Origin of the sequence: Sphingosinicella sp. (genome assembly GCF_013911755.1) — a bacterium.
In the GTDB taxonomy this organism is placed as follows: Bacteria; Pseudomonadota; Alphaproteobacteria; order Sphingomonadales; family Sphingomonadaceae; genus Sphingosinicella.
Window position 1 is genome coordinate 57,672 of the sequence record NZ_JACESP010000009.1, and the last position, 57,671, is coordinate 115,342.

The window sequence follows — 57,671 nt, forward strand, 5'->3', positions numbered from 1 at the left end:
GATATCGTCGTAGATGCCGTGCGCGGAAAGCCAGTTCACCCAGGAATCGAAATTGTCTTCGTGAAGCAGCCGGTGGCGCAGCAAATCTCCCGGCTTCTCGATCCTGGCGGCGGCGGCAAGATAGTCTGGGCTCGCCACCGCGACGATGGGCACGCGCGCAAGTTCGATGTGGCGCAGCTTGGGCCCCAGCAGGAACGGCGAGCCGTATGTCGGCACGAAGCGGATGTCGATGTCTGTTTCGTGCGATCCGAAATCCGGGCTGCGATCCGTGGGGCGTATTTCGATCTGCACCGACGGATCGAGCCGCTCGAACGCGCCGACACGGCGGGACATCCAGTGCAGCGCGAATCCCGGCATACACCAGATATGCAGGCGGTGTTCGCTTCCCCGTCGGATCAGCTCCATCGTGGCATCGGCCAGCAGATCGAGCGCCATCGCGACCTGCTCGTGGTAGCGAATGCCGGCTTCGGTAAGCACCACCCCGGCGGACGTGCGCTCGATGAGCGCCGTACCGGTCCAGGTTTCGAGGGTTCGCAGATGGCGGCTGATCACCGCGTGATCGCGGCCGAGGCTCTGCGCGGCCCGCCGCACGCCTTTCAGGCGTGCAACCGCATCGAACGCGCGCAGAGCTTCAAACGGCGGCAGCGACTTGCGCGACGGCGGATTGACGCCCTTGACCTTACGCTCCAGCACATAACCCTCCCGGCCGGACGGAGCTTCCCATCCCGGCCGGTTGGGGTCAAGAACCGGTGAACCAAGCAACGCGAATACCTTGGATAAGGGCGGCACCCTGGAAGACGCCGCCCATTTCGCTCAGAAGCTGACCGAACCCTTGATGCCGATCACGCGCGGCCGCGTGCGGTTCGAGTTCGCCCAACCCTGATAGGGGTCGATCGCCTTGTTCACGTTGGCGATGTTCTGGCCGTATAGCTCGACACCGACCGCGCCGAATGTCGCCCCGATCCGCGCATTCAGGAGTCCGATGTCGTCCGATGCCTGCGGCAACACCGACGGCAGGAAGCTCGACCGGTCGATATATGTCACCTTGTCGCGGTAGCTGTAGTCCACGCGCACGAAGCCGGGCACGTTCGCCGCCCAGTCGAATTCGTAATTCGTACCGAGCGTGATGCTGAACTTCGGCGTGTAGTCGGTGCGATCGCCCGGAATATTGACCGTATCGGCGGCATCCGTTGCAACGATCTCGCTGTCGAGATATGCGGCGCTTGCCGTAAACGTGAGGCCGGTTGTCGGACGCACAGCCGCGCCCACTTCGATGCCCTTCACCTCGACCTTGCCGATATTGCTCGACTCCGAGAGGAAAGCGCCGTTCACGTTCACAAGGCGACGGCGCACCATATCCTTGTACTGCGTAAAGAACGCGGCGATGTCGTAGCTGAACGTGCCATCCGACGTCATGCCCTTCGTGCCGATCTCGTACGTGAAGATCTTCTCGGGGTTGTAAGCTGCGAACGGCGCTGAGTTGAAACCGCCCGAGCGGAAACCCTTGGCAACGTTGGCGTAAATGCTGCCGTTATCCGAATACTGGTACGAGATGTAGAGGCGCGGGTCGACGGAATCGAACTTCGCCGACTGCTCGACACCGGTTCCCGGCGCGTACTCGATCAGGCTCGTCTGCTTGTCCTTGAAATAACGGATGCCGGCGCCGACGGTCAGGCGATCCATCAGCTTGTAGGACGCATCGGCGAACAGCGAGTAGGACTCTGAACTGGATTTCGAGAGATAATATAGATCGCCGATGAGAAAGCCCCCGCCCTCCGAAATGTCGGCGCCAGGCGCATAGAGATATTCGTACAGGGCAAGCAGAGACCTGTCGCCTTCGCTGTAGAAGGCGCCCAGCGTCCATTCGAACGGTCCACCTGAAGACGTGAGACGGAGTTCCTGGCTGAACTGATCGGCGTCCACCCAGCGGTCGTCATTGCCCTCGACGATGTTGTACGAATAATTGCCCGGCCGCGGAATGTAGGTGAACGGATACTGGTGCTTGTGCTCGATATAGGTCGTGGCGCTCACGAGTTCCGCGAAGCCCATGTCGTAGCGGAGTTCGAGATTGTAGAGATCGAAGTCGAACTCCTTGGGGATCATCACCTTGCTGCGATCCGGGCCGATGTCGACCGTGCGGTCCGGCTCTTCGAAGCCCGTGCCGAGCTTGGTGTCGGCGCGGTGGATCTGCACCATGCCTTCGGCGCGGAAGTTGTCACCTGGCGTCCACAGCAGCTTGGCGCGCACATTGATAAGCTCGGTGCCGTTACCGTCCTTGATCCCGGCCTCCGGCTGGTCGATCCAGCCACCGCCCTGCTCATAGGCGCCCGCTATACGCAGCGCGAGCTGATCCTGCACCAGGGGGATATTTAGCACGCCGCTCAGCTTCGTACCAACCTCGCCGCCGGCTACATTGTAAACTTCGCCCTCGACCTTGCCTTCGAACTGGCTGGTGTTCGGGTCGTTGGTCACGAAGCGGATCGTACCGCCCGCCGACCCCTGACCATAGAGCGTGCCCTGCGGACCCTTCAGCACCTCGACGCGCGCAAAGTCGAGCGGGACCGGGCTCAGCTGGTCGTAACCGGAAAGCGAAAGCGGCGCTTCGTCGAGATACATGCTAACGAGCGCGCCGGAGCCTGACTGGTTGGCGAGGCCGCGCAGGAAGATCGTGTAGCTGCCGGGGCCGTCCTCACGCATCGTGAGGCCGGGAACCGCGAACGACAGGTCCTGTACATTGTCGATGCCGCGCTGTTCGAGATCCTCGCCGCCGAGCACCGAAATCGCCATCGGAACGTCGATGAGACGCTGCTCGCGCTTCTGGGCCGTGACAACGATCACTTGACCGCTGTCGACCGCGTCAGCCGACTCCTGCGCGTAAGCCGTTGTCGCAGCCAGCATCGCGAATGCAGAAATACCTGCGACGAATGTTGTTCTGGTAACCATTGCTACCCCCTCTTTTGCAGCTTCGTTATTGACTAAAAAGGCTATGGAAGCGCCGCTTTCACGGCAGATGCGAAAATCGCGACATGCGGTGCAATGAAGGCACCACCATGGATGGCACCTGAGCCATCAGGCGAAAGCCGCGATACCGGTCTGCGCACGCCCCAGGATTAGTGTGTGAACGTCGTGCGTGCCTTCATATGTATTGACCGCCTCAAGGTTGCAGACGTGACGCATGACGTGAAACGCACCCGAAATGCCGTTGCCGCCATGCACGTCACGCGCCGCACGCGCGACATCGAGCGCTTTGCCGCAGCTGTTGCGCTTAATAATTGAGATCGCTTCGGGAGGACACGTGCCCGCATCGAGCAGCCGCCCGACCTTGAGGCAGGACTGCAGCCCGATTGCGATTTCCACCTGCATTTCCACGAGCTTGCGCTGCACGAGCTGGTTCGCCGCGAGCGGCCGGCCGAACTGGTGGCGTTCAAGCGCGTATGTCCGGGCTGCCTGCCAGCACGCCGCAGCGGCACCCAGCGCCCCCCAGCCGATGCCGTAGCGCGCCTTGTTAAGGCATCCGAACGGACCCTTCAGGCCTTGCACGTTCGGCAGCAGGTTCTCTTCGGTCACGAAGACGCCGTCCATCACGATCTCACCGGTAATGGAAGCACGTAATGCAAGTTTGTCGTTGATTTCGGGTGTCGACAGTCCCTCGGCACCGCGTTCGAGAACAAAACCGCGGATCACGCCGTCAAGCTTTGCCCAGACCACCATCACATCCGCGATCGGCGCATTCGTTATCCACATCTTGGTGCCCGTGAGGCGATACCCGCCTGGAACACGGTCTGCGCGCGTCGCAAGGCTTCCTGGATCAGACCCGGAACCAGGCTCGGTGAGGCCGAAACAACCGACCAGTTCGCCCGAGATCAGCCCCGGAAGCCAGCGCGCGCGCTGCGCGTCCGAGCCGTAGGCGTGAATGGGATGAATGACGAGGCTCGACTGCACGCTCATCGCCGAGCGATAGCCGGAGTCCACGGCCTCCACCTCGCGCGCGATCAGCCCATAAGCGACATAACTGGCCCCGACGCCGCCGTCCGCCTCCGGGATCGTGGCGCCAAGCAGGCCGAGCGCGCCCATCTCGCGCAGGATCGCGCGGTCGAACACCCCCTCGCGATTGGCATCCACGATGCGCGGCAGAAGCTCGCCTTGGGCATAGGCGCGCGCTGTATCGCGGATCAGCCGCTCCTCGTCCGTCAGTTCGGAATCGAGGGCGAGCGGGTCCATCCAGTCGAACTGGGTCAGCATACCGGAAATGTCTCCTTAGGTTGGGTTCAGCGGCGTTTCAGGCCGCGCTGCTGCCAGCGTCCGGGGTTGATGATGAGACCGCCGCGACCGTCGAAGCGAAGCAGGGTTGGGTATCGGCCCGGCACCACATAGTCTCCGCCTTCCGTCGGGATAATTTCAACTGCGGTCTCCTTGGGGATGCCGAAGACCTTGCGTTCGCCGACGGCCTGACCGAGCAACCGTCCGCCTTCCACCTTGAGATCCAGCGCGGCGAGTGGGCTGAACGTGTAACGGCCCGCGATCTTGCCGAGATCGGCGGCACTCACCACGCGGCGCGGCGGAGCCTCCAGCGCGGCCTGCGGCTGCGGCGGCACGGCGCTGAGGATTGCATCCCACATCACCTCGGACGTGATCGTGCCGATGTCGAGCAGACTGATACGCTTGTCGTCGGCGGGGGTGTATTCGGCCGTGGAGACGGCGTAGAGCACGTCACCGTCGAACTCGGTCTGGAACGGCTGAATGCCGCGCGCCATTGAGGTATGCACCTGAATGGCCAGTCGTTTCAGCTCCCATGGCTCCATCTTCTGGTTCACGACGATCAGGCTGATCGTCGTGTTCTTTTTCTCGGCGGAAGGGGCCACACCCGTCCATCCCGGCTTCCCGCTGCCGGGTGTTCCGGCCAGAATGTCATGAGTCTTGAACCCGGCCGGCCATGTCTTGTCCGGGTAGCAGGCTGCTGTACGGCCCTCCCGGTCGGTCACCACACCAAGAGCGTTCACAACCGTAAACGCCGCGATCTTCAGATCGCCGACCTGCCGAAACGCACCGCCCTGCCCCGAATGAGCGTTGCATCCGAAAATGCTGCCGCTAATCGCAGAACGGCCCGCGCCGTAAGCTCCGCGCGGGAACACGCCCGGCACCGCCGCCTTCAGCGCTGCTTGCGCGAGGCGCTTGTCCGGGTAGATTTCATTGAGGCGGCGTCCACCGAAATCGTAGATGATCGATCCCACCGTGAGGCCGACATTGTCCCAATTGCCGCCGCGATAGCCCTCGTCCTTGAGCGCCGTATTCACCGCCGTCACGGCCTCGAGGCCGTACCAGGAGCCACCCGATAGAACAACCGAGTCCAGTTCGGGGAACGGATAGCCGATCCCCAGATACTCCGTATTCACGGTGCCCGGCCCACCGCCACGGACATCGACGGCCGCCAGCATCTTTCGATTGAAACGAAAGACCGTAAGCCCCGTCGGTCCGGCCTCATACTGGCCCGTTCCGATCTTGAAGGCAGGCCAATCGAAGCGTAGCGCGTCAGGTGTATCGTAGCCGTCGTTAAGCGTGAGCTTCAAAGCGTCCTGTTCCGCGGACTGGGCGAAAAGTGGCGAAATCGGCAGCATAGCCACTACCGCCATCGCCGCGCGTAGCATTCCGTATGCCCGTGCTCGCTTCATATGAATCTCCATCCCGGCACCTTGATCATCAGAATTACGATCGCGGCTACGAAAACGAGATGCAAATGCAAAGGCCGGTGTTGCGCCGTACGCACCACCATGAACGCTCCAGTCAGCTTCCCAGCTACACGTCGGGATGCCCCTATGGCGCAAGTGTTGAAGATTTTCGGAAGGAGCAAGCATCTTGGGCATCGCGCGGTCCGGACTTCTCGGGCTTCATCGCTGGCTTAGTCTTTCAGCAATGCTGTTTTGGGTCCTGCAGGCGGCATCGGGCGTCCTGATTGTGTTCCACTGGGAGCTTGAGGACGCGCTGATCCGCGCACCGCATCACCCCACCGACCCGGCGGCGATCGAGACACGGCTCCGCGAACTGGCACCGCTTGGTTCCGGCCTCGTCATCGAATCGGTGTGGACAAGCGGCGGCGCTAGCGACCGCTACGATGTCTATGTTGAGACTCCGGACGGAGAGGCGGAACGCACGGTCCGCATCGACGGCGCAGGCAATGTGCTGCGAACACTGACGCCCATAGAAAGCGGCGTGTTCGATGCGATCATCGGTTTTCACCACGACCTTTTGGCCGGGGAAACGGGAAGCTGGATCGTCGGCATCAGCGGCCTCCTCCTCGCAAGCAACATCGTGATCGCGATGTTCATGGCGTGGCCGACAAGGAAAAGGTTGCGCGCCTTGAGACCTCCACCCAAAGCCCTGCACGGCGTTCAGCGAGTCTACGGCTGGCACCGCGCCATCGGCTTTTGGGGTATGCTTCCTGCGCTTGTCCTGTCTTCGGCGGGCGTGCTTCTGGTGTTTCAGAACAGCGTAGAGCGATGGCTCGACCCCACGTCGATCTCCGCGCCCATCGAACCATGGACAGCCGTATCGCCGCCTGGGTTCGGCAATGTGGTCGAGGCTGCCATGGCGCTTTACCCGGATGCTCGCCTCGCCGATGTCAGCTTCCCAACCGATGCTTCCGCAACCTGGCGCGTCAGACTGCGCACCGATGGCGAAGCCCGGCGCGCCTACGGTCGAACCGTGGTATTTGTGAGCGGCAACAGCGGGCAGATTCTGGCGAACCTGCCGGCTTCCGATAACACGCCCCGCAGAGCCTTTCTCGATGGACTGTTCCCGTTTCACACAGGCGAGATCGCAGGGTTGCCGGGACGTATCGCCGTTCTTGCGACAGGCCTTTGGCTGCTGAGCATGTCCTTGCTTGGTTTTTTGTTATGGAAAATGCGCCGCCGCGCGCGGTGATAACCAGTCACCAGCACACGCACCATTGGCAGCACCGGACGAAAGTGTGCACTTCTAGAGTGTCGCGAAGGGATCAAGGGAGATGGGGATGACATTCAGACCGGCACTTCGCAGCGCGCTTATCGCAGCCGCGGCGACCAGCTTCGTCGCGATGACGGCAAGAGCGCAGCAGACGCCCGAAATCCTCACCTCGCCCGCCAAGGATGTCACATTGACGCTCAGCGAAGGGACTTGGATGAGCGTGGATGTCAGTCCGGACGGCAAGACCATCCTGTTCGACCTGCTGAACGATATCTATGCCATGCCCGCGAGCGGCGGCGCGGCGAAAGCCATCCTCTCTGGCCCGGCCGTTCAGCGAAGCCCGCAGTTCAGCCCCGACGGACGCAGCATACTTTATCTGAGCGACGAGAGCGGCGCCGACAATATCTGGATCGCCGACCCGGACGGACGAAACGCCCGGCAGATAAGTCGCGAAACCTTTGCGATGGTCACGGCGCCGTCGTGGGCGCCCGACGGCAAGGCGATTGCCGCCACGAAGTCCAGCGCCTCCGTATCCGAGATGCGAACCTCGGAGATCCGCCGTTTCGATCTGGTCACGGGCGCCGACACGCAAATCGTCGCGCCGCCGAGTAGCGGTAAGGATATTCAGGAGCCCCGCTATGCACCCGACGGCCGCGCGCTTTATTACACCGAGCGTGTGGGCGGCACGCATTACGTCTATCACAATCCGGGCCTTTCGAACTTCGTCATCCGTCGCCGCGATCTCGCGAGCGGCGAAACAAGCGACCTCATTTCCGGCTTCGGCAGCGCCACCAGCCCGCAGGTTTCCCCCGACGGAAGGATGATCGCCTTCATCCGCCGGGTGGGCGCGAAAACCGTGCTGTTCCGCTACGATATCGAATCCCGCGTGCAGACGGCCGTCTATCAGGAACTCGATCGAGATCTGCAGGCCGACTACATCGCGCAGGAACACTATTACCCGGCGTTCGACTGGTTTCCAGACAACCTCCACGTCGCGGTCTGGGGCAAAGGCAAGCTCTACAAGGTCAACATGCGGAACGGCGCGGCGGACGAAATTCCATTTCGCGCAACCGCGCGGCACCGCATCCACGATGCGCTGCGCGTAAAGCTCGACCTCGCGCCGCAAGCAATCGATGTGAAGATCATCCGCCAGATCGCGCCCGCCCCTGACGGCAAGACGATGGTGTTCCGCGCGCTCGGGTCGCTCTGGCGACAGGATATGGTGGGCACCGCCACGCCCCGCCGTCTCACGAAAGGCGACGGCGCGGAGACCGATCCGGTCTGGGCACCCGACGGGCGGTCGATCGCTTACGCCGACTGGAACGACGAAACCGGCAGCACCCTCCGCCTGCGGAACCTGCGCAGCGGCAGCGAGCGCGTCATCGCCCACAGCCGAGGCATCATCGGCGAACCGCATTTCTCCGCGGACGGCACCCGTATCGCCTACCGCATCCTCGAACCCGACAGCGCGATGGGCGGCGCGAGCGATCCGAGCGGCCTTTACGTCACCGAAATCGCCGGCGGCACCCCGCGTTTTCTCGCGAAGACCGCGGGCGTCGCGCGCTTCTCGCCCGACGGCACGCGCATCTATTTCCTCGGCCAGCCCGATTACGATGCGAAGCGCGCCGTCATCCTGCGAAGCATCGCGGTGACAGGCGGGGAACCACGCGACCACGCCTATGCCGAAACCGCCGATGCGGGCGATTTCACGTTGAGCCCAGATCTCAAATGGATCGCGTTCAAGGAGGAACAGGAACTTCACCTGATGCCGTTCGCGCCCGATGCCGGGGCACCTTTGAACATCACCGCCAAGGCCAATCCATCGGCGCGGACTCTGACACGCTCCGGAGGCTTTGAGATAGCGTGGAGCGCTGATTCCTCGCGCCTCTACTGGATGCTCGGGCCGAATCTTTTCAGCACTGCACCCAGCGATGCCGGAATCGTCGATTCGCCTGCACGCACGATCGCTCTTACGGCTCCGGCCGATGTTCCTGTGGGAAGCATCGCCTTCACGAACGCCCGTATCCTTCCGATGACCGGCGACGAAGCGGTCATCCCGCGCGGCACGGTCGTCGTTGAGGGCAACCGCATCGCAGCTGTTGGCGCGAATGACAGCGTGACGATGCCGGCAAAGGCGAAGGTCATTGATCTCGGCGGCCGGACGTTGATGCCGGGTCTGTTCGACGCCCATGGCCATATCGATTGCTGTTACGGGACGAGTGCGATGCCCCAAAAGCATCCAACGCGCTATGCGGCGCTCGCTTATGGCATCACGACCAATTTCGATCCTTATGCGAATGAGCTGCCGAGCTACGAAACCGGCGAAATGACGACCGTCGGCAAGATGGTGGGGCCGCGCTGGATCACCACCGGCCACGTCATCTATGGCCGCGCCGGAAAGCCCGATCGTGTTTTCAATCGCATCGAAAGCCTGGAAGATGCCCGCGCCATTTCAAGGCGCAAGGCCGCGATCACCGATGGCGCGATCTTCAAGAGCTACAAGCTGACGACGCGCGCGCAGAAGCAATGGCTGCTGCAAGCCGCGGCGGAAGGCGGCCAGATGGTCGATGCCGAAGGCGCCGGACATTTCTACGACAACGTCAGCATGATCCTCGATGGCTACACCAACCTCGAGCACAATCTGCCGGTCGCCACCTATTATGATGATCTCCTGCAGCTATTCCGTAATTCGCAGATGTCGACAACGCCGACACTGATCGTCACCTTCGGTGAACTGTTTGGAGAAAATTACATCTATCAGCACCAAGAGCCGTGGAAGGAAGCGAAAGTCCGGACGTTCATTCCGGGAGTCAACAATGCCTACAACCCGGTCTCCGGGCCTTCGGACGCGCCGCTCCATGTGCGGGCCATGCAATCGATCCACCAGGCGGACGAACTCTACGATGTCGGGTTCCGTTCGGTGAGCCGCTCGATCAAGCGGCTCGACGACGCCGGTGTGCGGGTGAACGTCGGCTCCCACGGTCAAGCGTCGGGCATCGCGATGCACTGGGAGATGCAACTTCTCGCCGAGGGCGGCATGGCGCCCATGCGAATTCTTCGTGCTGCCACGATCAACGGGGCGAAGACCTTCGGACTTGATCACCAGCTTGGGTCGATTGAACCGGGGAAGCTGGCCGACCTCATTGTGCTGGACCGCGACCCTCTTGCCGATATCCGGAATACGAACAGCGTGCGTTACACGATGGTCAATGGCCGGCTCTATGATTCAGAATCGATGAACGAGATCGGCAATCGTCCCCGCGCACGCAGCAAGTTCTTCTGGGAAATGACCGATCAGAACGGGATCGTATGGAATCCCGCATGGGGAGAGACCGGACGGGAACGCTAAAGTTCGCCGCAGAATGAACGGTGCGCAAAGCGTTCAACACGCAAACGCTGGTTCTCGAAAATCCCCCCGTTTTCGTAGTCTGAATACGGCGGCGCAAAAGGCTAATGATTTTCCTGTGGTCAATCGCGGTCGATGGCGCCCGCATCTATCAACGGCGCCGCATCAATGTCACTGGCACCGAGGACGTTGCTGAGACGTTCAAGTGCGGCAAGGATCATTGCCTGTTCCCAGGCAGGCAACGTCGTGAAGCCTGCGTTGAAACGAGATTGCAGCATGTCGGGCGCTGCCTTCAGTGCCGACGCGCCGGCCTCCGTGATGCGGACCAGGACCTGACGTTTATCCTGCTCTCCCCGTCTGCGAACGACGAGACCACCCGTCTCCAGACGATCGAGAATATTGGTCACGGTCGCATGGCCGAACTGGAGGGCCGCTGCGATGGCGCCTGGCGTAATGTCGTCTCGGCGGGCAATTTCCTGCAACACGAGCATCTGTGAGGGGATGAGGCCGGTTTCGGCTGCCAACCGCCGCCCCCCAAGCTCGCTCGCGCGCAGAATGCGCCGCAAGGCACGCAAGGTTTGATTGGCTACGGTGTCGCTCATTCCTGCTTCGCTAGCGTGGCGACGCTTTGTGAGCCAGTACCATTATATTTCGGTTTAACAAATATAATTTAGCGCCGCCCTGCCGCTTTGCGGAGGGGGCGGTAGCGAACAACGGTTGAAATTTCCGTCTTTGTGCCTATATTCGCGACCAGGCCGGGCAAAAGCGTTGTCGCGTCGGCCCCAAAAAATATTTCGGGAGAAGAAATAATTCAACATCAAGCTAGTAGCGCGCGTTCCGTGCCACGACTTGCTGCGACGGTCGTATCCGACACCCGAGCCGGCAAGGGCATTTCTTTCCGGTCACCTGTCCCCACCGACGGCAGTTTGATTTCGGCGCTGATCGCCGAATGCCCGCCGCTGGATACCAATTCCATGTACTGCAACCTGCTCCAATGCTCGGACTTCGCGGACACGTGCGTCGTTGCGGAGCGCAGCGGCGCGATCGTCGGCTGGGTATCTGGTTACCGGCCGCCTGCAAAGGAGGACCGGCTCTTCGTATGGCAGGTCGCCGTCAGCGAGGCTGCGCGCGGCGAAGGGCTCGGCGGGCGAATGCTTGATGCGCTGATCGAGCGCCCCGCACTTCAGGGCGTGCTGTCGCTCACCACCACGATCACCGACGACAACGCGGCATCATGGGCGCTTTTTGAGAGTTTTGCCCGGCGCCACGACGCAACTCTCCGGCGGACACCGCGTTTCGAGTGCGAACGCCATTTCGGCGGCGCGCATGACACGGAATGGGAAGCCCGCATCGGCCCGCTGCCGACCGCTTATCGAAAGCTTTCCGAAACAAGGGAACTGATATGAAAATGACCACGAAGCCGCAGCCCAGCAAACCAGGACCAGTGCCTGAAATCTATGCGCGGCGCGAATCGGCTGTGCGTAGCTATGCGCGCGCCATGCCGCGGCAGTTCACGCGCGCCGAAGGCGAGTGGATGCACGACAATAGCGGTGGCCGTTATCTCGATTTCCTTTCCGGCTGTTCCACGCTGAACTACGGACACAACCACCCTGTGCTCAAGCAGGCACTGCTCGATTATATCGCTGCGGACGGCATCGCCCATGGGCTTGATCTTCATACCCATGCCAAGGCCGATTTCCTGGAGGCGCTGGAATCGATCGTTCTGCGTCCGCGTGGGCTCGATTATCGCGCGATGTTCACCGGCCCAACCGGCACGAACGCTGTAGAGGCAGCGATAAAGCTCGCGCGTAAGGTGACGGGCCGGGAACTCGTCATCGCGTTCAGCAACGGTTTCCACGGCATGACGCTTGGGGCGCTTGCGTGCACGGGTAACGCGCAGAAGCGCGGCGGTGCGGGCGTGCCGCTCAGTCACGTTTCACACGAACCTTACGATGGCTACCATGGTCCGGATGTCGACACGGCGGCGCTTTTGGAACAGCGGCTTGGCGACCCGTCTAGCGGTCTTGATGCGCCTGCGGCTTTCATTGTCGAAACCGTGCAGGGAGAAGGCGGGCTGAATGCGGCGTCTCCGGAATGGCTTCGCCGCATTGGCGAGATCGCGAAGGCGCATGGGGCGCTTCTCATTATTGATGATATTCAGGCAGGTTGCGGCCGTACGGGGGGTTTCTTCAGTTTCGAAGAGTCCGGCGTTAAACCCGACATCGTTACGCTCGCCAAGTCGCTCTCCGGGATGGGGCTGCCCTTTGCGCTTACGCTGTTCCGGCCTGAACTCGATATCTGGTCGCCCGGCGAGCACAACGGTACGTTTCGCGGCAATAATCACGCGTTCGTGACCGCAGCGGCGACGCTGCGGCACTTCTGGGCTGATCCGGAATTCGTGGAGGGCGTGCAGCGGCGCGGCGACCTGCTTGAACGCAGGCTGGCGGGCATCGCCGCCCGTTATGAGCTATCAACGCGTGGCCGCGGAATGATGCGCGGTATCGATATGGGCTCGGGCGAGAACGCCTCGGCCGTGACCGCGGCCTGCTTTGATCGCGGCCTCATCATCGAAACCAGCGGTGCGTATGACGAGATCGTGAAGGTGCTCGCACCGCTCACCATCGACGCCGACGTGTTCGAAGCAGGCCTCGATATTCTCGAGACTTCTGTCGGCGATGTACTCGCACGAACCTATGGCGTCGCGGCAGAATAAGGAGAAAAGCTGATGATTGTCCGCAAACTGAAAGACGTCCGCGCAAGTGACCGCAACATCCGTTCCAAGGGATGGGAGAGCGCGCGGCTGCTGTTGAAGAACGACGGCATGGGATTTTCATTTCATGTGACACGCATGTACGCGGGTGAAGAACTGAAGATGCATTACCAGAACCATCTCGAGGCGGTGCTGGTTCTGAAGGGGTCTGGTACGATCGAGGATCTCGCGACAGGCGAGACCCACGATCTCGCGCCCGGCGCCATGTACGCGCTCAATGCGAACGATCCACACGTGGTCCGGCCGGCAACCGACCTTCTGACGGTTTGCGTCTTCAACCCGCCCGTGACCGGCGGCGAAGTTCACGATGAAACTGGGGCTTATCCGGCAAATCTGGACGAAAGAGCCGAAGCCGCCGCCACGGCGTGAATACGGCGGAAGGAGAAACCATGACCGATCTTTATCCATCCCGCCGAGCACCGGAGCCCGGCGTATTTCCGCGGCGCGATGCCGTGGTCCACAGCACTTGGACACCCGATGCGCCGCTCAGCCGCGACCAGGCGGAGCAATTCGACCAGCAAGGCTATCTGGTACTGGATGACGTCTTCGGCACGCAGGAGATGGCCACCCTGCAGGCAGAAACGGTACGCTTGCTGGGCGACCCGAGTGGCTTGCAACGCGACACCATGATCACCGAACCCGGCGGCGAGGAAGTCCGCTCCATCTTCGCGATCCATGCGCAAAGCCAGTTGATCGGCAGGCTTGCGTCCGATGACCGGCTTGCGGACGTCGCGCGTTTTCTGCTGGGCGATGACGTGTATATTCACCAGTCAAGGCTGAACTATAAGCCCGGCTTCCAGGGTAAGGAATTCTATTGGCACTCCGATTTCGAAACTTGGCATGTTGAGGACGGTATGCCGAGGATGCGCGCCTTGTCGATGTCCATCCTGCTTGCCGAGAACACACCGCATAACGGCCCGTTGATGTTGATGCCAGGATCCCATCGCACGTTCGTGTCATGCGTAGGGGGAACACCGGACGATCATTACAAAATGTCGCTGAAGAAGCAGGAATATGGCGTTCCGGATGAAGACAGCCTCGCGCGCCTCGCGCATAGACACGGGATCGTGTCACCCATTGGGAAGCCGGGAACTGTCATCATTTTCGACTGCAATATGATGCACGGTTCAAATGGCAACATAACGCCATTCCCGCGCGCGAATGCGTTCATTGTTTACAATGCCGTATCGAACCGTCTGCAAGCGCCATTTGGTGCCAAGACGCCAAGGCCTGAATTCGTCGCGTCACGGAGAGTCGATCCGCTGTTTCCGGTAAGCGACGATCTGGCGGCTTACGCGGCATGACCGGCGCGCACAGCGTCGAAAAGATCGGCGGGACCTCGATGGCCGCGACCGCCACGCTGTTCGACAACGTGTTGGTCGCGGGCCGTTCCGGCTCGGAACTCTACAACCGCATCTTCGTGGTATCCGCTTATGCAGGTATGACCGATCTGTTGCTGGAGCACAAGAAAAGCGGCGCGCCGGGCGTTTACGCGCGTTTTGCCCTAGGCAACGGCGACGATGGCTGGCGCGGCGCGCTCGAAGACGTCCGCACGGCGATGCATGACCGAAACGCGGACATGTTCGCGCGAGTAGAAAGCCTGCGCGAAGCAGACAGTTTCGTGGATCGCCGTATCGATGCGCTCCGGGCCTGCCTCGACGATCTTCACCGGTTGCGCAGCCATGGGCGCTTTTGCCTGAAGGAGCAACTCATCACGGTCCGCGAAATGCTTGCCGGGCTGGGCGAGGCGCACAGCGCGCACAGTACCGCCCTGCTGCTGCGAGACCGCGGTATCAATGCCGTCCTCGTCGATCTGACACAATGCGACCAGAACGATATTGATACGCTGGATGCTCGAATTCTCAAGGCATTGGAGCCGATTGATCTGAGTACGCAGATGCCGATCGTCACCGGTTATGCGGGCTGCGAGGGAGGTATGATCCGACGCTACGCACGCGGCTATTCCGAGATGACGTTCTCGCGGCTCGCTGTTCTCAGCGGCGCGCGCGAGGCGATCATTCACAAGGAATTTCACCTGTCGAGCGCCGATCCGAAACTTGTCGGAGTCGATCGCGCGAAAAAGATCGGCCGGACGAATTATGACGTTGCCGATCAGCTCGCCAATCTCGGGATGGAGGCGATTCATCCCCGTGCCGGCAGAGGTCTGAGACAGGCGGAAATTCCGCTGCGCGTGCGCAATACGTTCGACAGGAAGGATGAAGGCACGCTGATCTGCGGCGACTATGTATCGTCAACGCCGCGCGTCGAGATCGTCACAGGCATCCGAACCATCCATGCGCTTCAGTTCTTCGAACAGGATATGGTGGGCGAAAAGGGATATGATGCCGCGATCCTCGACGTGCTGACACGGCACCGCGTCTGGATCGTCAGCAAATCATCGAACGCGAATACCATCACGCATTATCTCTCCGCTTCGTCCGAAGCAGTGGCGCGCGTCATCGCGGATCTCGAGGAGCGCTATCCTGGTGCCACGATTTCGACGCAGACCGTCGCCATGGTTTCAGTGATCGGGAGCGATATTTCCGAGCCGGGCCTCGTACCGCGCGCCCTGAACGCCCTGGCCGACGCCGGGATCGTCATGATCGCGATGCAGCACCAGATCCGGAATGTCGATGTGCAGTTTATCGTCGGCTGCGACGATTATGCGCGATCGATCACGGCGTTGCACGCGGCGCTCGTCGAACGGAGCAGCGGAGCGCATCAGGCGGCGGCCTGACGTCGGAGGTCACGGCCTTGCTCGCATCACTCCTGCCCGTCCGCAGCCTGCTCACGGCGATCTTCGTGCTGATGGCGGGCGGCGGCGTGTTGTCGACGCTGACGGGTGTGAGGCTCGAGGAGAGCGGGTCGGGAACGCTCCAGATCGGGCTTGCCGCAACCGCCTATTTCGCGGGGCTGACGGCCGGCTCGCTCCACGTGCATCGCATCATCGCGGGTGTGGGGCATATCCGCGCGTTCACGGCGTTCGTGTCGCTGTTCTCCGCGAGCACACTTGCTTATGCGCTGCATCTCGATCCATTTCTGTGGAGCGCTCTGCGTTTCATCGATGGGCTGTGCATCGCAGGCGTGTTTGTGTGTCTCGAAAGCTGGCTCAACGAACGGGCGGCGCCCGAAACGCGCGGGATCGTACTCGCAGGGTACATGATCGTGCTCTATTCGGGTCAGGCGCTCGGCCAATTCCTGCTTGGCATCGGTGGGGCGGGATCAGTGCTTCCTTTCATCGCTGCGTCGATTCTCATATCGCTCGCTGCCATTCCCGTGGCGCTCACACGGATCGCGGCGCCCACCATGGGCGCAGACGAGCCGCTTGCGCTCAGGCGGCTCTACAGTATCTCGCCGCTCGGCATCGCCGGCGCGACGGTCACGGGACTCATGATGGGGGCGTTTTACGGCCTCGGTGCGATTTACGCGCGCCGGCTCGGCATGGATCTTGCCGCGACCGCAACGTTCATGAGCGTCGTCATTTTCGGAGGCGTCGCACTGCAATGGCCTCTCGGCCGGCTGTCCGACACGTTCGACCGCCGCGTCGTGATCGTCGGCACGTTCGGAGCGGCGGCACTGACGAGCGGAACACTCGCCTTCATGACCGTGCCGGGCGCCGCGCTGCTCGCCGTCGGCGCGCTTTTCGGCGGTTTGGTCTTCGCGCTTTACCCCCTTTGCGTCGCACACACCAATGACCATCTCAGGCCGGACGAGCGCGTTGCGGCGAGCGGCGGACTCGTGCTGTTCTATTCGGTCGGTGCCGCGGCCGGTCCAATCGCCGGCGGCGGCGCGATGGCGTTTGCGGACAATGCCTTGTTCCTGTTTCTGGCTGCTTGCGCAGCAGGCGTGCTGATGTTCGGGCTGTGGCGTCTTCGCGTGGCGGCGCCGGTACCGGGGGCTGAACAGCAGGCCTATCAAGTGCTGCCGCGCACCACGCCGATGGCCGCGGCACTGGATCCGCGCGGCTCTGAAACAATGAAGGACGCGTCATGAGCATTTCCCGAACGGACAATCCCGTCGGCGGCGCGGTGCCGCCCGGCGGAACCGAAAATGTCCCGCCCGGCGTCCTGCGCCGTGCGATCACTGCCTCCGCTGTCGGCAATGCCACCGAGTGGTTCGATTATGGCATCTATGCCTACGGCGTCTCCTATATCTCCGCGGCGCTCTTTCCCGGCAGCGTTGAGGAGGCGACTCTGTTCGCGCTTGCCGCTTTCGCGATTTCCTTCCTTGTCCGACCGCTCGGGGGACTGTTCTGGGGGCCGCTGGGCGACCGGCTGGGCCGTAAGACCGTGCTTGCGTTCACAATTCTCATGATGTCGGGCGCGACCTTCGCGGTGGGGCTCATCCCGACCTACGACAGCATCGGCCTATGGGCGCCGGTCCTGTTGATGCTGCTGCGGATGGTGCAGGGTTTTTCCACCGGTGGAGAATATGGTGGCGCCGCCACATTCATGGCCGAGTACGCGCCCGACGACAGACGGGGCTTCTGCGGCAGTTTCCTCGAGGTTGGCACATTGGCCGGCTTCTCTTTCGGCGCATTGCTGATGCTCGGCTTTTCACTCTGGCTCGGCGATGCGGTGATGCATGATTGGGGTTGGCGCATCCCGTTCTTCGTGGCCGGTCCGATGGGTCTTGTCGGTATGTACCTGCGCTCGCGCATGGAAGACACGCCGATCTTTCGGGAAATCGAATGTGCGGGGCAACAGGAGAAAAGCACGGCTGTGGAGCTGCGTCACCTGCTGCGCGACTATTGGCGTCCGCTTGTGGTGATGGGCGGCATGGTCGTCGCGCTGAACGTCGTCAACTACACGCTGCTCAGCTACATGCCGACCTATCTCCAGCGCCGGATCGGACTGTCGCCGGATGATGCGCTGATCGTGCCGATCATCGGCATGCTGTTCATGATGGTACTGCTGCCTTTCGCTGGCGCGCTGTCGGATAGAGTTGGCCGCAAGCCGCTCTGGTGGGCGTCGCTCATCGGCCTGTTCATGGCGGCCGTGCCACTCTACCATTTGATGGGGACCGGCGTCACAGGCGCCGTTGTGGGCTTTCTGCTGCTCGGGATTCTCTACGCGCCGCAGCTATCCACAATTTCCGCTACGTTCCCCGCGATGTTCCCGACCCAGGTTCGCTTCGCCGGTTTCGCGATCTCCTATAACGTGTCCACCTCGCTGTTTGGCGGCACGGCGCCTGCATTCAACAGCTGGCTGATCCAGATAACCGGGAATACGCTCATGCCGGCCTATACAATGATGGCCGCCTGCATAGTTGGGATGATCGCCGTGAACTCCCTCGCAGAAACAGCCGGCACTTCGCTAAGAGGGACGGTCAAACCATCCCTGCGACGCTAATGAAGCGTCGAGACGGATATTGTACGGGAAGCTGACGGTGCGCTGGCCAAACAGATGATGTCGGCCCCGGCCGCGCTGCGTCGATGCGGCACGCCCGAGGAGGTCGGCGACGTCGTGGCCTTTCTTGCCGGCCCGGGCGCCCGTTTTCTGACAGGCCTTGCCGTGCCCGTTTCGGGCGGCTTCCCGATGGGGTTGTAAGCCTGCCTCCTTTGGAGGCGGGGCCAACAGCGCAAGCGCTCGTTTGACTTGAGCCTCTCCGGGCGCAAGCCGCCGGAGGTCGCGACGGCGACGCCGAGAAAACGGCTTCGGCCACGTTAGGCTCGGTGGCGGGAACTGCGTTTACTGGGCGAGCAGGATCGCGCGCGTCGCGGCAAGCCCGGACAATTCGTCGAGCGGCCGCACGATCAGGGCTCGGCAATCGACAAGTCGCGGGTATCGAGAACGGCAGTTCCCGAAGTGCTTTCCCGCGCATAGTGCAACATCCGTCACATTGCGAGTCGTTCGCATGGAACATCGCTTGCTGATGCGACTTCTGCATACAGTCCCAAACGAGGAGTCACAATGCCGAAGGCAAAGCACGCCGACGCGATCGCGCTGCTGAAGGCGGGAGCGCGGACAGCTGCGCGATGATCCTGGCCAACCAAACCCAACTTAAGCAAAACTAGGAGAGGCATCATGGCCAGCAAGGTAAAGAAGCCCGGCGAGTCCCAGAAGCAGGCGGCGAAGCCGCCAGGCGCGAAGATCGAGACCGCCTATGCCGAACCACAAGGGGCCGGCGGCGAGACGCATCAGGTGGCTGGCGGTGACGTCCCTGCGCTGACCACCGCACAAGGCGCGCCGGTTGCCGACGACCAGAACTCGCTGCGCTACGGCGCGCGGGGTCCGACGCTCCTGGAAGATTTCCATTTCCGCGAAAAAATCTTCCACTTCGACCATGAACGCATCCCGGAACGCGTGGTGCACGCGCGTGGCTATGGCGCGCACGGCTATTTCGAACTGACGAAATCGCTGTCGAAGCTCACGCGCGCCGACGTCTTCCAGCGCGTCGGCGAACGCACGCCTGCCTTCGTGCGCTTCTCCACCGTCGCGGGCAGCAAGGGCTCGTTCGACCTTGCCCGCGACGTGCGCGGCTTCGCGGTCAAGGTCTATACGAAGGAGGGCAACTGGGACATCGTCGGCAACAACATCCCGGTCTTCTTTATTCAGGACGCGATCAAGTTCCCCGATCTCGTCCATTCGGTGAAGCCCGCGCCCGACCGCGCCTTCCCGCAGGCGCAATCGGCGCACGACAATTTCTGGGACTTCATCTCGCTGACGCCTGAAAGCCTCCACATGATCATGTGGACGATGTCCGACCGCGCGATCCCGCGCTCCTTCCGCTTCATGGAGGGCTTCGGCGTCCACACCTTCCGCTTACTCGACACGAGGGACCGGTCGACCTTCGTCAAGTTCCACTGGAAGCCGAAGCTCGGCCTGCAATCGGTCGCATGGAACGAGGCGGTCAAGATCAATGGCGCCGACCCGGACTTCCATCGCCGCGACCTGTGGGATGCGATCAGCAGCGGCGATTTCCCCGAGTGGGAACTGGGCCTCCAGATCTTCGACGAGGACTTCGCGGAACGTTTCGCCTTCGACGTGCTCGATCCCACCAAGATCATCCCCGAGGAGGAAGTCCCGGTGCAGGTGGTGGGCCGCCTCGTGCTGGACAGGGTGGTGGATAATTTCTTTGCCGAGACCGAGCAGGTTGCGTTCTGCACGCAGAACGTCCCGCCAGGCATCGATTTCTCGAATGATCCGCTGCTTCAGGGCCGCAACTTCTCTTACCTCGATACGCAGCTGAAGCGGCTAGGCAGTCCCAACTTCACGCATCTTCCAATCAATGCGCCCAAATGCCCGATGGCACATTTCCAGCAGGACGGGCACATGGCGATGCGAAACCCGCAAGGCCGTGCCAACTACGAGCCCAACAGCTGGGGTTTGGAGGGCGGGCCGCGCGAGGACCCGGCGCGCGGTTTTCGCAGCTTCGCCGCCGAGGAAACCGGTCCCAAGACGCGGCTGCGGCCCGAAAGCTTCGCCGATCACTACAGCCAGGCCAGGCAGTTCTACATCAGCCAGACGCCGATCGAGCAGAAGCATCTCGGTGACGCACTGGTGTTCGAGCTGAGCAAGTGCGAACGTCCCGACATTCGGTCGCGCGTCGTTTCGCACCTGCGCCATATCGACGGGAGGCTGGCGACGAGGGTGGCAGACGGGCTTGGCCTGCCGCTTCCCGATCCGGCAAAGGCCGCGCGGTCCACGATCACCGACTTGCCGCCTTCGGACGCGCTCAGCATCGTCAAGAACGGACCCGGAAGCTTTGCGGGCCGCAAGCTCGGTATCCTCGTCACCGACGGTGCGGACGCAGCGCTGTTCGCCGCGCTGGTCTCGGCGGTGAAGGATGAAAAGGCCGTCTATGAGGTGGTCGCGCCGAAGATCGGCGGCGTCACGCTGTCAGACGGCACGAAGGTCCCTGCGCACCAGAAGATCGACGGCGGCCCGTCCGTGCTGTTCGATGCCGTGGCGGTGCTCGCTTCGAAGGACGGCGCCACGCTGCTCGCCGGCGATGCAACAGCGAAGGACTTCGCGACCGATGCCTTCGCCCATTGCAAATTTATCGGCTACTCGCGCGAGGCGATGGTGCTGTTTGAGAAGGCCGGACTAGCCGATGATCTCGACGAAGGCTGCATCGAACTCGCCGGCGCGCGTGACGCAGGCGCCTTCCTGAAGGCCTGCGGCGCACTGCGTCTGTGGGAACGGGAAAAGAGGGTCGATCTCGATGCCCCGGCCTGACCATGGAGATGCATGACATTGCCGATGCGATACCGCGACGGTGGCGGATGGAACGCCTTATTTATTGAGAGCGCCCCTGCTTACGGAGCGGTTGCGGCCCGCCAAAGACAGCGAGTTCATCAGGTGTCCGTGCAGGCGGCTTCTCCACCATCGGGCGGCGGCGGCGTGGCGGCTGTAGCCAAGGATCGTTCCGCTGGCACTTACCGGATACCGGCTACCGCTACACGGCGCGATCGCCGGAGGCAGCTTCTTGCTGCGATCGCCCACCCGCACCGCTGCGCATTGCACTGCTGACGGCAGGCCTACGCCGATACTGTGAAAGCCGGCGCGATCGCAGCCGCCATACTGCACACCTTTGCGAAGCGCTGGGACATAAGGGGCCAATCGCCATCGATTTCGATGCCAACGATCAGCCCCGAGGCGTATCTCGCCACGCTCGACCACATGAACCTGTTCTGCCGCCGTATGGCACACGCCGCCGATGCGTTTGACGCGATCATCTCCCCGGTCTTCGCCTCGCCGGCCCTGCCGCATGGCGTGCTGTCGCATGATCGCAGCGTAGACTCGGTGGCCGAATTCTTCGCCGACGTGTTCCGCCGCGCGGCGTTCACCGTGCAATACAACCTCACGGGGCAGCCCGCGGTGAGCGTGCCGCTGCATGTGCTTGACGGATTGCCGATTGGCACGCACATCGCCGGTCGACCGGGCGGTGAGGAGAGCTTGCTTTCGCTTGCCGCCACGCTTGAAAGCGCACGGCCGTGGCGGGACACGCGGCCGGCGGTCTCCGCCACACGAACCGGAGTTTCCACATGACCGAGTTGCTTTTGAACCCGCTCAAAATCGCCCATCCGCAGGGCGGTCTTTCCGCCGACGCGCATCTCGAACCGATAGCGATGCTCGCCGCCTGCCCCGCCTATGCGCCGACCCCGCTGGTTCGGCTGCCGGGGCTCGCGCAGCGGCTCGGCGTTGGCCAGGTGCTTGTGAAGGACGAGAGCAAGCGCATGGGGCTCGGCAGCTTCAAGGCGCTGGGCGGTGTCTACGCTGTGTTCAGCGTCGTGCGCACGCACGCCGAGGCCGCGCTCGGGCGTACGCTCGATCCTGCCGAACTCGTCGGCGAAGAGGTTCGCGCCGTCGCTTCGGACATGCATTTCGTTTGCGCCAGCGACGGCAACCACGGCCGCGCCGTGGCCGCGGGTGCGCGTCTCGTCGGCGCGCGCTGCTCGGTCTATCTCCACGCTGGCGTCACCGAGGAACGCGCCGACCATATCCGGAGGCAGGGCGCGGCGATCGTGCGCGTCGATGGCACTTATGACGATTCGGTGGAGCAGGCACGGCGCGATGCGGCACGCACAGGCGCCATCCTCGTTTCCGACACCGCGGACGCACCCGAATGCGCGGACGATCCGCTGCCCGTTCGCGTGATGCAGGGCTACACCGTGATCGCCGAGGAAATCCGCGCGCAGCTCTCTCCCGGCGAGCGGCCGACGCACCTGTTCGTGCAGGCCGGTGTCGGCGGGCTTGCCGCGGCAATGGCCAGCCGGTTCGGCAGCATCCCCCACGCGCCGCGCATCCTTGTCGTCGAGCCGGACAGCGCCGACTGCCTGCTGGAAAGCGCCCGCGCTGGCAGCGCGACCGAGATCGCGCACAGCGCGGAGACGATCTTCGCGATGCTCGATTGCCTGCGCCCTTCGCTGCCGGCATTCGCAATCCTGAAAGACCGTGTGGATGCCTTCATATCGGTGGCCGACACCTATGCCGCCGAAGCCGTCCGCAGCCTCGCCGCCCCGGCCGAAACAGACACCGCCATCCGCGCGGGCGCATCCGGCGCGGCCGGCCTCGCCGGTGCACTTGCCGCCAACACCCTCGCGTGGCGCGAAGCTATCGGCATGAACAGCGATTCCACCCTGCTTTTCATCATCACCGAAGGCGTGACGGATGAAGCCGAGTTCCGGCGGCTGACCGAAGTGCCCCAACGCGTCGAAAGATAGACAGACTGGATCGCCACCAGGACCATGGACGGCAACCGGCTTGCGCTCCGGCTGCGGCAGCCGACAGTCGCAAAGAGTAGCGACCGATGAGCATCGTCATGATCCCATTGCGGAGATCACTGTTCCGTTCAGGCCCGAGCGATGGGTTCTGGGCAGGCGTGATGTTTATGGGGCTGCACCCGCGGCGAGCCCGGACAGAAAGGCCACGTACTTCTGAAGTTTTTGCGCAAGGCATTGGATGCGCACACGCTGGTTCCTGAGAATCCTGCGATGTCGCTGCCACTGTTGCCGCATGCGGAAGATGGACCGGCGCCAACTCGGGCGGCTGGTCAAACTCTCGTGGCTGTCGCCGTCGATCATCGAACGCATCCACGCTGGTGATATCCCGCGTGGCCTCACGCGCTCACGACTTCTTGAAGCCGATCTTCCGCTCGACTGGGACGAGCAGGAGCGCGCGCTCGGCTTCTGCTGAGCACATCTTCCTTCGCATCACCGCGACATCACGAAAATGACCGTGCGCGAATTTAATGCGCCGCAGAGACACGCGGCGAAAATCGCACTAATTATGCAGAAGAGACGCGTCTCTGAAAATCGGCCGCAACACCCGGCTCCGCAAACGCCGCAGAACTGCGGCCCTCTCGGGCCGCTCCCCGTGAGAACACGAAATCCAAAGTTTTTGAAAATGTATGGTGCGTAACGCAGTCCATAGCTCGCAGAGCTCGAGGCAGTATTTTCAGTGATCTCTGGGAATTTACAGGGAAAACTGGGCAATGAACACGGAAACCACATAGCATGGCTTACGACAGGCCCTGGATTTCTGCCGTTCCCACGCGGAGTGGGCTGTTTCGGGAACAGGGATGTAAGCGCCTCTAACAGGGAAACGTCATCAACCGATCAGAGACGCCGCTGCCTGCCGAGGTGCGGATTGGCTACCTGAAGCTCGCCAACGCCCAGCTCGTCGCCAAGGCCCAAGGCCTGCACGAAAAGGCGATGTGCGTGCCGATCAGGTGGATCGGGTTCGAGACTGGCGGCCAGGTCAATGCCGCCATTGCTGCGGGAGAGATCGATTTTGGCGCCATGGGCGGGCCCCCGGCCAGCGTCGGTGTCACCCGAGGACTGGGTTATCGGGGCATTCTCCTGCTCAACATGCTGCAAGGCGTCGAAGGCCTAGTGGTCAGGCCAGCCATCGCAACGCCTGCGGACCTGGTGGGAAAGCGGATCGCCACGCCATTCGGCTCGACCTCCCACTATCTCCTCAATGTACTGCTGAAGCAGGCCGGTCTATCGCCCGACAGCGTCAGCCTTCTCGACATGACCCCCGATCAGGCCGCCTCGGCGTGGGCAGCCGGACAGATCCACGCCGCCTACGTCTGGGAGCCAGCTATCGGCCGGATGGTGGCTCAGGGTGGCAAGATACTGATCGACAATTCGGAGATGGCCCACCGCGGCTATCCCATGTGGGATATCTCTGTGGTCAGCGACACCTTCGCTCGCGCTCATCCGGACCTGGTCGCCAACTATGTCCGCACCGAGTGTGCTGCCATCGACACCTGGCGCGCTTTCCAGATCCATTTACGACATGGCCGTCTTCCTGCGCGACAACGGCCGCACCCAAAGCCTTGCCCAACCTGCTGACTATGAAGCTCTGATCGATAGGCGCCATCTGGTGGCACTAAATGCCTCGACGCGCTGATATAAAATCATTGCTGCATGCCTCAGCTCGGCTCCCCGGGAGGTATCAGCCGAGAAATCCGCTCTCCGCTTGACGAACCCCTCCTCCTCGGAGCTTCAGTTCAGGCCGCACGCAACCGCAACTCTGCCGAGGCGGCACCGGGCGCGGAGGTGATGTTCCCGGTGGGTCGGCCAAACTGGAAATCTTGGTACACGACCGCCGACAAAGCCGTCATTCCCAGCCTCGGATTAGCTCCCCAAGAGCTGCCATACATTCAGGTGCTCGCCGATGGCGGCAACTGGGCCGGAAGCCGATTGGCGGGTTGTGGTTGGCCTACCGGTCGAGTTCGCTGTCGGCGTGGATCAGAGGCATTGGGTCAGCTTCGGATGGTTTGGCCCCGTCATCGGCTGTGCCGGTGCGATAGTGTTCGAAGAAGGTGAGCGTCCGCGCAATCATGTCCGGAGCGTTCAGCGTCATCGAGTGGGTGTCGCCCTCGTAGATGTGTAGTGCGAAGGGCGTGCCGGCCTTGTTCAGCCCCTGCGCCACGTCGAGCGCGTCCTTGACCGGCACGCGCCAGTCGGCAGTGCCATGAAACAGGATAGTGGGCACCTTGATCTCATGGCCTGTGGCCTTGTAAATCAGCGAAGGCTTCCTTCTTCGCATCGAGTGCGTGCCACCCTCCCGACTGTCGAGACCAGTCGTTCAAACCCATTTGTCGACGAGACGTGCATATTGCCTTGCGCTCGAGTGAACGAGACAATCGATCCTGCTTGGGAATATCAAGTCACGGGTCGTTCCGCTACGCCTCCCAAGCCGTGCGTTTAGGCGCTTGCGTACCTTTCCCGAGTTTCATGCACTGTTCTCGGCTGTGCAGACGGAACCTAGCAGGTGAGAGCGTGGCGGTCACTTGCAATCCCGTGTGCGGTCATCGCAGGAGCTCATCCGGAAGGTCAGCAAAAAGCGCGGCGGTGCGGCGCACATGCGCTCGCATTCGCTGTTCGGCGGCCTCACCGTCACCTTTCAGAATGGTGTTGAGGATGCCGATGTGATCTTCGCGCGAGTGGCGCCATATGGTCGGCGACATTAGCCTGAAGAATATCGAGCGCAGCTCGGGAAGCTGCATTTGTACCAGTACGCGCTCGATGACGGGGCTTTCCGCCGCATCGACGACAAGTTGGTGCAGATGCTCGTTTGCCTCCATCAGGATAAGGCCGCTGTCGTCGACATTCCGCAGCGATTCCTCGTCAAGCGCGCGCTCTATTGATTCGAGGTAAGGCGAGGTGGCCGCACGCAGCGCCGCGCGGCGCGCCGCAAGACCTTCCAGAAGTTCGCGAACTTCGAAAACCTCGGCCATCATCGCCTTCGAGGCTCGCGCCACGACAGCACCTTTGTTGCGCTCGATCGCAACCAGACCTTCAGCGGCCAGCAAGCGCAGCGCTTCGCGTACAGGCCCTCGGCCAAGGCCCGTGAGGCTGCTGAGCTCGCTTTCCACAAGGCGCTGGCCGGGCGCGAATCGTGCTTCGAGAATCGCACCGCGGATGAAAGCCGCAGCCCGGTGTGCCGGCGATTCTTCCTTGTCGAGCGAAGTCATGGTCGTTGAAATCATGCGCCAATTTTCTCCTAGCCACCCACAAATAAAGGCGGGTTGACGATTGTTTTGAAGATTGTTAGCAATCTCGTCAACAATAACGTTGGGATTTTATAGGACGTGGCTAACCAACCATCAATCGCCGAGCGCAGAACCAAGGTTTGGGAGCCTTACATCCGTGCGAAACTCGGGTTCCGAAACCATTGGTATCCCGTTCGCCTCGCGAGCGAAATCGCCGAAGGTACTCCCGTTCCCGTCAAGCTCCTGGGAGAGAAGATTCTGCTCAATCGCGTGGGCGGCAAGGTCTATGCGATCCAGGACAGGTGCCTGCATCGCGGTGTAACGCTTTCCGACCGGGTCGAGTGCTATTCCAAGAACACCATATCCTGCTGGTATCATGGCTGGACATATCGCTGGGACGATGGCCGCCTCGTCGATATCCTCACAAACCCCGGCAGTGTGCAGATCGGCCGGCGCGCTTTGAAGACGTTCCCGGTTGAAGAGGCCAAAGGTCTTATCTTCGTTTACGTAGGCGACGGCGAACCAACGCCACTTGTCGAAGATGTACCGCCCGGTTTCCTTGATGAAAACCGCGCCATTCACGGCCAACATCGGCTCGTGGCCTCGAACTGGCGCTTGGGTGCGGAAAACGGCTTCGATGCGGGGCACGTCTTCATTCACAAGAATTCGATCCTGGTGAAGGGCAACGACATCATTCTGCCGCTTGGCTTTGCGCCTGGCGATCCCGACCAGCTTACGCGTTCCGAGGTTGCTGCGGGTAAGCCCAAAGGTGTTTACGATCTGCTTGGCGAGCATTCGGTGCCGGTTTTCGAAGGCATGATCGAAGGCGAACCTGCAATCCATGGCAACATTGGCAGCAAGCGCGTCGCCATCAGCATATCGATCTGGCTGCCGGGCGTACTCAAGGTCGAACCGTGGCCGGATCCCGAGCTCACGCAGTTCGAATGGTACGTGCCGGTCGACGAGACCAGCCACCTCTACTTCCAGACGCTGGGCAAAGTCGTGACGTCAAAGGAAGCGGCAGACTCCTTCGAGCGAGAATTCCACGAAAAATGGGTAGGCCTCGCGCTTAACGGCTTCAATGATGACGACGTCATGGCACGGGAATCGATGGAGCCGTTCTACGCTGATGATCGCGGTTGGGCTGAAGAAATCCTGTTCGAGCCGGACCGCGCAATCATCGAGTGGCGGCGGCTTGCCAGTCAGCACAATCGCGGCATTCAGGAAGCGCGTTGATGGGCACGACCGCCTCCTATCCAGTAAACCAGCTGATGCAAGAGCTCTTTACAAACCCCGGCAATGTCGAATTGTTCAGGGCGGACAGAGAGGCGCTATACGAGCGCTATGGCCTTTCGAGCGCACAACGCGCAGCGCTTGACGAGGGAGGATTTGACGCTCTCACCGCAGTCGGTCTTCATCCGGTTTTGCAGATGCATCATTTCATGCTGACAAATCCCATGGCGCCAGACTTCGTCAGCGTTAAGGCGTACCGGAAAATGGTCGATCGCAATGGCTGAAATCGTTGGAGCATTCGCCACCTCGCATGTTCTATTCGGTTCGCCCGATGGAGACGCCCAGGCACTTCGTGTCGTCGAGGGCATGAACGAGATCGGCAGGCGTGTTCGCCTCTTGCGGCCAGACCTGCTGATCGTCATCGGCTCGGACCATCTTTTCAACATCACGACGCGTCTTCAGCCGCCCTTCACGGTTGGTGTTTCGGATACGTTCACTCCGTTGGGCGATATGGACATTGAGCAGCGGCCTTTTGCCGGAAACCGAGCCTTCGCGGAAGCGCTGTGCGCGCGGGCGGCCGATCGCTTCGACCTCGCGCAGGGCGAAGAGCTTCGCCCGGATCATGGCGTGATGGTACCGTTAATGTTCATCGATCCCGATGGCAGGATTCCGGTCGTCCCGATCTACGTCAACGCCAACATGACGCCGCCGCCGACTGCAGCGCGCGCGGCACGGCTTGGTGATGTCGTCGCCGAAGCAGTCGGGCTCGACCTGCCTTCGCATCTGCGTGTTGTCGTGGTTGCAACAGGCGGTCTCAGCCATTGGATCAACATCCCGGGACATGGTGAGGTCAACGAGGAGTTCGACCGCCGCGTTATCGCCGCGTTCCAATCGGGCGATATGCGCTGGCTCAGGGCTATCGATACTGAAACGTTGCTCAAAAACGCGGGTAACGGCGGTCTGGAAATCGTCAACTGGGTGATGGCAGCGGCCACCTTGCCGGGCCGGAGGGCTGAGAAAATCTATTACGAACCGATGCCTCAATGGATGACGGGGATGGGCGGAATAGCAATCGTTTAGGCGTTTGGCGGCGGGTTCGCGCGCCTCTAGGGAGACAAGAACATGGTTTTGGCTGCAACAGCCGGACGGTCGGTGACCGTTCGCGGCATGGAGACGTATTACCACGAGCAAGGTAGCGGCGATGTCGTGGTGCTGGTTCATGGCGGCGGCGCTGGTGCCGACAGTATGGGCAACTGGCGCGGCGTTATGCCGGTCCTGGCGGATCGCTATCGCGTGATTGCGGTCGACATGCTTGGATTTGGACGCACTGCGAAACCCGCCGATCCATTCGTTTTTTCACAAGCGGCGAGAACCGATCACCTTGCAGGCTTTCTCGATGCGCTCGGGCTTTCAAATGTCGCGCTTGTCGGCAATTCGATGGGTGGCGCATCGGCGCTCGGCGTCGCGGTCGAACGGCCGGGACTCGTTCGCAAACTCGTCCTGATGGGCAGCGCCGGTCTGGTGTCGAAAATCGATCCTGCGCTCGAACCCGTGCTTGGATATGATTTCACGCGCGAAGGCATGATCCGTCTCGTCCGTGCACTAACGACCGACAATTTCCAGATCGACGATGCGATGATCAACTACAGGTATGCACTGTCGGTAGATCCGGAAACGCGCCGCGCTTACAGCGCCACGATGCAGTGGATCCGCGACCAGGGCGGCCTCTACTACGAAGACGATTATATCCGGCGTGTCACCGTGCCGACACTCATCGTAAACGGCAAGCTCGACAAGGTCGTTCCGCTCGCCAACGCATACAAGTTCCTTGAGCTAATTGGTCCGAGCTGGGGCTACATCATGCCCGACTGCGGGCACTGGGCGATGATCGAACATCCCGTCGATTTCGCGCGCACGACGGCAGCATTCATCGAGGCTGCGCAGTGATTGGCGGAAACGTCGGCGTTCCGGCGGAGGAGGTGACGCAATGACCGCAAAGGTCCGCGTGATCTTCCGCGCAGCCGGCGGCTTCGAGCACCTGGTCGAAACCGAAGCGGGAGTATCGCTCATGGAAGCGGCCGTTCTGAACGGCGTGGACGGTATCGAAGCCGTTTGCGGGGGCGCCTGCGCCTGCGCCACGTGCCACGTTTACGTTGGCCCCGAGTGGCTCGATGCGCTGAAACCGCCGAGCGAGACCGAAAACGAAATGCTCGATTGCGTAGCGGAACGTGCGCCGCATTCGCGGCTGTCCTGCCAGATCCGCCTTACCGACCTGCTCGACGGCCTGACCCTGGAACTGCCGAAGGCACAGTCATGAAACACAAGAAGAACACCAAAATTGTCGAGGGGAGAGAGATTATGTGCAAGCTTCTTATGGGCTCCGCGCTTGCGGTATTGGCCAGCGCATCGGCTCCAGCGTTCGCGCAGCAAACGGACGGTGTTGAAGTCGATGCGTCCGAGCTGGAGATGATCACCGTTACGGCGCGGCGCGTCAGCGAAAATCTTCAGGATTCGCCCGTCGCCATCTCTGCGTTTGGCGAGAACGCTATTCGAGAGCGCGCGATCAACAATGTGTCGGACATCGGCAAGTTCACGCCGAGCCTAAGCTTCGATTCCGCGGCGGCAGCTTCGGGATCGAGCAACTCGGTCACTGTGTTTCTGCGCGGTATCGGGCAGACCGACTTCAATCTGACGGTAGATCCTGGTGTCGGCATATACCTCGATGGCGTCTACATCAGCCGCTCGGTTGGCGCGCTGCTCGAGACGCGCGACGTCGAGAGCATTCAGGTGCTGCGCGGTCCGCAGGGCACACTGTTTGGCAAGAACACCATTGGCGGCGCTGTTATCGTCACGTCACGGCGCCCGGACGAACAGCTTGGCGGTAACATTGACGCCACGACCGGCTCGTACAACCGGATTGACGTCGGCGCACGGATCAACGTGCCGGTATCCGAAGATTTCCGTTTCTACGTCAGCGGCCTTGCGCTGACGCGCGACGGTTATGTCGAGCGACTTGTCGATGGACAGAAGAAGGGCAACCAGAACAGCTACTCAGGCCGTTTTGTCGCCGAGTGGGATGCAACGCCCGATTTCAACCTTCTCTTGTCCGCCGATTATACGCGTACGCGCGAGCGCGCCGTTGCAACAACGCTTCTCGATGTCAATGAGAACGCCATTTTCCCTCTGTTTCACAACGTTTTCCTGAATGCGCCGGGCTGTCTGCCGCCATCACCAACCTCCAATCCCAGCTGCTACAACGCGCAGTGGCTTACTGGCGACAAGGATAAAACCAACGAAAGCGGCCCAAACCGTTCGGTGTCGGACGTGTGGGGCGTATCGCTGAATGCGTCGTGGGATGCGGGACCGGTGACCATCAAGTCGATCACCGCCTACCGTGAGCTCGATAGTGCGTTTGCGGTCGATATCGACCAGTCGCCGCTCGCAATACAGCGAACCGAAAACGACTACACGCAAAATCAGTTTAGCCAGGAATTCCAGCTTCAGGGCGACGGGTTCGGCGAAAAACTGAACTATACGCTTGGCCTATATTACCACCACGAAGGCGGCACCGATATCAACTCGCTGTTCACTGCGCCGACCGATTTCCGGAGCGGCGGTAGCGTCAAGAACGACAGTTATGCGGCCTTTGCTCAGTTCATCTTTCATGCGACTGACAATCTCAATCTGACGCTTGGCGGCCGCTATACAAGTGAGGACAAGCGGTTTTCGCCCGACCAAGAGGTGCTGCGCGTACATCCGGCTGCGCAGGCGCCGCTGCCACCGGGCTTCCCGACGCCGTTCTTCCTGACGAACCCGGTGACCAGCATGGCCGCCGGTTCTCCGCAGCCGCTGCGGGTGGGGGATATCATCCTGCCCGCAGTGCAACGTACGACGTCGGCGAACGAGTTCACGCCGTCAGTGACGCTCGACTACAAGTTTACGCCCGACATGCTTGGGTATTTTACCTTCTCGCGTGGCTTCAAAAGCGGCGGCTTTACGCAGCGCGTGTTCCCGCCCGAGCCGGAAGCACCTGCGTTCGAGCCAGAGTTTGCGCGTGTGCTCGAAATCGGCGCGAAGGTTGAGCTGTTCAACCGCCACCTGCGGTTGAACAGCGCCCTATTCGACACGAAGTACAGCGACCTGCAGATCGTTGTGAATGACGGGTTTGCACCGAAGGTGCGCAACGCCGGAAAAGCGCGAATCCGTGGCTTTGAATCGGAAGCCCAGCTGGTTGTGACGGACGCTTTCCGGCTGACCGGAGCGGTCAGTTATCTTGACGCCGAGTACCGCGAAGTGGATGCCCGCGCGGCGCCGGTGACGGTGGACAGTGCGCTGGCCAATACGCCAAAATGGACAGCAAATGCTGGGATTACAGTTGAGCCTTACGATGGTGAGGCAGGGCGCGTGGTGCTGCAGGGCGACTGGTCGTATCGAAGTGCGACGTACAAGGACGCGATCAACACACCTTCGCTAAAACAGGATGGCTACAGCGTCTTCAACATGTCGGCGACGTTCGATGCCGCCCAAGGCTGGTCGGTGACGGGTGGTATCACCAACCTGACCGACAAGCGCTACATTATCTCTGGATTCTCGGACCTCAATTTCATCGGATCGACGTATGGGGTCTATTCGCGGCCGCGCGAATGGTACTTGAAGCTTGGGTATTCGTTCTAGGGCTTCAGGCGATCGGACGGTGGCAGCGAGCGCTCGCCGGCAACGCCGTGCCGCTCGCCGCGATCTTCTGGCTCCTATGCTCGCTGGTCATGCTCGCCGCCGCCTTCCGCCCCAAGCCGCGACCGAAGCATTTACTTCTAAGGCTTTTGGTCGTCAGCCTGGTGACCTGCCCGATAGACTTCCACTCGGTACATCGCGGAGGTGCGGCTTCCTGATCACTGCCGGCTCTTCAGCTTCGATAACCGATGCCTGGCGGCGCCATCCGCCGCCATTTCCGCCCTTCTTGGTCAAGAGAAGGCGTCCAATACCTGCCTTTCATTCATCCCGCCTGATGGCTCAGTTTCATGTCCCCTCCGCAGACATGGAATGCTCTCTCGACACTGGCATGCGGTATTCGCTGCCGCGGTTAAGTCACGCCCGATCCATTGTCGTGAGGAACCGCGACGCATCCCACCCCTCGCGCAAGATGAGACCCTGGTCGAGCAGCTTGTGGAACTTGTCCTCCTCCATGGGTGCGGCGAACAGATATCCTTGACCGATCGAGCAGCCCAGTGCCCGCATGATCGCGCGTTCAGATTCCGTTTCTATGCCTTCTGCAACGACGTGGATGTCGAGTGCTGCGCCAAGCTTGACGACGCTTTCCACGATAACGCGTTTGGCCGCGCTCTGTGCAAGATCATGAACAAAGCTTCGATCGATCTTTACCTCGCTCAGCGGGAAGCTCTCCAGATAGCGTAGATTGGAATAACCCGTACCAAAGTCATCAATGGATATCCGGACCCCTAGGCGACGCAATTCCCCAAAGATACGGCGAATATTCTCCGGCTCACCGATCATGATGCTTTCCGTGAGCTCCAGCGTCAGCCATTCCGCTCGGCAGCCAGTCTCGTCGAGCACCTGAAGGACAAACGCCACCATGTCACGCTGAGTGAATTCGACGACCGATACGTTGAAGGCGAAACGGATCGGAGATCGATGACCCCGGTTGACCTGCGCCGCAAACGTAGCAACCGCGCGCAGACCCCAGGCTCCAATTTCCAGGATTGCGCCCGTTTCTTCGGCGATTCCGATGAACCGGTTGGGCGGTTGCGGACCGAACGCCCCATGGTTCCATCGCAGCAGCGCTTCGGCTCCAACCATTTCACCCGAGACGAGATCGACCTGTGGCTGATAGTGAAACAGCAGTTCCTGGTTCGAAACAGCAGTCTGGAGTTCGCTCGCCAACCTGATGCGGTTGCACGCGTCCCGCTCGTCCGCGACCGCGAAAGGCTGCGGCGGGTGCCCGGCTTTCGCCTTTGATCGCTGCAGCGCCGCGCCAGCATGCCGCAGAAGTTGGAGCGAATTCGCACCGGCGACCCCCACGGCAAAACCTGTGGCGAACTGGACCGCCAATGACGCGCCGGGGAGCACGAAACGTGGCTTCAGGAGATCGAGGACGCCCTCCACCGTACTTGCGGTGCAGCTGTGATCGTCGAGTGCGAACGCGAGCGCGAAGCTGTTGGTGCCGACACGCGACACGGCGATCGCTGGCAGCGTTGTCAGGCGTGCGGCAGTGGATTGAAGCAGCGCGTCGCCGACATCATAGCCAAAGCCGCTGTTGACATCGTGGAACCGACGGATATCGAGCTTGACCATCAGCAGTGTGGTTGTGGCAGACGCGTCCAAGGCTGCCAGTCGATCGAGCAGACCATAGCGATCGAGCAGACCTGTCAGGCGGTCGATGCCGGCCGCATGGGTCACGTCGCGGATAAAGCCGATGAAATGCGTCACCTGATCCGTGTCGTCGCGAAGCGGCACGAGGCGCAACGCGTTGCGAAACATCGTGCCGTCCCGTCGATAGTTGCGCAGGGTCACCGAACAGGCGCGACCCTCTGTCAGGGCGGCACGGATTTCGGCGATTTCGGGCTGCAGACGGTCGCTGCCCTGGAGATAGCGGCAATTCTTCCCGATCGCCTCGGCGGCAGTGTAGCCGGTGATCGCCTCGAACGCGGGATTGACCTGGACGATGGGTTGCCCTCTCATGCGCACGTCGGCGATCAACACGCCATCGCTGATATGATCGAGCGCGAGCAGAGATGCGCTCGCGGGAACAGCCGGTTCGCTAGAGCGCCTGGCCAGGAGATGCCATCGTGCCGGTTTGAACGCCCCGGCCTCTGTTGATCGAGGGTCCCCTTCAATGACGTCATGCGTCATCGCATTGCGCCGCTTGTACGGCGCGCCGCGCCAGGGCCCGGCGGAACAGCCAGGCAGTCTCCGATATTCGCTTCTCTACGCACGGAAGGAGCAAGTCGCATGATAAACCTCTGGCGCGACGATGCGGTACCTGCACCAGGGCTTCAACTTCAGCTTTGCGGCAGTTCAGGACAAAACAGAGGCGCTTCCGTCGTTTCTCGCGTCCCCGGACTTGGTAGTTTGAAACCGCAGACGATAATCCAGAGGTGTGACGCCAATTCTGCGGAGAAATGCCCGTCTGAGAGTCGTTGTGGATCCAAACCCTGCTGCATAGGCAATCGTCTTGATAGGCGACGAGCTGTCTTCGAGAAGGCGCCGGGCGATATCGATCCGGGTCAATTCAACATAAGCAGCCGGGCTCATGTCCAGCTCGGCGTGGAACAGACGGGACAAATGGCGCGGGCTCACGCCGGCTGCATCTGCAAGCGCTGCGAGGCTCAAATCGGCGCGTGGATTTTCGAGGATGTGAAGCCGTATTCTGTCGATCGGACTGGTGGTCGTACTTTGCGCGGTCAACGCAGCGCTGAACTGCGACTGCCCGCCGGGCCGCTTCAGAAAAACGACCAGCCTGCGTGCCACCCAGAGGGCCAGCGCACGGCCATGATCCTCCTCGATCAATGAAAAGGCGAGATCGATTGCAGCAGCCACACCGGCAGAGCTGAACACCGGTCCGTCGCGAACGAAGATGCGATCAGGTTCGACCTGGATATCAGGATACGCGGCAGCAAGGCGTTCTGCATATTGCCAGTGGGTCGTGACGCAGCGTCCCGACAGCAGCCCCGCTTGAGCCGTAAGGAAGGCGCCAGTGCACGTCGAGCCATAGCGCCGCGACTGCATGGCCTGATCCCGCAGCCAACGCACTACATTTTCGCTAAAGCGATCCGGCAGGCCATAAGGCCCAACGACGATCAACGTGTCGCAAGGCTGGGCCGCATCGGAAATACCCGCATCGGGTATGTAGATCACGCCCGATGCGCTCTCTGTGGGCGTTCCGTGTTCGGTCACCAGCCGGACGCGATACGGCTGCCCAGACTGCATCTTGCAGTTTGCTTCAAAAAAAGCGTCGCGCAGGCCTGCGATCTCAAGCAAATGCACGTTGCCCGGGGCGAAGATCGTGACGAGCACGGATTTGTCTTCCGCTTATTGGCGGCCGGAGGCCCCCATCGTCTGCTCTTATACGCCTTCAGCCTGATTGCGTATAACGATAATAAAAGCGGCGTTCAGGCCTGCGCGATGGAGGTAGATTGCCGGGGAGGGAGAATGATCGCCTAGTTTCAAACCACCGAACCGAAAGGTGCAAGAAAAGACCATCGTGCTGCCGATTTGTCCTGAAACGTCGCTCCGCCGACGTTGAAGCGCGGGCGCCGGGACGGCATTATTTGCACCTGATGCCGTTTCACGACGACGGGAGGTGGGTAGCGCATTTCGTCGGCTCAAAAACGCTCAAATCCCGAACGCGGAGAGTCCATCAGATGATGCAAGGTCCTGTCAGGAAATGGCACAACATTCCCCTACGGAGGGATAGCCGGTTCGATACCTACTTTCACACGTTGTCGCATGATCTGCGGACACCGCTGACTCAGATCACCGGCTTCGCAGCGCTTCTGAACCTCGACGAGAGCCTTGCCGTCGCCCAGAAGGAATACGCCGCGGCAATCATCTCGGCCTGCGACGAACTCAATAATGCCGTGCTGGCGCATCTCCAGCTGATCGAAAGCAGCCTCAATGGCAAAGGCCGATCGGCCAAGGCCGGTGATGAGCCACCTTCCCACGGCGGGTCGGCGCAGTCTTGAAGAGTCCACGAGGGATGGCAAAACGCAGCCAGGGCTGAATTCGTCACTGGACCTCGCCGCGTGTGCAACGCCGAGCTGATCTTGCGTGAGGAATTGGATTACGCCTTCCGACGATGCTCATCGTATAGGGTGGACCAACACAAAGTACGAAAGCTATCAAGTGGCGAGCCACCACATCGTGAAGAACGGCCCCAATCAGGGCGATGCGGCCATCGATATGACGGCTGTATGATGGGCGGCTTTCTGGCTTACTGCGTCTGATTCCGGACAGTCGCAAAGGTCCAACGAAGCCGCCATTATTCTTCCCTGTTCAGCAGTTCGATCGCTTCGGTGATTGCCATGCAATGGCCTGCGATTTCCTGTATCTGCGCGGCGAGTTGCCTTGAGGTCTCGGCCGACACGTCCCGCCCCTGTCCGTCGGCGGCGAGCGTGGCGGCATCCTCAAGCCTCGCGGTGAGAACAGCGAACAGTCGGCGGATACAGTCGCGCGCCTCTCACTGATGCCTCAGCTGTCTCATGGATCTACCCCGCCGCCTTGCGTAGATTTCAAGATCGACGGAGCAGCAGTCGCGAAGTTCGCGGTCGATGGCAACGTGAACGCGGCACCCGCGGTTCGGTTAGTGCATAAAATTTACGTTGATTATATTTTTTGATCTGAATCCCTTGGCATAATTAGCATGGCTCTTGCCAAAGCCTGTGTGATCAGAACGCCGTCTCACGGTGCCGAACCCTACGCGTTCTGCGCCTTACATAATCCCGATTATCGTCTCATGGTTTCCGGTGTAGCAGCCTGGCAGTTTTCCGGAACAGAGGCAGCCATTGACAGCATCGTGGCCGATGGGTGAACGCCGGGCGCTAGGTATCGCTACCTGTCGGCGTCGCCACCAGCTCGACATGGCTCACACCGAGCGCCCGTGCGAGTTCGTACAAGGTGATGATCGTCGGATTGCGCCGGCCGTTCTCAAGACTGCTGAGATACTGCTGGGAAAAGCCAGAAAGCGCTTCCACGTCTTCCTGCGTCAATCCCTTCTCACGCCGTATCCGGGCAAAATTCTCACCGACCAGTCTGCGCATGTCCATGCGCGGAAAGATGGCCGTTTACATACTTTCGGTTTATCAACTATAATATGTATCTGGTAGGTCAGAGAATCCGGGGGCTTATGGAAAAGGAGAGTAGCGGGCCATCGCGAGCCACAAAATGGCTGGTGGCAGTTGGTCTTCTCTTTGGAGCGCTCATTCTCGGAGGCATGTTTGAAGCCCTCGGCCTTGCCAGCTGGATTGTCGTTGTCCTCGCAGTAGCGGTCGTTGCGTACTCCTTTTATCGACCCGAGTGGTCCATGCTCGGATTCTCGCCTTCCGGAGTCAGAAAGGTGTTCGGTGTCATCGGCGTACTGTTGCTGTTCGGAATCGCCGCCGGAGATACCGAGGATAAGCGCGCGAACGAGGCACGGGACATTGTCACTCTCATGAAATCCCGGCCTGAGGAAGGCCGGAAGCGACTGGCCGAGGCAGACGATGGCCTGCTTCATGCCATCAAGCTGGTCGATGAGGGTGTCGAAGCAGCAGAGCGTAGCCGCAGGGCAAAACGCGACGCCCTCTCCGCCAGGGCGAGTGAAGCATGAAACGCGGCGAAGATCGCTTCCCTCGAAAAACAGGCGGAAGCCCTACCGTCATACGACCTCGGCGGCAGGATGGCCATTTACAGGCAGATCATCGGGATGGCGCCATCAGAAGCGAAATGGCGCGACAGGATGGCGGCACTGGAAGTCGAGAATGCGAAGATGCGCAAGGAGAGCGTCCGCAGCGAGCTGCCCGTCCGCCGATGGGGCCATCATCTCAATGCTTGAAGCAATGCTCGCGGTGCCACCGAACGAACTGCGGGTGCGGCCGATCAGCCCCTCGCTGTGGCGCCAATATCCGACCGCTGGCATTAATGACCGATCGGATGCTGTCCGGATCATTGGCCTGCCGCGAAACGATGATCCGCATGTTGTCATCCAGCCCAATCAAACCGCGATCAAACATCCAATGCGCTGTCCCCGAAAGTGCCAAGCCGTTGCTCACTATGTCGGGTCCGTTCGCCTCGACGGGACGAATGTGAGCAGCCTCCACCTCGGCCCGCCCGCTGCCGTTGATGAGCTTCAACCCGGTGACCGCACAGCGCTCATCATAGGCCCGCAAAACAATTCGCCGGAACACGCGGTCGCGCACAACGCGCGACACGATTGCGGCAACCCGCTCCCGCACTTCATCGAAAATAAAAGGAACTTGCTCTTCGCGAAGAACCGGCTCGACGGCGGCGAAATCCGTTCGCGGCAGAAGCGGATTTTCATCGACCAAGCCGGCTGCCACAATTCGGGTGAAGTCGCTCGACGACAGCCCCCGAACAGCCGCCTGAGCCCTCCCAGAAATGCGCCCCACCTCATTAAGTACGCCTCGCTCGATCGGCCCATTCTCATCGGCAAACGGAACCGGTGTTGCGAAATCAAGATAGCTGCCAGGCTCGATCAGCGCGAGGTACATATTGGGCATTGATGGATCGGCAATGACCCCCTCGACCTTGGCTACCGCGTAATAGCCTTTACTGTCAGCAACCTTCCGTGGTTCGTAGTAGACAATCCAGTCGCCAACGCATGCCCGCACCCGATCGAGATACTGCTTCGGAAACTGATAACGCTCGGCCGGCGTATCGTCGTAGACCGAATCAGAGCGATGGATGAAAATGCCGAACGCCATGCGGAGTTGATAGTGTGGAAACGAAGCGACTGAAAATGGTTCTGGCGTTCGAAAGCGGTTTCCATCCCTGCCCCTGGGCGGCGCGCGCGGCGGCATCCTCGAGCCTTGCGGTGAGAACAGCGAATGGTCGGCGGATACAGTCGCGTCGTTCGATATCGTTCTGCTCGAGGGGGACCAGCAGGAACGCGTGCTCGGCTTCTGCTGAGCACATCTTCCCCCGCATCACCACAGCATCACGCAAATGGCCGTGCGCGAATTTAATGCGCCGCAGAGACACGCGGCAATAATCGCACGAATTACGGCATAGAGACACGTCTCCGCAGGGGGGCCGCAACACGTGCACCCGCAAACGCCGCAGAACTGCGGCCCTCTCGGGCCGCTCACCGCGAGAACGTAAAATCTAAAGTTTTTGGAAAATGTATGGTGCGTGGCGCAGTCTATATTGGACAGGTCTCACGGAGAGTTGTTCCGTGTTTTGCGGGAATTTACAGGGAAAACTGGAGGAATAACACGGAAAGCATATGGCACAGCTTACGAAGCGACCTGGGTTTCCGCCATTTTTTATGAAATTTGTCGTTTCGGGAACAGGGAAACAAAGCGCTGCAAACAAGGAAACGTCATCAACCTATCAGAGAGGCCGCTGCGCAGAGGCGGGATTGGCCGAAGGACAGCTTGAATATTCCTCAGGCGTCGCGGTCACAGATTTGATTGCGGAGCATTTGGTACAGATAGCGAACATCGGTTTGAGATTAAAAAACTTGTTTGCTAAGATAGTTATTAATATGAGCTTGGGGCAGCTTTGCCATATCGGATGACGATCGCTCAACAAAGGAGACGTGATGTTGGGTAGAATGCAAAATTGGCCGCTCAATGTCTTCAGGCTCATCGATCACGCCGCGCTAAATGCCGGTCATCAGGAAATCGTCTCAATGACCGTTGAAGGACCGACGGTTCGAACGAATTGGAAGAATGTGCGAGAACGCGCCAAGCGCATCGCGCAAGCGCTCCGCCGTCTCGGGATCGAGGGTGGCGATCGGGTGGGCACTCTCGCTTGGAACACCCATCGCCACGTCGAATGCTGGTTTGCCATATCGGGGATGGGAGCAGTAGCGCACACCATCAATCCTCGGCTTTTCTCAGAACAAATCATCTACATCGCCAATCACGCGTCCGATCGCGCGCTTTTCTTCGATGCCGGATTCATCAAGCTTGTCGAAGAAATCGCGCCCTCCCTCACGTCCGTGAAGTATTTCATCGTCATGTCGGACGCATCCAACATGCCGGCGTCATCGCTCGACCTGATTTGCTATGAAGATCTTGTTTCCGCTCAGGATGGCGACTTTTCTTGGCTTAACGTCGATGAAAATGCGCCTTCAGGCCTCTGCTACACATCCGGTACCACCGGCAATCCCAAGGGCGTCCTATATTCTCACCGCTCGACCGTACTCCATAGCTACAGCGCCGCCCAATTCGACTCGCTCGGCCTGTCTTCGCGCGCGACGGTGCTGCCGATCGTCCCGATGTACCATGCAAACGCCTGGGGCATTCCGTATGCAGCCGCCTTGACTGGCGCCAAGCTCGTGATGGCGGGACCACATTTTGACGCCGCGACGCTCATTGCCCGCATCCGCGAAGAGGGCGTCACGCACGCCGCCGCCGTCCCGACCATATGGCAGGCCATCCTCCAGTTTCTCGACGAGGAGGGCGGCAACCTCGGCCAGCTGCAGCGCCTGATCGTAGGCGGTGCAGCTGCGCCTCGATCCTTGATCGAAGCGTATGAAACGCGCTTCGGACTGACCGTCTGTCATGCCTGGGGGATGACCGAAATGTCGCCGATCGGCTCGGTCGGCATGCTCGACGCCGCCGGCGCGGCACTCGAGTATGACGATCAATTGACCCTCAAATGCAAGCAGGGACGCGCACCGTTCGGCGTTGAACTCCGGATTGTAGGGAGCGAGAACCAGGAACTGCCGCGGGACGGAAAGACGGCGGGACGGCTGAAATCGCGGGGGGCGTGGGTGATCGCCGAATACTTCGGCGGTGACGGCGGCGCGATACTCGACGAGGACGGTTGGTTCGACACCGGTGATGTCGCGACGATCGACGCATCGGGCTATATGAAAATTACCGATCGATCCAAAGACGTGATCAAATCTGGCGGCGAATGGATCAGTTCGATCGACCTGGAAAATGCAGCCGTCGGCCACCCCGGGATTGCCGAGGCGGCGGTCATCGGCATCCCGCATCCCAAATGGGACGAGCGACCTATCCTGATTGCCGTTCGCAAGAAAACGGCCACGACGACGGCTGCGGAACTCCTCGATTTTCTGAGCACGAAGGTCGCCAAGTGGTGGCTACCGGACGAAATATACTTCGTCGACGACCTCCCGCACACCGCCACGGGAAAGATTCAGAAGACGACGCTACGCACGCAATTCGGGGCCGGCCCTGCGGGCAGGCACAGCTGAACCAAGGCCGGAATGCCGTCCTACGGCAGGCGCAAACATTGCACTCCGCAGGCATGGATACATTTTACTTGCTTGCATAACTAGCAAGATATAGCATTGCCCCCCTTGATAGAACAAAGACTCAGCCACGAGGGAGTGACAAAATGGGGGCTAAACATCGTTTTCTGATTGCTGCGGCGGCATGGGTGGTCGTGCCACTTGCGAGCGCAAATGCGCAGGATTCGGGAGCACTGGTGACGGAAACGCAAGTCAGTGACGAGGATATCGTCGTCACTGCCACGCGCGGCAACCAAACCCTTCAAAAAACGCCGGTAGCCATCAGCGCCGTATCGGCCGAAACGATCGAGGCACGCGGCATTACAAGCCTCACCGGCCTCACCAACGTGGTTCCCGCCGCGAAAATCAATTATTCGCTCGGCGCGGTGCAGCTCAACGTCCGTGGCGTCGGGAGCGAAATCGATCTGCCTTATGTTCCCGAGCCAGCGGGGATCAACTTCAACGACGTCTATATTCCGCGGCTCGCGACCAACACGACCATCATGGACATCGAGCAGATCGAGATCCTACCGGGGCCTCAAGGAACACTTTATGGAAAAGGGGCGCTCGGGGGCGTCACAAATATTCGCTCGGCGATGCCCAAGAACGAGCTTGGCTTCAAAGTCACGGGCGAAGCAGGCAATTACGAACTGCTCAAGCTGACTGCGATCGCCAATCTTCCCTTGACCGGCGACCTTGCGGTGCGCATTGCGGGCAGCACGACACACCGCGGCGCCTATTTTTCCAACGGCAATGACACCGACGAGGCGAAAACCATCCGGCTGTCCATGCTATGGAACCCGAGCGACAAGCTTGAGATCTATCTATGGGGCCAATATTATCACAATCGGCTAAAGCCGCAGGCCACATCCTATCTGAAGCCGTTTCTCAACGACGACCCCTATGACCAGCCACAATTCGACCCGGGCGTCGCCGTGGCCGGGCTATTTCCCGCCCCGGGTAACGACGTCAGCCGATCCACGCTATTTCTACGGGGCATCGTGACGGGTGGGCGGATCACTTACGATCTCGGCAATCTCAAAATCCAGTATATCCCTTCGTATATCCATTATCTGGATGACGATTTGCGATTCTTGCAGGGACTTTCGACCGTCAGCGACGGCACGATCGACCAGACGACGCACGAACTTCGCTTCAGCGGCGACCTGACCGAGCGGCTGTCATGGCTCGGCAGCCTCTATTATTATCACAATAAGTCCGACATCGATTCCACCCTGTCGGCATCATTCGGGCAAGTCGCGGGCAATCGCCTGCTTCATCGCAACGAGGGCGTCGCCGGGTTCGCCCAGCTACAATATGAGGTGCTCGACACGCTGCGTGTCACCGCAGGCGGCCGCTATTCGGAAGACAAGATGGCCGCGCGCCCGGGAAGCCTCGTGCACACGCCAAGCGGAGATATCCCCTTTTCGGTAGCGGCGAAATGGAACCACTTCGACTGGAAGTTGGGCATCGAGGCCGATATCGGGCCGCAGTCGATGGCCTACGCCAATGTGCAGACTGCCTATTCGCCTGGCGGATATCGGGCTTCGGCGGTATTCGCCGGTCTGCGCCTCGAGGAACAGACAATGATAGGCTATACAGTCGGTTTCAAAAATCGGTTCTTTGACAACCGACTCCTGTTCAATGTCGAGGGCTATTATTACGACTATAAAAATTACACGATTTCGACCCTCGCAAACGGAGCTTTCGATAATTTCGGGATTCCCAAGACGCGAATCTACGGCGCGCAGGTCGATCTCGCCTACGCGTTCGATACAAAGACCAAGATCACGCTTAATTCCAACTTCCTGTCGGCGAAGATCCGTGAACTGGTCCTCGACAATGTCGATTTCAGCGGGAACTCACTGCCCAACGCACCCAAGGCAGCGGTGTCGCTTGGCTTCGAGCACGGCGTCGACCTCGGCAATGGTGGCGGCCTCACTTTCCGGGCCGACACCCATTATGAAAGCGGCTACTGGAAGGTTTACACCAACGGCTTCAATTTCCGGCAGGACGAGTTCGCCAAGCTGGATCTGAGCCTCACCTACACGTCGCCGAGCGAGAACTGGGACCTGACAGCCTATGTTCTGAACGCCACGGACAAAGCCACGCTCGCTGCCGGCGCGCACAGCGGTTACCCCGCTCCCTATGAAAACTACGGCTACATCGACCCGCCACGGACATACGGTCTGCGGCTCAACGTCAGGTTCGACTGATTTTGAGCGACCGGGGGCCGGGTCTAAGAGCCGGCCCCTTTTTTGTCTTCGACGCACGGGCAGAGAGGCGACGACAACGCGCAAGCCGTGAAGCCGCCGGCGAGATACTTTTACCGTGGGCCCGGCGGAATGTTATTGCGCCGAGATACCACCATCGAGCTTGATTTCGGCACCGGTCATGAAGCGGCTCTCGTCCGACGCGAGATAGACCACCGCATAGGCAACGTCGTCGGGTTCTCCAAGCCGGCCAATGGGAATTTGCCGTGCGAGCTTGCTGAAGGCTTCTTCCTTGTCGCCGACCTCGCCGACGACCGATCGCAGGATATCGGTCCGGATATACGCTGGATGCACAGAATTGCACCGGATATCCATCTTCTTGCGAGCGCAATGCAGCGCCACCGATTTGGTCAGCATCCATACCGCCGCCTTCGACGCATTGTAAGCGGCGAGATTACCGCTGGCGATCAATGCCGAGATCGAGGCCATGTTCACGATCGACGCCGGCTGCGCTTGCTGAAGATACGGTATCGCTTTTTGCGACCCCAGCATGACGCTGTCGACGTTTATGCGCATCACGCGCGTCCACTCCTCCAGATCGATCCGGTCTATCGATCCCACCGGAGCGACACCCGCATTGTTCACAAGGACCGATATCCCACCCAGGAAATCGGCGGCATCACGCAGGGCAATGTCCCACGAGCCCACGTCGGTCACATCGTGGCGGAGAGCGATCGCCCGCCCCGCGCCCAGTTCGCGATTGATTGCATCGGCTACAGCGGCAGCACGGTCAATATCGATGTCAGTCAATGCGATGCGGGCGCCTTCATGCGCGAGCATCCAGCCGATAGCAGATCCCAGCCCGCCTGCGCCGCCCGTGATCAGCGCATTCTTCCCGGCAACGCGTCCGCTCATGCTGTTCCCCCGTCGAGATTGCCGCCGTGGTAATCGTACCAGCCTTGGCCGGACTTCCGCCCGAGATGCCCGGCCGCGACGCGTGCGGCGAGCTGCGGCATCGGCAATTCGGCGGCATCGCCCGTTTTCCTGAAGCGTTCCATTGCCATCAAATGCGCAAGATCGAGTCCAATCAGATCGAGGAGCCGAAAGGGGCCCATGGGATGTCCAGCGCCATGCACGCAGGCCAGATCGATGTCTTCGATGCTCGCAACGCCCATTTCGAGCAGCCACCCGGCTTCCCGAAAAACGGCGTCGAGTATCCGGTGGAGCAGAAAGCCGTCCACCTCCTTGTGCAGATGGACGGGCACCTTGCCCAGATTCCGTGCCAGCGCGATGGTCGTCTGCGCCGTCTCCTCGGAAACATGTGGGCCTTGGACAACTTCAACTAATTTCATCACCAGAGCCGGGTTGAAAAAGTGCGTGTTGAGCACCTTGTCGGGGCGCCCCGTAGCGGTCGCGATAGACGAGCTCACGATTGCCGAACTGTTCGTAGCGAGAACCGCGTGGTCTGGAGCAAGGCGGTCCAGATCGGCGAAGAGCCGGCGTTTGACATCAAGTTTCTCCACAGCGGCCTCGATGACGAAATCCGCGTCGCGCACGCTGTCCTCGAGCGTGTGCGCAACGCGAATGCGCGCTCGCGCCGCGACGCTGTCGGCTTCGGAAAGTTTGCCCTTGGCAACGCGCTCCGCGAGATAGGCGCCGGCATAAATCTCCGCTCCTTCCAGCGCTTCGCGGCTCACATCCGTGAGACTGGTATCGTATCCCGCGAGCGCAGACGCGAGCGCGATCTGACGGCCCATATTTCCGGCCCCGATAACCGCGATGTGGTGGATATGGTCTGCAGTCATTTCGATCCCCGATGTTGAAGGCCGGCCGCCAGCGGCGTCGATGACGCGAGGACGCGCAGCTTCATGCTCTCACGGGCAAAGAAGGTGCCCATAGGCCCTGCACGCCGGACTCTGCGGCTTCGTCGCGGGTTAGGAACGCTCCGCGCCCTCCCGTACGCGCCGGGTCGGTGGCTTCGTGCCGCCGCATCTCCAGCCTGGCGATCTGATTGCGATGGACTTCGTCGGGTCCGTCGGCCAGCCGCAGCGCGCGTGCCAGTGCGAAAGCTGCGGGCAGATAATGGTCGTTGTTCGTGCCGCCTCCGCCAAATGCCTGGATTGCCCAGTCGATAATCTGACAGGCCATGTTGGGCGCCGCGACCTTGATCATCGCAATTTCCTGGCGTGCTTCGCGGTTGCCGACCTCATCCATCATTTTCGCCGCCTTCATGGTCAGCAGCCGGCATTGCTCGATCATGATGCGTGATTCGGCGATACGCTCCAGGGTGGTGGCTTGTTCGGAGACGGGACGACCGAATGTTACACGGCTCTCCACGCGACGGCACATCCGCTCAAGGATGCGTTCGCACATCCCGATCAGGCGCATGCAGTGGTGGATGCGTCCTGGGCCGAGACGCCCCTGCGCTATTTCGAACCCGCGTCCTTCACCAAGGATCATGTTATCGTCAGGGACCCGAACATCGTCGAACCAGACTTCCGAAGCACGGTCCGGAACGCCGTAAAAGCCAAATACCGGTAGCGACCGGACGACCCGGACGCCCGGCGTATCCTTGGGCACGATAATCATCGACTGGCGCCGGTGGCGGTCGACGGTTTCATCTCCGGTTTGTCCAAGCAGGATCATGAATTTACAGCGCGGGTCGGTCGCCCCTGTCGTGTACCATTTGCGCCCGTTGATTACATAACTGTCGCCGTCGCGCCGGATCTCGCAGCTGATATTGGTCGCATCGGAAGAGGCGACTTCGGGCTCGGTCATCGCGAACGCAGAGCGAATCTCCCCCGCGAGAAGCGGTCCAAGCCAACGCTCTTGCTGTTCGGATGTCCCGTAACGCGCCAGGACTTCCATATTGCCGGTGTCGGGGGCAGAACAATTGAAGATTTCCGGCGCCATGATCGAGCGCCCCATGATCTCGCACAGCGGTGCATAGTCGACATTGGAAAGACCGCCTTCGTGATGCGCTGGCAGGAAGAGATTCCACAGCCCTGCAGAACGCGCCTTTGCCTTGAGCTCCTCGACAACGGGCAGCACCGACCAGGGCCCGAGCCTCTCGCCTTCGGCGAAGAAGCGAGGCTCGCTAGGATAGATGTGGTCGGCCATGAAATCGAGCAGGCGCGCCCGCAAGTCTTCCAGTCGTGCGCTCATGAAATGATCCTTTTCCTCGGGAGTTGGACGCGGAGGCGCGTCAATCGGCAACCGGTGCCTTGATCAGTGCGCCGCCGTCGACGACGATGGACTGTCCGGTGATGAAGCGCGCATGGTCCGACGCAAGGAAGACGGCGGCACCAGCGATATCGTCGGCTTCTCCAAGGCGATTCAACGGCGTCGCAGCAACGACGCGCTGGGTGTTCGCTTCGTCTTCCCAGAGTGCCCGGGCGAAATCGGTGCGAATGACCCCCGGGGCGATGCAATTGACCCGCACGCCGTCGCGGCCGAACTCGACCGCGAGATTCCGGGCGAGCTGAAAGTTCGCTGCTTTGGTAATATTGTAGGGCCCAATCGTCGCGGTCCCGATCATTCCTCCGATCGACGACATGATGATGATCGATCCCGTTTTTCTGGCGCGCATTTCGGGCGCGACCAACGCGATCAAGCGGTTCGTGGACATCAGGTTATTCTGTAGAAGCTTCACGAACTGGGGGTCGCTGATCTCACCCATCGGGCCCGAATAGACAGCCGAGGCAGCGTTGCAGACAAGGGCATCGATCTTGCCGAAGGCAGCCCGTGACCGCTCGACGAGTTGCTCAAGCGCTTCGGCCGAACCGATCGAGGCGGCAACACCGATGGCGCAGGTTCGACCCTGGGCCGCTTCGATTTCGGCGGCAACGGCGTCGCATGTTTCCTCATTCCGTCCCGAGACGACCACATTGGCACCATGTTCGGCCATGGCCAAAGCGATCGCCTTGCCGATGCCGCGTGTCGATCCAGTGATGACGGCTGTCATCCCGTCCATATTCATTCGAGCCACATCTATCTCCGCGATTGTCCGGCCTGCGCGCGGCAGGCGTAATACCAAGCACGATCTGCGAGGATCGGCAGCCGGTCGGCGAGTTCATCGGCATCGGCCGACGTTGCGTTCCCGCCTGCCGCGCGTGCGAGGACGCCTTGTATGATCCCAATAAGGCGGAACATGTTGTAGGCGAACAGCCAGTCGAGGTCGGGAAGGCCGTCACGACCAGTGCGCGCACAATATTGGGCGACGATGTCGTCGAGCGACGGGATTCCGAGCGCAGAGAGATCGGCACCTTGAAGCCCGGCCTGCCCGTCGATCGGGAGCACCCAGTTCATCGCGAGATAGGCGAAATCGGCTAGAGGGTCGCCGAGCGTTGATAATTCCCAGTCGAGCACAGCGACAATATCCGATGACGCAGGCGCGAACAGGACATTATCCAGCCGATAGTCGCCATGAATGATCGTCGTGCGGCTCTGTTCCGGCAGCGAGCGGGACAAAATGTCGATCAAACGCTCGATGAGATCGACGTGATCAATCTGTGACGCACGATATTGTCGCGTCCAACGATCCAGCTGCCTGCCGAAATAGTTTCCCGGCTTGCCGAAGCCGGAGAGGCCTGCCGCCTCCCAATCGACCATGTGGAGGTTGGCGAGGGACGCCACCAGAGATTGATAATGCGCCTTCCGCTCGGGTGGCTGCAGCCCAGGCATCGTTCCATCCCACAACATCCGCCCCTCGACGTGCCGCATCACATAAAATGTGGTGCCGAGAATGCTTGCGTCGTCGCAAAAGGCGATCGCTTCCGGCACCGCGAAACCGGCAGCCCCTAAGGCCGACAGGACCCGATATTCGCGGTCGACGGCATGGGCCGACGGGAGGAGGATGCCCAACGGCCGCCGCCGCAGGACATATTTTTCGGGGCATTCGTCGGAACGCAAAACGAATGTCGGATTGGAACGCCCGCCTGAAATCGGATCGAGCCGCGCGGCCCCGCGCCAACCCGGCATATGCTCACCGAGCCACGCCGCGAGCCGGGCGAGCTCTGGACATGGGAGCACGCCGTCCGTTTCGAGTCGCGTGGCTGTCATCCAAGAACCGCAGAGGCCGGCGGCTTGATCGTCAGCTTCAGACGCAGAAGCTCATAGACCGACACAGTAATGATGGCGCTCCACAGGAGCAGCGACCAATTTTGCACCAGCCAGGCGAAGACGGTCCAAAGCGACATCCCGGCCGCAAAGCACAACAAGGTGATGAGTGACAGATCGCGGGTCTGCCGCGTCCGGCGCGTCGTTATCAGCTGGGGGAAAAAGGTTGTCGCCGCGATGAGGCCCCAAACGAAAGCGACCTGCTGCGTGTACCGCGTCGACAGCATATCTGCACCGAAGCGCGGCAGGAAGACTGCGACCAGCAAGACCGATCCCAGGATTATCGCCCAGACGAGCAGGGAAACACGCCAGGATACGAGGTGAAGCATCAAGGCCTGAAAAAAGAGCGACAGGCTCATCAGGATGAGCACGGCCCCCAACTGATATTGGATACCCAGCAGCAAGCTCAGCGAGGCTCCAATGACGAGAACAATGCCCGTCAGCACCGAGAGGCCTTCGACAGAGCGCGTACGCAGGATGTGGACGACCTGCATCGCCGGAGCGACAGTTGTCAGCACAGACGCCAGCAGCGAAATTCCCTCAATGAGCACCATAAGATCCCCTTTTTCGCTGCTTCTCTCAAATCAGTTTTTACATTAGCTTGTTAAAATAGCAAGTATCTTGCTCGCGCGATCATTCTGGAAAATGGCGTTCAATCCATGCGATCATCGCTAACGTCACCTCGTTCGGATTTTCCTGCTGCAGCCAGTGTCCGGCGCGGCGAACAAGCTGTCGCTCGAGCCGGGGCACGACGCATTCCATTCCCTCAGCAGCCGCGGGCGGAAGAAAACGATCGTGTTCGGCCTGAAGGAGAAGCGCCGGCTGTTGCACGATCCCGTCGTAGGAAGCCGCGGTTTCCCAGTTGCGCGTAATGTTGCGGTACCAGTTAATCGCCCGAGTGAAGCCGGTCGCCTCGAACGCTGAGACAAAATGGTCGAATTCGGGCCTGGACAGAAAATGTTCGCGCCCGTCGCAACCCGGATCATACGCTTCGATTTCGCGCACGATAGGGAGAATGGACGTCCCCGCCCCGGGGACAGTAGATATGCCGGTGCCGCGGTTGTTCATGTCGGCTGACGGCCGTCGGAAGAAATAGTCGAGGGTCTTCCGCGGACTGCGATCAAGAATCGCGTCGGGTTCGCCCTGCTTCTGGAAGTGAACCATGTACATGTCTTCGCCAAAGCGCCGGCGCATGATCGCTATGGGATCGGCGGGAGAGCGGGCATGGAAAGGTGTGCACAGGCTGATGACGCCAGCGACATGCCGCGGTCGGCGCATTGCCATGTTCCAGGCGAGTGCTCCACCCCAGTCATGCCCGGCAATGATCGCTCTCGAAGAGCCCACCTTGCCGAGTAGACCGACAATGTCGTCGCAAATCGTTTCCATGTCATAGGCTTCGACGTCATCCGGACCACCGGTCGCGCCATAACCTCGCAAATCCGGGACGATGACAAAGTGGCCACTGCGGGCAAGCGCTCCGACCTGGTAGCGCCAGGAAAAGGACGTTTCTGGAAATCCGTGGCACAGGACGATCGGACATCGCGAGCCCAGCGACCCGAAGGTCCTGTAAGCTATGCACAAGCCGGGAAGCTCCGCGGCGCGCAGCGGCGTGCCCAAGAAAGGATGCATGGCCGGCCCGCTCAGTCTCGTCGGGGATCGATTAGGGTTTTCCGCCCCGTCGCGCGTTCTGCAAAATTGCGGATTGCGTCCGTGCCGAGCGCGTCCTTAAGGGAAATCACTGAATGAAACTGGCTCGCGAAGGTTGTTCGCAACTCGGCTCTCACGCGGTTGCGCAGGCGCTCGGCAGCTTCATTTCCGATCTCATCGAGAAACGAGGGGAGCAGCCAACCGCCCATACCCCATGCCATTCCGAATTTACGCTGCACTTCGATCGGGCCGACATCGAGCGCTCCATAGATATACACCTGCTTGCGGACCGGAGAACCGTAAAGACTGTATTTTCCTCCACGCTCGGCTTGCGCCGCCTCCATCGCGCCGAGGATCGTTCCGGCGAGGCGGCCGCCACCGATGGCGTCGAACGCCAGGGTCGCTTCGGTCTCGCTTATCGCCTTTTTGAGTTCGTCCTCGAAGTCCGGCGAAGCGCTATTGAGCACATGCTTTGCCCCGGCAGCGCAAAGCATTTCGAACTGCGCCTTGCTCCGCACGATGTTTACCAGAGCAATGCCGTCGGCAAGGCACAGCCGGTTGAGCATCTGCCCGAGGTTAGAAGCGGCTGCGGTATGAACCAGCGCCTTGTGGCCCTCTCGCCGCATGGTTTCCACCATGCCGAGCGCGGTCAAGGGATTGACGAACGCAGCAGCGCCTTCGGCGCTGCTGGCGCCGTCGGGCAGGACCAGACAGTCCTTGGCGGGGAGAATACGATAACGCGCATACATGCCGCCGGCAAAGGCAGCCACGCGCTTTCCGAGCAGATGCTCCGCGTTCACGCCGGCTCGAACAACCAGCCCGGCGCCTTCGTTCCCAGTCGGCAAGGCAACGTCGAGACGCGCCGCTACAAGCGGAAGAAGCTGTGGGGCGACATCCATGACGGCAACGGGCGCGGCCTCGGTACCTTCTGCGCGCAAGCTCGTGATGTCACCGTAGCCGATCATCAAGCCGATATCGGAGGGGTTCACCGGTGCCGCTTCGATCGCCACGACGATTTCGTCGTCACCAGGCTCGTCCAAACGGGATTCCTTCAGGGACAGTTCGAGACGGCCCGTCGCTGATATGGTCGAGCAAAGCTGGATGTTTTCAAAGGGGCCCTGCGTCACTGATTGGTCTTTCATCTACTGACAATACGAGAAATGACATTTACTTGTTTATATAGCAAGTATATATCTCCGCGCAATTCGTGAGAGGGGCCGAAGCAATAAACAATGTCTCGGCCGTAGCGGAAGCTGCAAACCCTGCGGGACTTCCCGCACGCCGCTTATGCGGAGGATGCTTCGCTCTTAGTTGTTGAGCACAACGACATTGGCTGCCGCGGTGCCTTGGGTGGCAATGCCACGGAGGACCAGCGACACGATATCTTCGCCTGCCGACACCATGTCGATCGAACGGTCGATCAGCCACGCGGCCATGATGCCATTGATGGCGGTCACCAGGATGAAGCTCATCCGTTTCGCATCGATATCATCCCGAATTTCGCCTCGCTCGATACCTTCTTGAAGGTGGCGTTCGACTTCGTCGAACCCGACCTGCCGCAATTTTGCCAGCTCCGCGAACTGATCGGCGGTGTCGGGTCCACGCCCGAGGTCTGACAGGACCACGTGGGCAACGCAGAGGCAAATCGGATCCTTGGTGAGGTCGCAATAGGCCCGGATCAGCTTCAGCAAACCGGGCAGGCCGGGTTCACGGTGCAGTTCGGACATCTCACGATGATATTCTTCGCTGATGAAATTCACCAACGCGACTTCGAAATTGGCCTTTGCACCAAAATGGTGCGCGGGTAGCCCGCGGCTATAGCCAGCGAGAATCCCTACGTCCGCGAGGCGGAGATTGTCGAGGCCGCGCTCGGCTACGAGGCGTACCGCGGCTTCGAGCATACGGCGCTCCGACTCTTCCCGGCGCTCTTCCTGGGTGCGGCGTGTGGGCTTCGCGACCATGTGCTTCCTGCCTGCTCAGTGAATCTACTATTTCACCAAGCAAACTAGTTAGTTTCAATCCGCCATGCAAGTCGCCGAAGCCCGCACGAAAAGTCCGGACAGCGTCTGGGTCAGCCTTCCGGCTCGACGTTGAACTGCCTCCATCCACTCGGCTGGGCATCGTCAGGCACGATCCCGATCGTCTTTATTTTTCCGGGAAAGGTGATTTCGATGCCTTCGAAATCGTCGGAAGAGTCAAGTTCGCGGTGGCGATTGTTCGGCGGCTGAAACAGGAAGGTACCCGCTTCTACCCGTACCTCGCCTACGCCTTCGAACTCATAAATTGCCCAGCCTCGTGTGATATAGCCGACCTGATAGCCCCATTCGTGCCAATGCCAGGGCGTCGTGTGTTTCTTCCCATCCGGAACCGCGCGATAGACGCGCGCGCCGACCGCGCCCCCGCTCAACTTCTCGATATCGGTGCTCCGCAGCAAGAAGGAATCCGACGATTCCATTGGCTGGAAACTATCCTCGGTCAGATGCATGAAATGGGCCGTGGTCGCCTGTTCCATTTCCGGAGCCGGGGGCAAAGGTTTGTCGATTACGTCTCCAGACACAAAGAATTCTCCTCTTGATAACAGGATGTTGGAGCTCCAATGCCGGGCATTCTATAATTTGCTTGTCAGCATAGCAAGGAAATTATAGGCGGTTTGATCGAAGGAGTAATGCGGTGATCGAATTTCATTATGTTCACACGCCAAACGCGCGAAAAGTACGCATCATGCTTGCGGAGACTGGCTTCGCCTTCCGTCGCATCGATTACGACGTACGGGCCGGCGATCACCTCGTACCCGCGTTCCGCAAGCTGAACCCCAATAACAAGCTCCCCGTGATCAGGGACCTTGCTCCGGCCGCCAGCGCCGAGCCGGTTACCGTTTTCGAAAGCGGCGCCATTCTCATCTATCTGGCGGAAAAGGCGGCGCAGCTCTTGCCCGCCTCAGGAACTCAGCGGGCGATCACACTTGAATGGCTCATGTGGCAGATGTCGGCGCTCGGCCCGATGGGCGGCCAAGCCGTCCATTTTCGTCGCCATGCGCCCACCAACGAGATTTATGCCAGGCAGCGCTACGACAACGAAGTGATTCGGCTGCTCAACGTTCTGGAATATCGGCTAACCCAGGCGGAGTATCTGGCGGAGGACTATTCGATCGCCGACATTGCCTGCTGGCCGATCGTCTCGGCGATGCCGTTCTTCGGGTTCGACCTCGAGGAGTTCGTGGCGATTAACCGATGGCGAGGTGCAATCGCGGCAAGGCCTGCTGTCCAGGAAGCGATGGACGACAGTGAAATCCCCGACCGTCTGAAAGCAAATCCCGCCGCCCTTACCGACGACGAGAGATCGATCCTCTACGGCGAAAGACAGGTTGCCGCGGCAAGCTACAAGGCGGCGGCGCTATGACGGTAAAATCCAGCGCAGCGATTACCGAGGACGCCATGTCCGACCCGTCAACCGCCTATAATTTTACGATCGACGTCGTCGATGCGCTTGCCGCGCAACGCCCCGACGACCTTGCCATGCTTTGGGTGGACGGTGATCGTCCACCCCAGGCGATCAGCTTCGAGGCGCTTTCGCGGTCGGCCGCCCGATCGGCATCCGTGCTCAAACAGGCTGGCGTCAAAAAGGGGGACACAGTCCTCATCCTGCTGTCGCGCGAGCGGGAGTGGTGGGAGATCATGCTGGCCTGCCTCCGAATCGGCGCGATTGCATCGCCCGGAACGGTACAGCTCAGCGCCAAGGACATCGCATACCGTGTCGAAGCTGCAACGGCGCGCTGCATCGTGTCTACATCAGGCACGGCGGCAAAGGTCGACGAAGCATCCCTGCCTGCCGACTTGAAATTGATCCATGTCGGCGGGCCGCGGCCAGGATGGGTGGATTATGCGGCCGAATTCACAGCAGCCAAGCCATTGACCACAGCCGAGGTTACCTGGGCGGGAGAGGACGCGCTCTGCTATTTTACCAGCGGAACCACCGGCTATCCCAAGATGACGATTCATACGCACGGCTATACGGCAGCGCATCGCATTACCGGTGACTATTGGCTCGACCTCAAGCCGGGCGACTTGCACTGGAACCTCTCCGACACGGGTTGGGCGAAAGCTGCGTGGAGCAGCCTGTTCGGTCCGTGGCAGCGAGGTGCGGCAATTTTTGTTCATCACAGCAGTGAATTCGATGTCGAGGCTGTGTTGACCCTGCTCGAACAGAATGCGGTCTCGACACTCTGCGCGCCCCCGACGGCCTATCGTATGTTCGTGCGGCACGGGCTCGAGGGGCGCAGGTTCGCGCGCCTCAGACATTGTGTAAGCGCCGGTGAACCCCTCAATCCCGAGGTGATCGATATGTGGCGATCTGCGACCGGGCTCGAGATTTACGACGGTTATGGCCAGACAGAAACGGTGCTGCTTTGCGGCAATCGACCTGGCGCCCGCCGCCAGGGCTCGATGGGCAAGCCGGCCCCGGAGTTTCGCATGGCCGTGATCGACGAGACCGGGTTTCCGTTGCCGCCGCGCCGCGAGGGCGACATCGCGCTTTCGATCGCCGGCGGCCGCCCGCCGGGGCTCTTCAAGGAGTATCGGGGAGATCCCGACCGTACCGCCAGCGTGTTTCGCGGCGACTGGTATCTTACCGGTGACCGCGGCCTTGTGGATGAAGACGGATTTTTCTGGTTTGTCGGACGTTCCGACGACGTCATTCTCTCGTCCGGCTACCGCATCGGTCCTTTTGAGGTCGAAAGTGCCCTATTCGAGCACCCTGCCGTCGCCGAAAGCGCCGTTGTTGCGAGCCCCGACCCCACCCGCGGTGAGGTCGTCAAGGCTTTCGTCATCCTGTCGGCCGGCTACACGCCGTCCCAGCAATTGGTCGAGGAACTGCAAGCCCATGTGAAAGCGACGACCGCTCCGTACAAATATCCTCGCAAGATCGATTTTGTGGCGTCGTTGCCCAAGACCATCAGCGGCAAGATCCGGCGCAAGGAACTGCGCGACGCCGAATGGGCGAGTTGAAGCTTATCCAGCGCTGGAATGGGTTGAAACAGGAAGGGGCAGGACGTTGCCGCCCTGCCCCCCTCTCCCCCCGGTAAAGTCGACTTAGGGAATAAGCAGGACGCGGCCAAACGCCTGCCGGCTTTCGATGAAGGCGTGGGCAGCGGCGGCTTCGGATAAAGGGTAGGTTCGATCGATGGGCGCTTTCAAGGTGCCGTCTGCGACGTCCTGAATAAGCGATTGCACAAGATCATGCGCCCGGTCGGTTGCGATCTCCGCGCCGAAGAAGACACCGGTCACGGAGGAGTTGGTCCCGATCAACGGCAGCACGTCGACCAGAAGCGGCTCGCGCGCGGCGGCACCGATCAGAGCAACCCGCGCCCGGTAGGCCAGAGTGCGCAGACTTGCTTGCAGTACGGTTCCGCCGACCGGATCGATGACGAGATTAACCCCCCCACCGTCTGTGATCCTGGCGACTTCCGCGACGAAGTCGTCGCGTGCATAGTTGACCCCATGGTCGAGGCCATAGTCCCGGAGGCGTTCTAGCTTGGAATCGGAGGATGCCGTTGCGATGACAGTCGCCCCGGCACGCTTCGCCAGCTGGATCGCCGCGAGCCCGACCGCGCCGGCGCCACCGTGGACGAGCACCGTTTCACCGGCCTGTAGCCCTCCGAAGTAGAACAGGCTTTCATGCGCTGTCCCGAATGGGACGGGCACGGTAGAGGCGGTGTTGATGTCCATGCCGCTGGGCACCGGCCAGGCGTTGCGAGCGGCAACGGCGCGAAGCTCGGCGTGCGAGCCGAACGCGTCAAGCGTCACCACCGGCTGGCCGATGGACAGATGGTGGACATCCGCGCCAACTGCGATGATTTCGCCGGCCGCCTGATACCCGATGATGTGCGGAACACGCGGCATCGGCGCAGCGAGTGGGTTCGCTCCGCGATTGAGCGTATCGCCGCCTTCGATGCTGATCGCCTTCACACGGATGACGACCTGATCCGGGCCGCAGACCGGATCAGCCACATCTTCATATTTGAGCACATGGGGTGGGCCCTGCTCGTAAAACACCGCTGCTTTCATGTTATTCTCCAGAGTACAGGTTCAGGATGGGTCGTGGCCGCAGTTTCGGACGCCTGCGCGCGCCTTCGGCGATGTCAGTCGCCGCTGCGGGTCGCCTCGACGACTTGAAGCGTGTCAGCATATTGCTGGAAACCCGCGATACGCCCCTCGCGTAGGGTCCACACATGCGCCATCTGAGCGTCGATGCGCTTCCCTGTGCGCCGAAAAACCCCCCGATAACGTCCCGAGGAAAACACCCTGTCTTTGCCAAGCGGAGCGACGTCTTCGACGACGACGACAAACTCGTCCCAGTCTGCCGGGACGCGGGCGAGTACCCCCTCAGCTACCGCTTGCGGCCCAATATAGGGATTGCGGTCGGCGTAAGGATAATTCTCAGCCTCCAGCCAGAAGACATCCTCGGTCAGGGCAGCGAGCGCTGCATCGCCGTCACCGCGGGCGAAGGCTGCGTAAAATTCCTTGATCAACTCGACATTCGATTGAGTCATGGCGGCCCCTTTCATCGCTTCATTATATTTTGCTTGTTTGCATAGCAAGTATTTTGATAGGGCCATGTCAATTGGCGTAGCCATGTGATCCCCCCAGGAAGAAGGAACCTCTTCAATGCGCGTAGCCCGCATCGCCCAGAACGGCCGCCCTGGCCTTATGCTCGGATCGGATGGTTCAAGCCGGGTCCTGTTTCACGACGAACACGCTCTGCCGAGCCTCGACGAGATCGTGGCGGGCAACCCAGATGGGCTCGCGAAGATCGCCGACACCTTCAGCGATCGGGGCGTGGAAGTCGACGGCAGGGATGTTCGATTCTTTCCGCCGCTCGCACGCCCGGGCAAGATCATCTGTGTCGGTCTCAATTATGTCGATCATGCAGCCGAAGCAGGGTTCGAGCTTCCACTCTTTCCCACGCTCTTCGTGCGCTTCGCCTCCAGCCTCGTCGGCCATCGCGACCCCCTCGTCAAAC

At 60.8% G+C, this 57,671-nt stretch carries 52 protein-coding genes (2 of these 52 cut by a window edge); 29 read left to right on the forward strand and 23 right to left on the reverse strand.

Annotation, left to right across the window (positions count from 1 at the left end; genetic code table 11):
- The 4 genes from H2052_RS08265 to H2052_RS08280 all read right to left on the reverse strand — a co-directional run.
- Positions 1 to 693, reverse strand: the 5' portion of a protein-coding gene (locus tag H2052_RS08265; protein WP_293780037.1) for a LysR substrate-binding domain-containing protein. Its footprint begins 276 nt before the window's first position; the window shows 693 of its 969 coding nt (coding positions 1-693); its start codon is at positions 691 to 693; its stop codon lies beyond the left edge, outside the window.
- 120 nt (positions 694 to 813) lie between these two features.
- Positions 814 to 2,943: a TonB-dependent receptor gene (locus H2052_RS08270; protein ID WP_293780039.1), complete on the reverse strand. Its 2,130-nt coding sequence runs from the start codon at positions 2,941 to 2,943 to the stop codon at positions 814 to 816.
- Between the two features lie 126 nt (positions 2,944 to 3,069).
- A complete protein-coding gene (locus H2052_RS08275) occupies positions 3,070 to 4,242 on the reverse strand; it encodes an acyl-CoA dehydrogenase family protein (protein ID WP_293780041.1) in 1,173 nt (390 codons plus the stop codon).
- A 26-nt stretch (positions 4,243 to 4,268) separates the two neighbouring features.
- Positions 4,269 to 5,567 carry a P1 family peptidase gene (locus H2052_RS08280; protein WP_293780043.1) on the reverse strand — a complete coding sequence of 433 codons (1,299 nt, stop codon included), beginning with the start codon at positions 5,565 to 5,567 and terminating at the stop codon, positions 4,269 to 4,271.
- Between the two features lie 286 nt (positions 5,568 to 5,853).
- Between H2052_RS08280 and H2052_RS08285 the strand changes: the two genes are divergently transcribed.
- Both H2052_RS08285 and H2052_RS08290 read left to right on the forward strand, forming a co-directional pair.
- Complete coding sequence (locus H2052_RS08285) at positions 5,854 to 6,918, forward strand: PepSY-associated TM helix domain-containing protein (RefSeq protein WP_293780045.1); 1,065 nt, start codon at positions 5,854 to 5,856, stop codon at positions 6,916 to 6,918.
- Positions 6,919 to 7,006: 88 nt separating this feature from the next.
- Complete coding sequence (locus tag H2052_RS08290) at positions 7,007 to 10,288, forward strand: LpqB family beta-propeller domain-containing protein (RefSeq protein ID WP_293780047.1); 3,282 nt, start codon at positions 7,007 to 7,009, stop codon at positions 10,286 to 10,288.
- 119 nt (positions 10,289 to 10,407) lie between these two features.
- On the opposite strand, the gene H2052_RS08295 is transcribed toward H2052_RS08290, so the two are convergent.
- Positions 10,408 to 10,887 carry a MarR family transcriptional regulator gene (locus tag H2052_RS08295; protein WP_293780049.1) on the reverse strand — a complete coding sequence of 160 codons (480 nt, stop codon included), beginning with the start codon at positions 10,885 to 10,887 and terminating at the stop codon, positions 10,408 to 10,410.
- 132 nt (positions 10,888 to 11,019) lie between these two features.
- On the opposite strand from H2052_RS08295, the gene ectA reads away from it, so the two are divergent.
- The 13 genes from ectA (at position 11,020) to H2052_RS08360 (ending at position 24,858) form a co-directional block, all read left to right on the forward strand.
- Entirely contained in the window at positions 11,020 to 11,691 is a 672-nt protein-coding gene (ectA, locus tag H2052_RS08300) for a diaminobutyrate acetyltransferase (protein ID WP_293780051.1), read from the forward strand.
- Positions 11,688 to 12,998 carry a diaminobutyrate--2-oxoglutarate transaminase gene (ectB, locus tag H2052_RS08305; protein WP_293780053.1) on the forward strand — a complete coding sequence of 437 codons (1,311 nt, stop codon included), beginning with the start codon at positions 11,688 to 11,690 and terminating at the stop codon, positions 12,996 to 12,998. The genes ectA and ectB overlap by 4 nt, the downstream gene beginning before the upstream one ends.
- A 12-nt stretch (positions 12,999 to 13,010) precedes the next feature.
- Positions 13,011 to 13,424 carry an ectoine synthase gene (locus H2052_RS08310; protein WP_293780055.1) on the forward strand — a complete coding sequence of 138 codons (414 nt, stop codon included), beginning with the start codon at positions 13,011 to 13,013 and terminating at the stop codon, positions 13,422 to 13,424.
- 20 nt (positions 13,425 to 13,444) lie between these two features.
- Positions 13,445 to 14,359 (forward strand): ectoine hydroxylase, encoded by a 915-nt coding sequence (gene thpD, locus H2052_RS08315; protein ID WP_293780057.1) that lies wholly within the window; start codon positions 13,445 to 13,447, stop codon positions 14,357 to 14,359.
- A complete protein-coding gene (locus H2052_RS08320) occupies positions 14,356 to 15,792 on the forward strand; it encodes an aspartate kinase (RefSeq protein ID WP_293780059.1) in 1,437 nt (478 codons plus the stop codon). Before thpD ends, H2052_RS08320 begins: the two co-directional genes overlap by 4 nt.
- A 17-nt stretch (positions 15,793 to 15,809) precedes the next feature.
- A complete protein-coding gene (locus H2052_RS08325) occupies positions 15,810 to 17,048 on the forward strand; it encodes an MFS transporter (RefSeq protein ID WP_293780061.1) in 1,239 nt (412 codons plus the stop codon).
- Entirely contained in the window at positions 17,045 to 18,406 is a 1,362-nt protein-coding gene (locus tag H2052_RS08330; protein ID WP_293780063.1) for an MFS transporter, read from the forward strand. Before H2052_RS08325 ends, H2052_RS08330 begins: the two co-directional genes overlap by 4 nt.
- 18 nt (positions 18,407 to 18,424) lie before the next feature.
- The gene (locus H2052_RS08335; protein WP_293780175.1) at positions 18,425 to 18,604 is read left to right on the forward strand and encodes an SDR family oxidoreductase; all 180 of its coding nucleotides are present in this window, start codon (positions 18,425 to 18,427) and stop codon (positions 18,602 to 18,604) included.
- Positions 18,605 to 19,081: 477 nt separating this feature from the next.
- Positions 19,082 to 21,235 carry a catalase gene (locus H2052_RS08340; RefSeq protein ID WP_293780065.1) on the forward strand — a complete coding sequence of 718 codons (2,154 nt, stop codon included), beginning with the start codon at positions 19,082 to 19,084 and terminating at the stop codon, positions 21,233 to 21,235.
- Positions 21,236 to 21,550: 315 nt separating this feature from the next.
- Positions 21,551 to 22,048 carry an amidase family protein gene (locus H2052_RS08345; RefSeq protein ID WP_293780067.1) on the forward strand — a complete coding sequence of 166 codons (498 nt, stop codon included), beginning with the start codon at positions 21,551 to 21,553 and terminating at the stop codon, positions 22,046 to 22,048.
- Positions 22,045 to 23,223, forward strand: a complete 1,179-nt coding sequence (locus H2052_RS08350) for a diaminopropionate ammonia-lyase (RefSeq protein WP_293780069.1) — start codon at positions 22,045 to 22,047, stop codon at positions 23,221 to 23,223. The genes H2052_RS08345 and H2052_RS08350 overlap by 4 nt, the downstream gene beginning before the upstream one ends.
- Positions 23,224 to 23,524: 301 nt before the next feature.
- Entirely contained in the window at positions 23,525 to 23,695 is a 171-nt protein-coding gene (locus H2052_RS08355; protein WP_293780071.1) for a hypothetical protein, read from the forward strand.
- A 446-nt stretch (positions 23,696 to 24,141) separates the two neighbouring features.
- Complete coding sequence (locus H2052_RS08360; RefSeq protein WP_293780073.1) at positions 24,142 to 24,858, forward strand: ABC transporter substrate-binding protein; 717 nt, start codon at positions 24,142 to 24,144, stop codon at positions 24,856 to 24,858.
- Positions 24,859 to 25,228: 370 nt separating this feature from the next.
- On the opposite strand, the gene H2052_RS08365 is transcribed toward H2052_RS08360, so the two are convergent.
- Both H2052_RS08365 and H2052_RS08370 read right to left on the reverse strand, forming a co-directional pair.
- The gene (locus H2052_RS08365; protein WP_293780076.1) at positions 25,229 to 25,558 is read right to left on the reverse strand and encodes a prolyl oligopeptidase family serine peptidase; all 330 of its coding nucleotides are present in this window, start codon (positions 25,556 to 25,558) and stop codon (positions 25,229 to 25,231) included.
- A gap of 262 nt (positions 25,559 to 25,820) precedes the next feature.
- Positions 25,821 to 26,501, reverse strand: coding sequence for a GntR family transcriptional regulator (locus tag H2052_RS08370; RefSeq protein ID WP_293780079.1), 681 nt, complete (start codon positions 26,499 to 26,501; stop codon positions 25,821 to 25,823).
- Positions 26,502 to 26,603: 102 nt separating this feature from the next.
- Between H2052_RS08370 and H2052_RS08375 the strand changes: the two genes are divergently transcribed.
- Genes H2052_RS08375 through H2052_RS08400 form a run of 6 tightly spaced genes read left to right on the forward strand, consistent with a single transcriptional unit; the run spans position 26,604 to position 32,411 of the window.
- Complete coding sequence (locus H2052_RS08375) at positions 26,604 to 27,740, forward strand: Rieske 2Fe-2S domain-containing protein (protein WP_293780082.1); 1,137 nt, start codon at positions 26,604 to 26,606, stop codon at positions 27,738 to 27,740.
- Entirely contained in the window at positions 27,740 to 28,021 is a 282-nt protein-coding gene (locus H2052_RS08380) for a subunit of meta cleavage enzyme (protein WP_293780085.1), read from the forward strand. The genes H2052_RS08375 and H2052_RS08380 overlap by 1 nt, the downstream gene beginning before the upstream one ends.
- Positions 28,014 to 28,817: a hypothetical protein gene (locus tag H2052_RS08385; protein WP_293780088.1), complete on the forward strand. Its 804-nt coding sequence runs from the start codon at positions 28,014 to 28,016 to the stop codon at positions 28,815 to 28,817. The genes H2052_RS08380 and H2052_RS08385 overlap by 8 nt, the downstream gene beginning before the upstream one ends.
- A gap of 42 nt (positions 28,818 to 28,859) precedes the next feature.
- A complete protein-coding gene (locus H2052_RS08390) occupies positions 28,860 to 29,684 on the forward strand; it encodes an alpha/beta hydrolase (protein WP_293780091.1) in 825 nt (274 codons plus the stop codon).
- A gap of 40 nt (positions 29,685 to 29,724) precedes the next feature.
- Complete coding sequence (locus H2052_RS08395; protein WP_293780094.1) at positions 29,725 to 30,054, forward strand: 2Fe-2S iron-sulfur cluster-binding protein; 330 nt, start codon at positions 29,725 to 29,727, stop codon at positions 30,052 to 30,054.
- A complete protein-coding gene (locus H2052_RS08400) occupies positions 30,051 to 32,411 on the forward strand; it encodes a TonB-dependent receptor (protein ID WP_293780097.1) in 2,361 nt (786 codons plus the stop codon). Before H2052_RS08395 ends, H2052_RS08400 begins: the two co-directional genes overlap by 4 nt.
- A 411-nt stretch (positions 32,412 to 32,822) precedes the next feature.
- On the opposite strand, the gene H2052_RS08405 is transcribed toward H2052_RS08400, so the two are convergent.
- Together H2052_RS08405 and H2052_RS08410 are read right to left on the reverse strand one after the other, a co-directional pair.
- On the reverse strand, positions 32,823 to 34,604 hold the full coding sequence (locus H2052_RS08405; RefSeq protein ID WP_293780100.1) for an EAL domain-containing protein: 1,782 nt from the start codon (positions 34,602 to 34,604) through the stop codon (positions 32,823 to 32,825).
- A 165-nt stretch (positions 34,605 to 34,769) separates the two neighbouring features.
- Positions 34,770 to 35,768 (reverse strand): helix-turn-helix domain-containing protein, encoded by a 999-nt coding sequence (locus H2052_RS08410; RefSeq protein WP_293780103.1) that lies wholly within the window; start codon positions 35,766 to 35,768, stop codon positions 34,770 to 34,772.
- Positions 35,769 to 36,031: 263 nt separating this feature from the next.
- Between H2052_RS08410 and H2052_RS08415 the strand changes: the two genes are divergently transcribed.
- Positions 36,032 to 36,436, forward strand: coding sequence for a histidine kinase dimerization/phospho-acceptor domain-containing protein (locus H2052_RS08415; protein WP_293780178.1), 405 nt, complete (start codon positions 36,032 to 36,034; stop codon positions 36,434 to 36,436).
- Between the two features lie 855 nt (positions 36,437 to 37,291).
- Here H2052_RS08415 and H2052_RS08420 read toward each other — a convergent pair.
- Complete coding sequence (locus tag H2052_RS08420; protein WP_293780106.1) at positions 37,292 to 37,516, reverse strand: helix-turn-helix transcriptional regulator; 225 nt, start codon at positions 37,514 to 37,516, stop codon at positions 37,292 to 37,294.
- Between the two features lie 167 nt (positions 37,517 to 37,683).
- Here H2052_RS08420 and H2052_RS08425 point away from each other — a divergent pair, with 167 nt between their 5' ends.
- Positions 37,684 to 38,058: a hypothetical protein gene (locus tag H2052_RS08425; RefSeq protein WP_293780109.1), complete on the forward strand. Its 375-nt coding sequence runs from the start codon at positions 37,684 to 37,686 to the stop codon at positions 38,056 to 38,058.
- Positions 38,059 to 38,272: 214 nt separating this feature from the next.
- Here the strand turns inward: H2052_RS08425 and H2052_RS08430 are convergent, their stop codons facing one another.
- Complete coding sequence (locus H2052_RS08430; RefSeq protein WP_293780112.1) at positions 38,273 to 39,172, reverse strand: HNH endonuclease; 900 nt, start codon at positions 39,170 to 39,172, stop codon at positions 38,273 to 38,275.
- 521 nt (positions 39,173 to 39,693) lie between these two features.
- Here H2052_RS08430 and H2052_RS08435 point away from each other — a divergent pair.
- The 3 genes from H2052_RS08435 (at position 39,694) to H2052_RS08445 (ending at position 43,892) form a co-directional block, all read left to right on the forward strand.
- Positions 39,694 to 39,987 carry a hypothetical protein gene (locus H2052_RS08435; protein WP_293780115.1) on the forward strand — a complete coding sequence of 98 codons (294 nt, stop codon included), beginning with the start codon at positions 39,694 to 39,696 and terminating at the stop codon, positions 39,985 to 39,987.
- A 24-nt stretch (positions 39,988 to 40,011) separates the two neighbouring features.
- Positions 40,012 to 41,640 (forward strand): long-chain fatty acid--CoA ligase, encoded by a 1,629-nt coding sequence (locus H2052_RS08440; RefSeq protein ID WP_293780118.1) that lies wholly within the window; start codon positions 40,012 to 40,014, stop codon positions 41,638 to 41,640.
- Positions 41,641 to 41,783: 143 nt separating this feature from the next.
- Entirely contained in the window at positions 41,784 to 43,892 is a 2,109-nt protein-coding gene (locus tag H2052_RS08445) for a TonB-dependent receptor (RefSeq protein ID WP_293780121.1), read from the forward strand.
- A 132-nt stretch (positions 43,893 to 44,024) separates the two neighbouring features.
- Here H2052_RS08445 and H2052_RS08450 read toward each other — a convergent pair whose 3' ends face one another.
- From H2052_RS08450 to H2052_RS08495, 10 genes are all read right to left on the reverse strand, one after another.
- On the reverse strand, positions 44,025 to 44,804 hold the full coding sequence (locus H2052_RS08450; RefSeq protein ID WP_293780124.1) for an SDR family oxidoreductase: 780 nt from the start codon (positions 44,802 to 44,804) through the stop codon (positions 44,025 to 44,027).
- Positions 44,801 to 45,694, reverse strand: a complete 894-nt coding sequence (locus H2052_RS08455) for a 3-hydroxyacyl-CoA dehydrogenase family protein (protein ID WP_293780127.1) — start codon at positions 45,692 to 45,694, stop codon at positions 44,801 to 44,803. Before H2052_RS08455 ends, H2052_RS08450 begins: the two co-directional genes overlap by 4 nt.
- Before the next feature lie 61 nt (positions 45,695 to 45,755).
- Positions 45,756 to 47,054 carry an acyl-CoA dehydrogenase family protein gene (locus tag H2052_RS08460; protein WP_293780130.1) on the reverse strand — a complete coding sequence of 433 codons (1,299 nt, stop codon included), beginning with the start codon at positions 47,052 to 47,054 and terminating at the stop codon, positions 45,756 to 45,758.
- Between the two features lie 40 nt (positions 47,055 to 47,094).
- A complete protein-coding gene (locus tag H2052_RS08465) occupies positions 47,095 to 47,877 on the reverse strand; it encodes an SDR family oxidoreductase (protein ID WP_293780133.1) in 783 nt (260 codons plus the stop codon).
- A gap of 2 nt (positions 47,878 to 47,879) precedes the next feature.
- Positions 47,880 to 48,950, reverse strand: a complete 1,071-nt coding sequence (locus tag H2052_RS08470) for a phosphotransferase family protein (protein ID WP_293780136.1) — start codon at positions 48,948 to 48,950, stop codon at positions 47,880 to 47,882.
- Positions 48,947 to 49,561: a PQ-loop domain-containing transporter gene (locus tag H2052_RS08475; protein ID WP_293780139.1), complete on the reverse strand. Its 615-nt coding sequence runs from the start codon at positions 49,559 to 49,561 to the stop codon at positions 48,947 to 48,949. The genes H2052_RS08470 and H2052_RS08475 overlap by 4 nt, the downstream gene beginning before the upstream one ends.
- Positions 49,562 to 49,640: 79 nt before the next feature.
- Positions 49,641 to 50,636 (reverse strand): alpha/beta hydrolase, encoded by a 996-nt coding sequence (locus H2052_RS08480; protein ID WP_293780142.1) that lies wholly within the window; start codon positions 50,634 to 50,636, stop codon positions 49,641 to 49,643.
- Positions 50,637 to 50,647: 11 nt separating this feature from the next.
- Positions 50,648 to 51,781, reverse strand: a complete 1,134-nt coding sequence (locus tag H2052_RS08485) for a zinc-binding dehydrogenase (protein WP_293780145.1) — start codon at positions 51,779 to 51,781, stop codon at positions 50,648 to 50,650.
- Positions 51,782 to 51,961: 180 nt separating this feature from the next.
- Entirely contained in the window at positions 51,962 to 52,615 is a 654-nt protein-coding gene (locus H2052_RS08490; RefSeq protein WP_293780149.1) for a TetR/AcrR family transcriptional regulator, read from the reverse strand.
- Positions 52,616 to 52,725: 110 nt separating this feature from the next.
- Positions 52,726 to 53,211 (reverse strand): cupin domain-containing protein, encoded by a 486-nt coding sequence (locus H2052_RS08495; RefSeq protein WP_293780152.1) that lies wholly within the window; start codon positions 53,209 to 53,211, stop codon positions 52,726 to 52,728.
- 113 nt (positions 53,212 to 53,324) lie between these two features.
- Here H2052_RS08495 and H2052_RS08500 point away from each other — a divergent pair, with 113 nt between their 5' ends.
- Together H2052_RS08500 and H2052_RS08505 are read left to right on the forward strand one after the other, a co-directional pair.
- Positions 53,325 to 54,053: a glutathione S-transferase N-terminal domain-containing protein gene (locus H2052_RS08500; protein WP_293780155.1), complete on the forward strand. Its 729-nt coding sequence runs from the start codon at positions 53,325 to 53,327 to the stop codon at positions 54,051 to 54,053.
- The gene (locus H2052_RS08505) at positions 54,050 to 55,657 is read left to right on the forward strand and encodes an AMP-binding protein (RefSeq protein ID WP_293780158.1); all 1,608 of its coding nucleotides are present in this window, start codon (positions 54,050 to 54,052) and stop codon (positions 55,655 to 55,657) included. Before H2052_RS08500 ends, H2052_RS08505 begins: the two co-directional genes overlap by 4 nt.
- Before the next feature lie 84 nt (positions 55,658 to 55,741).
- Here the strand turns inward: H2052_RS08505 and H2052_RS08510 are convergent, their stop codons facing one another.
- Together H2052_RS08510 and H2052_RS08515 are read right to left on the reverse strand one after the other, a co-directional pair.
- On the reverse strand, positions 55,742 to 56,716 hold the full coding sequence (locus H2052_RS08510; RefSeq protein ID WP_293780161.1) for a zinc-binding alcohol dehydrogenase family protein: 975 nt from the start codon (positions 56,714 to 56,716) through the stop codon (positions 55,742 to 55,744).
- A 74-nt stretch (positions 56,717 to 56,790) separates the two neighbouring features.
- Positions 56,791 to 57,285, reverse strand: a complete 495-nt coding sequence (locus H2052_RS08515; RefSeq protein WP_293780164.1) for a nuclear transport factor 2 family protein — start codon at positions 57,283 to 57,285, stop codon at positions 56,791 to 56,793.
- A 31-nt stretch (positions 57,286 to 57,316) separates the two neighbouring features.
- On the opposite strand from H2052_RS08515, the gene H2052_RS08520 reads away from it, so the two are divergent.
- Positions 57,317 to 57,671, forward strand: the 5' portion of a protein-coding gene (locus H2052_RS08520) for a fumarylacetoacetate hydrolase family protein (protein ID WP_293780167.1). Its footprint extends 515 nt past the window's final position; 355 of the gene's 870 nt are visible here — the first part of the coding sequence; it begins with the start codon at positions 57,317 to 57,319; its stop codon lies beyond the right edge, outside the window.

Excerpts from the sequence above, each read along its gene's own strand:
- H2052_RS08435 (WP_293780115.1), top strand. The coding sequence starts at position 39,694 with ATGGCACAGCTTACGAAGCGACCTGGGTTTCCGCCATTTTTTATGAAA.
- H2052_RS08365 (WP_293780076.1), bottom strand. The coding sequence starts at position 25,558 with ATGCGAAGAAGGAAGCCTTCGCTGATTTACAAGGCCACAGGCCATGAG.
- H2052_RS08395 (WP_293780094.1), top strand. The coding sequence starts at position 29,725 with ATGACCGCAAAGGTCCGCGTGATCTTCCGCGCAGCCGGCGGCTTCGAG.
- H2052_RS08405 (WP_293780100.1), bottom strand. The coding sequence starts at position 34,604 with ATGACGCATGACGTCATTGAAGGGGACCCTCGATCAACAGAGGCCGGG.
- H2052_RS08370 (WP_293780079.1), bottom strand. The coding sequence starts at position 26,501 with ATGATTTCAACGACCATGACTTCGCTCGACAAGGAAGAATCGCCGGCA.
- H2052_RS08380 (WP_293780085.1), top strand. The coding sequence starts at position 27,740 with ATGGGCACGACCGCCTCCTATCCAGTAAACCAGCTGATGCAAGAGCTC.
- H2052_RS08330 (WP_293780063.1), top strand. The coding sequence starts at position 17,045 with ATGAGCATTTCCCGAACGGACAATCCCGTCGGCGGCGCGGTGCCGCCC.
- H2052_RS08510 (WP_293780161.1), bottom strand. The coding sequence starts at position 56,716 with ATGAAAGCAGCGGTGTTTTACGAGCAGGGCCCACCCCATGTGCTCAAA.
- H2052_RS08275 (WP_293780041.1), bottom strand. The coding sequence starts at position 4,242 with ATGCTGACCCAGTTCGACTGGATGGACCCGCTCGCCCTCGATTCCGAA.
- H2052_RS08505 (WP_293780158.1), top strand. The coding sequence starts at position 54,050 with ATGACGGTAAAATCCAGCGCAGCGATTACCGAGGACGCCATGTCCGAC.
- H2052_RS08390 (WP_293780091.1), top strand. The coding sequence starts at position 28,860 with ATGGTTTTGGCTGCAACAGCCGGACGGTCGGTGACCGTTCGCGGCATG.
- H2052_RS08270 (WP_293780039.1), bottom strand. The coding sequence starts at position 2,943 with ATGGTTACCAGAACAACATTCGTCGCAGGTATTTCTGCATTCGCGATG.
- H2052_RS08415 (WP_293780178.1), top strand. The coding sequence starts at position 36,032 with ATGCCGTTTCACGACGACGGGAGGTGGGTAGCGCATTTCGTCGGCTCA.
- H2052_RS08350 (WP_293780069.1), top strand. The coding sequence starts at position 22,045 with ATGACCGAGTTGCTTTTGAACCCGCTCAAAATCGCCCATCCGCAGGGC.
- H2052_RS08385 (WP_293780088.1), top strand. The coding sequence starts at position 28,014 with ATGGCTGAAATCGTTGGAGCATTCGCCACCTCGCATGTTCTATTCGGT.
- H2052_RS08425 (WP_293780109.1), top strand. The coding sequence starts at position 37,684 with ATGTTTGAAGCCCTCGGCCTTGCCAGCTGGATTGTCGTTGTCCTCGCA.
- H2052_RS08355 (WP_293780071.1), top strand. The coding sequence starts at position 23,525 with ATGGACCGGCGCCAACTCGGGCGGCTGGTCAAACTCTCGTGGCTGTCG.
- H2052_RS08445 (WP_293780121.1), top strand. The coding sequence starts at position 41,784 with ATGGGGGCTAAACATCGTTTTCTGATTGCTGCGGCGGCATGGGTGGTC.
- H2052_RS08470 (WP_293780136.1), bottom strand. The coding sequence starts at position 48,950 with ATGACAGCCACGCGACTCGAAACGGACGGCGTGCTCCCATGTCCAGAG.
- H2052_RS08450 (WP_293780124.1), bottom strand. The coding sequence starts at position 44,804 with ATGAGCGGACGCGTTGCCGGGAAGAATGCGCTGATCACGGGCGGCGCA.
- H2052_RS08490 (WP_293780149.1), bottom strand. The coding sequence starts at position 52,615 with ATGGTCGCGAAGCCCACACGCCGCACCCAGGAAGAGCGCCGGGAAGAG.
- ectB (WP_293780053.1), top strand. The coding sequence starts at position 11,688 with ATGAAAATGACCACGAAGCCGCAGCCCAGCAAACCAGGACCAGTGCCT.
- H2052_RS08320 (WP_293780059.1), top strand. The coding sequence starts at position 14,356 with ATGACCGGCGCGCACAGCGTCGAAAAGATCGGCGGGACCTCGATGGCC.
- H2052_RS08400 (WP_293780097.1), top strand. The coding sequence starts at position 30,051 with ATGAAACACAAGAAGAACACCAAAATTGTCGAGGGGAGAGAGATTATG.
- H2052_RS08420 (WP_293780106.1), bottom strand. The coding sequence starts at position 37,516 with ATGGACATGCGCAGACTGGTCGGTGAGAATTTTGCCCGGATACGGCGT.
- H2052_RS08455 (WP_293780127.1), bottom strand. The coding sequence starts at position 45,694 with ATGACTGCAGACCATATCCACCACATCGCGGTTATCGGGGCCGGAAAT.
- H2052_RS08430 (WP_293780112.1), bottom strand. The coding sequence starts at position 39,172 with ATGGCGTTCGGCATTTTCATCCATCGCTCTGATTCGGTCTACGACGAT.
- thpD (WP_293780057.1), top strand. The coding sequence starts at position 13,445 with ATGACCGATCTTTATCCATCCCGCCGAGCACCGGAGCCCGGCGTATTT.
- H2052_RS08480 (WP_293780142.1), bottom strand. The coding sequence starts at position 50,636 with ATGCATCCTTTCTTGGGCACGCCGCTGCGCGCCGCGGAGCTTCCCGGC.
- H2052_RS08515 (WP_293780164.1), bottom strand. The coding sequence starts at position 57,285 with ATGGCTACGCCAATTGACATGGCCCTATCAAAATACTTGCTATGCAAA.
- H2052_RS08440 (WP_293780118.1), top strand. The coding sequence starts at position 40,012 with ATGTTGGGTAGAATGCAAAATTGGCCGCTCAATGTCTTCAGGCTCATC.
- H2052_RS08460 (WP_293780130.1), bottom strand. The coding sequence starts at position 47,054 with ATGAGCGCACGACTGGAAGACTTGCGGGCGCGCCTGCTCGATTTCATG.
- H2052_RS08475 (WP_293780139.1), bottom strand. The coding sequence starts at position 49,561 with ATGGTGCTCATTGAGGGAATTTCGCTGCTGGCGTCTGTGCTGACAACT.
- H2052_RS08310 (WP_293780055.1), top strand. The coding sequence starts at position 13,011 with ATGATTGTCCGCAAACTGAAAGACGTCCGCGCAAGTGACCGCAACATC.
- H2052_RS08290 (WP_293780047.1), top strand. The coding sequence starts at position 7,007 with ATGACATTCAGACCGGCACTTCGCAGCGCGCTTATCGCAGCCGCGGCG.
- H2052_RS08295 (WP_293780049.1), bottom strand. The coding sequence starts at position 10,887 with ATGAGCGACACCGTAGCCAATCAAACCTTGCGTGCCTTGCGGCGCATT.
- H2052_RS08340 (WP_293780065.1), top strand. The coding sequence starts at position 19,082 with ATGGCCAGCAAGGTAAAGAAGCCCGGCGAGTCCCAGAAGCAGGCGGCG.